This window comes from Flavobacterium oncorhynchi, assembly GCF_002217355.1.
Classification (GTDB): Bacteria; Bacteroidota; Bacteroidia; order Flavobacteriales; family Flavobacteriaceae; genus Flavobacterium; species Flavobacterium oncorhynchi.
On record NZ_MUHA01000012.1, the window covers coordinates 1 to 57,671 of the forward strand.

Consider the following 57,671-nt stretch of genomic DNA (forward strand, 5'->3'; position numbering starts at 1 on the left):
ATATAACCGGAATTTGCAATTAGAGGTTTATAAACTAATTTAAAATCATTGCTTTGAAATGAAAATAGATATATCATTTCAATTATTATGATGCCAATAATTACCAAACAAATTGGGCACCATTTTTTTTCAACAAATTTCTGATAATACAACGAAGCCAAAATGACTGGTATTGAAAGTATCAGTGCGCATTTTTGAATAGAAAAAAACACAACTGAATCTCCTAAAAGAATTAGAATAAACAACCCCAGAAATTGAGTTGTAAAAAAGTAAATAGTTAAATCGCTAAAATTAAGAGTTTTAAAGATTTTCCATTTATCAGAACTCACTACAGTGGTACAACTAGTAGATACAGTTATATTACAAAAGTTGTTGATGAGCTTGCTTTTTGCTCCAAATAGATCCTTAAGAGCTGCAACAGAAAATAAAAGCCCAATTACTGGAAAAAAGAAAAACAAAAAAGTTTTATAATCAGTATGGTAGGATGAAATAATTAAACTAAAAAATATTAAAGATACTAAAGAAAGAAGCATGTAAAATTGCTGTTTTTCTTTTCTTTTTATTTTTCCTTTTCCTTCGTCACTACTCTCAGCTAGAAACACCATGTTGTTCCATCTCGATTCTAATGATAATTTGGAAACTTTAGTTTTTTTTTTATTTTTAAAACTAAAATAACCGTGACTATTTTTCTCTAAAAAGTGGAATTGAGATGCACTTAAATTTTCACTTAAAAGCGTGACAAACCGATCTGGTAAATTATCTATCTCCGAAAACTCAACTCGTACAGCCGCATTATCAATATTAAAAAAAGATAAAGTATCGCTTATAGCCAATAAGGAAGGATAACTTGGATGTGATTGTACTTGAAATAAGAACTCAGGTTCATCCAATGGTATCTCTTCTTTTTTTAAATATTGAAAAAGAAAATTAAAAAAAGCATTCATATATATATTGTTTTTGAAAAATTAAACCTTGCATTTAATTGATAACTATAGTTCTATTTTGAAGTTTTTAAGCTGCTTATTGAATCTATTGAAAAGTATCTGCCAGTAATTTTTTTATTACGATCTAAGACAAAATAGGCTGGTATATAGTTTATTGTAGATTCTAAACTTCCCTTATCTAAGTTTTTATTTAACATATAACTTTTCCATGGGTAGTTTTCTTTTTCATAGGCTTTCTTCCAATCCTCTGCATTTCTATCTATACTTATAGAAATTAGTTGAATTTTTGTCGTGTCCAACAAAGAATAATTAAGCTTTAATTTTCTAGCTTGTATTCTACAGCCACCACACCAACTAGCCCAAAAATCAATTATGTATATTTCTTTATTAGGTTCAAAAATATTTAGGTAAGTAACAGCATTCCCGTTTATGTCAAGAACAGGGAAGTTAGGAAATACCCTACCTTTTCTAATACTTTCCTTCTTTAGTAAATAATTTATTAATAAGTTGTAAGTCTTAGTTTTTTCGAAATTGTTTTTTAGCTCACTTAAGCATTTTTTTAACATTACATCAGATAAAAAAAATCTACTATCATACAGTTTAATGATAGTGTAATATTTTTTAGAATTTTCTGAAACCCATTTATAAATGTGATTTTCATAGCTGGACCATAACTCATATTGAGAATCGCTTTTAGCAATGGTTCCGTTTTTATTAAGTAGCTCTTCTATTAAATGCCTATTTAGGTTATGTGGTATATCATGATAGGAACGATTTTTCTCGTAAAACTCATTTTCACCACCACTAACTACTATCTTTGGGGCGTCTAATTTAATTGAAATAGCATCATTAGTTACTATAAACATAGGACTTAAGATATCAGAATATGCTTTATTAGATTTTTTTGTCAATATAGCTTGAAAAGGCTCACTAAATTTTCGAATGATCTGAAATGTGTTTCCTGATTTTCTGAAAGAATCAATTTTAATTGATTGACCTTTTAAGTCATATTTTTCAAGATAGATAACAGAATCATCAGGGATATTAGTGTTTGAAAAATCAATAGTAATATTGCTATAAAAAGGTTTGTTGAATTTGTTCTTAACATCTTTACAACTTGTAAGAAGTAGACACAAAATAAGATATCTATACATTTATGTTTTTGTTTTAATTAATTCATCGCATATAAGTAATAAAGCCTAAATAAGATCAATTTGGATTTGGCTTTTGTTTCCATTCTCCTCAAGGACGGTTTTATATTTAAGATAATTTCACATATATTTAGTTAATCTGTTTTCTATTTTAACTTGGGAACAAATAAAATAGGTCAAGACTCAGGAGTTTTTGAATTTTAAAAATCACTTTTTAAATATGAAATAGATATTAATTATTCTACAAATTTGAAGTAAAAACTAGTAGATTATCAATATCTATTTCATTCTTTCTAAAATGGTGTCCAGATACAAGCTGTTCCATAATCATCGCTATGATAACCGCCAGCTTCACATTTACATGTCCATTGTACACTTCCTGGACCAATTGGTACCTCAAACGTTTTACAAGTTCCATCTAGTTTTTTTCCTAAGTCTCGAACATATAGTTCGCACCTAGAGCTTTTACAAATAGGACCTTCGTCACCTGAAGATCCACCATTAATGGCTCTCATTTCAGCTCTAGTTAGTGTTTCTTTTATATTCTTTAAACTAATTTTTTTCATAATTTTTAAAATTTAGAAGTTAAATAATAGTTGTAAAAATCTTTACTATACCTTTTATCTCTTTTGCCATGTGCACTTGGAATCTTTTAAAAATAATGTAAGATAATTAATTCAAATATAACGAGTGAGTAGAATAATCCTTATGCATTTTTATGCGAAATTTATTCGAAATTTATTTATTAAGGTTACTTATTAAAATATTTTAACAACTAACGCTTAAATAATATATATTTGTAATAATGAAAGAAAAAACTCTGTAAAATGTTGAAAAATAAATTGCTAAAAGCCAGATTGAACAAGGGGGCGTCTCAAGAAGAAATCGCTGACTTAGTAGGCATGAGTCAACCCAATTATAGCCGTAGAGAAAAGGGATTAAAGAAAATATCTGATATTGAATGGATCAAATTAGCCAAAGTGTTGGGGGTAAAAAAAGAGGATATTTACGAGGCCGAGGATGAAGTTGCAACTGTTGTTGCAAATAATTCCTGTAAAAGTCATCATTTTAATGTCCCTGATTTTGTCATTGAACATATCGAATTTTTAAAAGAAGAAAATAAAGAACTCAAAGAAAAATTAAAAAAATACGAAATCTAAAGATGTCAACCTTAAAAAAAGATTAATACAGCTCTTTTGTAGCTAGCTCATTTCTTAAAATATTTTAAATTGGCAAGGAGCCATATAATTTTATTTACTTCAACTCACATTGTATTTTTACTTCTTAATCGCTCATAAACCTTCCCTAAAAGGGAAGATTTATGAGCGACAATGTTAACAAGTGTTGCTATCTCATAGCATTCTATTCATAAAATAGAGAACAGTTAGAAAGTTACTTATCCATTATAAAGTTAGCTGCCCAACTCTCCAAAGTGATATAAACTAAAAATATAGAAAAAAATTAAAAACAAAAAAGCCGAACATTTCTGTTCGGCTTTTGTCGGGGTGGCAGGATTCGAACCTGCGGCCTCCTGCTCCCAAAGCAGGCGCGATAACCGGGCTACGCTACACCCCGAAGATGTATTTGTTGTACTGCCCGTAAGCGGATGCAAATATAGTAATAAATTTTGTTTACAAAAGGAAAAACGAAAAATAAATAAAACTTATTTTGAGATAGTTATTTCAGATTTATTTTGAGTGTTATTTTTTATAATAAAGTTTACATTTGCATCACAAAAAAACTATTCACATTATGTCAGATACAATCGAAAAAATTAAATGCCTTATTATAGGTTCTGGTCCTGCGGGTTATACTGCAGCAATTTATGCAGCCAGAGCAAACATGAATCCAGTGTTATATCAAGGAATGCAGCCTGGAGGTCAGTTGACTACCACTAATGAAGTTGAAAATTTCCCAGGTTATGTTGATGGTGTTACGGGACCAGAAATGATGATTCAATTACAAGAACAATCAAAACGTTTTGGTGCTGATATCCGTGATGGATGGGCTACAAAAGTTGATTTTTCAGGCGATATTCATAAAGTTTGGATTAATGATACAATCGAATTACACTGTGAAACGGTTATTATCTCTACAGGAGCATCTGCTAAATATTTAGGATTACCTTCAGAACAGCATTATTTACAAATGGGCGGAGGAGTTTCTGCTTGTGCTGTTTGCGACGGATTTTTCTACCGTAATCAAGAAGTTGTGATTGTTGGAGCAGGAGATTCTGCTTGCGAAGAAGCACATTATTTATCTAAGCTTTGTAAAAAAGTTACCATGTTAGTAAGAAGCGAAAAATTCAGAGCTTCAAAAATTATGGAAGAACGTGTTCGTAAAACTGAAAATATCGAAATTTTAATGAACCATGATACAGTTGAAGTTTTAGGTGATGAAAATGTTGTTCATGCGATAAAAGCTAAAAATAAAACTACTGGTGAAGTTTTTGATATTCCTGCGACTGGATTTTTCGTAGCAATTGGTCATAAACCAAACACAGATATTTTTGCAGATTATATTACTCTTGATGAAACAGGATATATTGTAAATACTCCAGGAACATCTAAAACAAATGTTGAAGGTGTTTTTGTTGCTGGAGATGCTGCAGACCATGTATATCGTCAAGCAATTACTGCTGCTGGTACGGGTTGTATGGCTGCGCTTGATGCTGAAAGATATTTGGCTTCAAAGGAATAAACTAAAAGGATTATCTTTCATGTTCTTTGAATATGAAAAATGCAAATATGAAAAAAGTCCCATTCTTAATTGAATGGGACTTTTTTGTTTATTGGCTTCTTCTAAATTTTAGTGGTTTAGAAAGCTATTTACAATGTTGTTGCTTTTGCTTTTGGTGCACCCGGTTTTTTAATCAGTTTTGCTTCTTCACTAAAACGGGTAAGTTCTATTTTTGGATCTCCCAATAATGAGATTTCAGATTTGTCTCCAGCTGCTATTGCGATACTCGTTTCTGCTAAAATAGAAGCAATGGCAGAGCCTTCAGTTGTAACATTTGCTTCTTTCAAGGTAAATTTTGTTCCTGTAAATACAGAATTGTTGTCTAAACGAATCGTTGCTTTTTCGGCAATTCCTTCAATTGCAGCATTGGCTTTTTGATACAAATCGCATTTAAATTTCATAGCAGAAACTAAGGTTTTTATTGAGGCATATTTGCTCAATTGTAAACTAGCTTCATCTGATTTTAAATTTAGTTCTGTTTTTGATCTGTCATCCGCAATTAAACTGAATTTTTTTGAGTTTACATTCAGCAATAATTTTGAAAAATCTATGCTCTTAAAAGTAATATCATCTAATTGAACTTCTTGAATTGCATATATAATTGCATCATTTTTAACACTGACTTTAGTCAGTGAATTAGTGTATATAACATGTACAGCAAGTTTTTTAAAAATGGTACTTTCTTTTGTGGTGAATAAACGCAGTGTTTTTTCCTTTAAATCTGTTCCAATGATATCATGAATATTATCATCAGCTTCAATTTTAATTTCGTTTTTTTCTCCTTTTTCAAGGTAAACTTCGATATTGTCCTCTACTTCGATGGCATCAAAACTTCCTACTTCTTTAATTGATGTAGTAACAATTTTAGAACCTTTTATTTTTTCTTTTTTTTGAGCAAACGTTAATGTTGTAACTAAAAGCAATAGCAGCAGTGCAGTATTTTTTTTCATTAATTCTAGATTTGATTTTAGCAAATATAAAAAAATCATCCACTTTTGATGAATGATTTCTTTTATATTTAACAGTTAAGGGCAGCTTAACGCTGGCTTACACTTCCACCTGAGCTTACATTTTTTTCGATTGTTTTAGGAGCAATGTCATAATCAATATCACCTCCGCTCGATGCGTCTGCTTTTAAACTCACGATTGGGTGTGCAGTTATGCTTCCGCCGCTTGAGGCTTTTGCCTGCACCTCGTTTGCAAGTAATTTCTTTGCGTCAATGCTTGAACCGCTCGAAGCTTTTGTTTGAACTCGCAATGCTTTTCCTTCTATCTTAACATCACTTCCGCTGCTTGCGTTTACAATGATATTGTCAGATTCAATGTTAAGATTCATATTTGCAGCACTTGAAGTTTCAAGCTCGATGTTTTCTCCCTGAATGATATTTTTACCTATTACAGATGATGCGCTGGAAGCCTCTAATTTATTTATAACAGGCATTTTTACAGTCACCTTTTTCATCGTAATATTTCGGAAAGAACTGAATTTGCAGTGAATAACTAAAGTTCCGTTCTCAACCTTTGTAATAATTTCTTTCTGTAAATTATCATCGGCTTCTACTACAATTTCGGTAGCGTCAGATTGTTCGATTACCAAGTCAATAGCATTGCTGACTTTTACGTTCTGAAAATCTCCTTGAACAATTCTTTTTTCGGTGGTTACGTGTCCGCTTCCTTCAATTGTCTTCATGTTAAAATTACAAGAGGCAAATAATAATGCGGTGATAGTCGCAACAATAAATTTTGTAATATGAATGATTATTTTGATCATGGCTTAGTTAATTTTAATTACAACTCCGTTTTTATCAGTGGTTAGCTTTCCGTTGGTTTTTTTTCCGTTAAGAACTTCTTTTCCATTTATTTTAATAGAAACTTCTTTTACCGTATCATTATCAATTTGGTTTACTTCCTCTACATCGTCATATTCATTTTCATCAGCTGGGCAGTTTAAACATTTAATTTTTGATCCTTCAACTTTGTAGTTGTAGTTTCCGCTAAAATGCAGATTAAAAAAATCATCTTCAGAATCATCATAATCTTGTACAGATGCGTCTGGTTTAAATAACTGCCCTTCAGGTAAGTATAAGTATACGTCAACTTCTTGGCCTCTAAATTTGTTCTTTACATCTGTAAGAAAATAGTTGTCCAAAATTAAAGAATTTCCTTTAACTTGAAATTTATAATCAATTTTTTCTGCTCTTTGTTTTGCTGCAATAAATGAGTTACCTCTTGCGCTTTTTTCTATTTGAATATAAGGAGCAGCTTCATCAGTGTGTAAAACATGTAAACGAACATCATTAGAATAGATTAACTGATTGTTTGCTGAATCTTGTACAAATTCAAATTCGCTGCGGTGATTCAAATCTTTTGCATAATAATCGTTGTATCTGAATTTTACAAACAAAGTATCTTTTGTACTAATGTTAAGTGCTTTTTTCTCTGCGGTTTTATTGTCGTATGAAATTTCAGTAGCTTGTTTAATTCCAATGCTGATTGCAATTGCAACAGCAATAATCCAAATTGCCAGCAAAGTGTATTTTGTGATGTTTCCGATTGATTTTAAACTTGGAGACAATAGTTTGAATCCTAATAAAGTCAGAAAGAAAAACGGAATCCCAACTGCAAAGAACATTAATAAGCCAAACGACCATATAGGATAATCTGTAAAGTTTCCTGCGTCAACGAAGTTTTGCCAAGGAAAGTCAACAAAAACATTAGTTCCAAGAGTAAAAACTCCAATCAACAACATAATCAAAACACTAATTCCAGACATGATTAAAATTACGCCTAAAAACTTAGCGAAGATTTTAAAGATGGTCATGATAAAGTCTCCAAATGAACTACTTATTCTCTCAGCTCCCGACTTTACTTGGTTTCCCATTTTGTCATAATCTGCATTTTTAAATTTATCAGATAATGAATCAATTTCTTCACGTACTTTTTTTTCGATGTTTGAAATGGTTACCGGCTCACCAGTCATCTCCAATTTTTCTGAAGTTGTAACCGCTTCAGGAGTTACAACCCAAAGTACGAAGTATGCTAGAATTCCAGTTCCGAAACCTGCAAAAACAAATACTAAGAATAAGATTTTGATCCATACAGCATCAATTCCAAAATAATGTCCTAATCCAGTTGCTACACCGCCAATCATACCTTTTTCTTTATCACGGTATAATTTTTTGTGTTTTCTTGCACCGTAATTATTAAAAGATTGAGATGATTTTTCTTCGTCTTCAATGATGTAGTCCTCAGGTTGTCCCATTACCGTAATCACTTCGTCAACATCTTTTAGCCCTACAACATGTTTTTCGCTTTTTTGTTTTTCTGTTAATAATTCAGAAACGCGCATTTCGATGTCTTTGATTATTTCATCTTGACCAGACGAGTTATTAAGAGATCTTTTTATAGCGTCAAAATAGCGTGTCAATTTTAAATATGCATCTTCATCGATGTGAAAAAACATACCGCCTAAGTTAATATTTACTGTTTTGTTCATGACTTATTGATTTTGATTGGTGATTAGATTTACAGCATCAGATAATTCTGTCCAGGTGCCGCTAAGTTCGTTTAAAAATGTTTGTCCTATCTCGGTTAATCCATAATATTTTCGTGGCGGCCCTGAGGTCGATTCTTCCCAGCGATAATTTAGTAAACCGTCATTTTTCAGCCTAGTTAAAAGTGGATATACAGTTCCTTCAACAACTAGTAATTTTGCGTTTTTTAAAGTGTCTAATATTTCAGATGTATATGCGTCTTTTTCTTTTAATACTGATAAGATGCAAAACTCAAGAACACCTTTGCGCATCTGGGCTTTTGTGTTTTCAATGTTCATAATTTCATTTTGTTTTTTTTAGATTGAACAATTCGTTTTTTGATTGATGATGATTGATTGATGATTGAATTCGAAACTATTCTTGTTGATTGCTTGTAAAGTTTCGACTATAACTTTTAATTTGTTGATTACTTTATAAAAGGAATCGTGAGCGGATATTTATATAATTCTCCGTTTGAAGCTTTTATTGAAGCATAAATCACTAAAAAGAATTCAACAAATTTTAAAACTCCAAAAAGTAAAACTGCTGTTAAACCAATACTTATTAATCCAATGTTTCCTTCGAAGTTGAAATTTCTGATGACAAAATTTTCGTCATTAAAAACTGCTTGCATAGGGATGTTCTGCAGGATAACGGCAAAGAAAATTGGAATTGCAATTAAAGCTAAAACTAAAGTGTAAAGCAATAAACTCAATTGAAAATTCAATGTCTGTTTTCCGTGGTGATTTACAAATTCTGATTTGTCTTTGTAACTCGTCCAGATTAATATTGGAAAAATGTAATTTCCAAATGGAATAATGTACTGAGTTAACGTACTTAAATGTGTGAACGTTGCAGTGTTCTTTTCTGATGTTGTTTCCATGATGAGTGGTGTTGTTGTTTCCATGATTAAAAGTATATAGTAATTTCTTATACAAATATATGGCTAAAAGACAGTATCTTGTTTTGCATAGTACCAAATATTAACAAAATTTTAACAAGTTTCAGATTTTAAAAACACCTATAAAAGACTGAAAACCATTCGTAAGTCCTGTTTTTACTGCTGATTTAGGAAAGTAAAAGCAATTTATTGTGCGTGCATAGTTTTTTCGTATTTTTACAAAAAAATAAATTCTATGGCTGTATCAGTTTCCAAACTCAACAAATTTGTATTATTCAAATTACCATCGGCATACATATGTGGTGTACGTGTAAAGGCAATCGACAAAGACAGATGTATAGTAAGTGTTAAACACCGTTGGATAAATCAAAATCCTTTCAATTCAATGTATTTTGCGGTTCAAGCAATGGCTGCCGAATTAACTACAGGAGCTTTGGTTATTTCGCAGATACAAGAAAGCGGTAAAAAAATATCAATGCTTGTTGCTAATAATAAAGGGAACTTCACCAAAAAAGCAACTGGCCGAATTACTTTTGTTTGTAATGACGGGCACTTAATTGCCGATGCAATTCAAAGAACAATAAAAACAGGTGAGGGACAAACGTTTTGGATGAAATCTATAGGAACAAATGAAGATGGAGTTCAGGTTTCGGAAATGGATTTTGAATGGAGTGTTCGACTTAAATAAAATAGCAATAAAGAAATAGTATATATGACCTGTTTTAAACAGGTCATTTTTTTGCGTAATGTTTTGTAAAATGCTGAATTTTATTGTTTTAGTTTGTTTTTTGCAGAATTTACTTTTGTAATTTTATTCGAAATTACTGCTGTATATAAAATTAGTTTATTAATGCGATCTTCATTTAGTAATAATAATTTTACAATTTAAAGAATTATCTTTACATAGTAAGCGTCTCATTTATAATAAGATATCGGATTTTATTGATGTTGTTGAAGGCTTTAAAGATTTCAGATTAATTTTTTAATAGCATTTATCTAAAAAGAAAAGTTTATGGATGGTAAAAAGCAAGTATTTCAGACTGTTACTCAAAAACGCTGGAAAACTTTTCAATGGTCAAGTCGGCTTATTTTGTTTATTCTTATTTTAATGGTTCCCATCTTTTTTATCACTTTAAAAAGAGGATTAAAGCCGCCATTGCCGCTTTTAGCCAATAGCAGTCGAGCAGGACATAGTTTAGAAAATCCTGTTACACCCAAAAATCTGACAGATAAAGAACTTAAAAAATTTAAAGGTTTTGATTATTTCTTAAGAGCAAAAAACAAAATAGATAAATTAAAAAAGCAGCCTGCTGTTGCAAAAACAGCTTCAGAAGTCAGGGCAGCTTTTTATGTAGACTGGGATCCGCAAAGTTTATTTTCGCTTCAAAAAAATATTGACAAACTCAATATGGTAATTCCTGAATGGTTTTTTATTGATCCTAAAACAGATTTACTGCGAACAGAAATTGATACAGCAGCATTAAAAGTAATGAAAAAAGGGAAGGTTAAAATTCTTCCTCTAATTAATAACATAAATGAATCTTTAGGTGAAGGTGAATTTGACGGGGATCTTATTCATCGCATTCTTCATGATACAAACAAAAGAGAAAGACTTATTAATGACATCGTAAAAGCCTTGAAAAAATATGATTTGCAAGGAATAAATATCGATTTTGAAGAATTTAAGGAAAATGCAGATGAGCCAATAATTGCTTTTCAAAAATCATTATATGAAAAACTGCATCCGTTGGGCTATTTAGTTACGCAGGATATTATGGCAAACGATGAGGATTTTAATATAAAAGCATTGTCAAAATACAATGATTATATGTTTCTTATGGCTTATGATGAGCATTATGCCGGCAGTATTCCTGGAGAAATAAGCAGTCAAAAATGGATAGAAAGAATTGTAGACAAAACAGCCAAAGAAATTCCGTCAGACAAAATTATTCTCTGTTTTGCCGGTTACGGCTACGATTGGCAGGAAAAACAGGAAGGTCAAACCATTACCTACGATCAAGCAATTGCTGTTGCGAAACAATATAATGCGACAATAAAGTTTGATAATAACAGCTACAATAACTCTTTTAAGTATGCAGACAGCAATGGGAAAAAACATGAAGTAAATTTTGAAGACGCAGCAACCAATTTTAACACGATCAGGTTTAGTGATGAATACGGTTTGGCAGGAACTGCTTTATGGCGTTTAGGCAGCGAAGATCAACGTTTATGGACTTATTATCATCGAAGTTTAACAAACGAAAGTCTTAAGAATAAGCCTTTTGATTTTAAAGTGATGAAACGTGTCAATACGCGAATAGAAAGTCCTGCCTATATTGGCGATGGAGAAATACTAAATGTTATTGCTGATCCTGCACCAGGAAAAATTGAATTGGAAATCGATAAAGAGGAAACAATCATTACCGAACAGAGATATGTAGAATTACCAACTAAATACGTAATCAGCAAATTTGGAAATGTAAACAAACAAGTTATTTTAACTTTTGATGACGGACCTGATCCTATTTATACACCAGAGATTCTAGATATTTTAAAGAGAGAAAAAGTACCGGCTGTTTTTTTTGTTATTGGTATTCAAGGAGAAAATAATATTCCGTTACTGCAAAGAATTTACAAAGAGGGTCACGAAATAGGGAATCATACTTTTACTCATCCCAATATTGCTTTGGTAAGCCCGGAAAGGGCGGCTAAAGAAATGGAAACAACACGATTATTAATCGAAGCAGTTACCGGAAGAAGTACGGTTCTTTTTAGAGCGCCTTATAATGCAGATGCTGAGCCAACCACAGAAGCTGAACTCAAACCAATTGCTTTAAGTAAAGCTCAAAATTATTATACAGTCGGCGAAAGTATAGATCCTAACGATTGGGAAAAAGGTGTAAGTGCTGATTCTATTTATAAGAGAACAATATCGCAATATGAGGCAAATCCTGATAAAGGTATTATTTTGCTTCATGACGCCGGCGGAAACAGAGAGGCTACTGTTGCTGCTTTGCCGCGAATCATTAAATATTTTAAAGACAGAAATATTCAGTTTACAACAGTTTCTCATTTGCTGGGTAAAACTAAAGAGGAGATTATGCCGGAAGCAAAGGGGCCGTTTATCTCATTGGATAATTTTATTTTCGATTTTGGATATTGGTTTGGACATTTTATTACAGCGACATTTTGGGTTGCCATTTTTATGGGGTTCTTAAGAATTGCGTTAATGGCTGTAATGGCTTTTATAAAAAAATGGAAGGATCACAAATATCCGCCAGTTTATAAAGACTTTGAAGGTGAGCTTCCAAAGGTAAGCATTATTGTTCCTGCCTATAATGAGGAAATAAATGCCGTAAAAACAATCGAAAATTTATTGGGTCAGGATTATCCTTTCTTTGATATTGTTTTTGTTGATGATGGTTCTAAAGACAAAACTTTTGCAATGATCAATGAAGCTTTTGCTAATAACCCGAAAGTAAAAGTACATACGAAACCAAACGGAGGAAAAGCATCGGCATTAAATTACGGAATTGCGTTGACCCAAAATGATTATGTAATTTGTATTGATGCTGATACACAACTAAAAACGGATGCTGTTTCGCAATTAATGAAAGGATTTAGAATTCAGTTAAAAAACAATGAAGAAATTGGCGCTATTGCAGGAAATGTAAAAGTGGGAAATGAAAATACAATGCTTACGAAATGGCAGAGTATTGAATATACAACGGCACAAAATTTTGATAGAAGAGCTTTTGATTTAATCAACGGAATTACGGTTGTTCCCGGAGCAATTGGCGCGTTTAAAAAAGAGGCAATAGAAAAAGCGGGAGGATTTACAACTGATACACTTGCAGAAGACTGCGATTTAACGATTCGTATTTTAAGAAACGACTACCATATTATAAATTGTATTGAAGCGGTAGCGGTAACAGAAGCTCCCGAAAGTTTGAAGGAGTTTATGAAACAGCGTTTTCGCTGGAGCTATGGTATTATGCAGGCTTTTTGGAAAAATAGAGAGGCTTGTTTTAATCCAAGATATAAAGGATTAGGAATGGTCGCTTTGCCTAATATTCTGCTTTTTCAAATTGTACTGCCAATTTTTGCACCTTTGGCAGATTTAGTTCTTATTTTAAGTTTATTTTGGAATTATAATGATCCAGACAGTCTTCATAAAATACTAATTTACTATATAGCATTTATGTTGGTTGATATGCTGGTTAGTGTAATAGCTTTTATATTTGAGAAAGAAAAACTGACTAAATTAATATGGTTAATTCCACAGCGATTTGTGTACAGACAATTGATGTATGTAATTTTATTTAAAGCCTTACGACGAGCCATAAAAGGCGAAAGTCAAAGCTGGGGAGTTCTCACACGAACAGGAAATGTGGCAACGGTAAAATAGTTTTTGAAGTTTTTTTGCCACAGATTAAAAGATTAAAAGGATTTCTTTGTCAAAGTTGGTTACGAGTTTTCTCGCCGCGAATTTCACGAATTACTTTGTGACAATTTAAGCGTACTTTAAATTAATGTCAATTCGTGAAATTCGCGACGAAAAAAAAACATAAAAAAAGGCCTCAAATATTTGAGGCCTTTTGCTTTTAATAAATGCAGCGATTATTTTTTAGAGCAGCATTTTTTGTCTTTTTTATCATCTGTTTTTTTAGAACAAGATTCTTTTTTAGCTTTTTCTTTTTTCGGAGCTGGTTTTGTGTCTTGTGCTTGTGCACCAATTGTAAATAATGCGATTGCTAAAACGGTAAATAATTTTTTCATTTTTTGTGTAATTTAATTGTTAGGTAATATTCTTTTTTTGATTGAAAAATGTTAAGCCAAATATAACACGATTTAGTTTTGAAAATTGTCAACAATAAGTTAATGAGAGAAAAAAAGCATTAAAATTAGTGTTAATAATTCAAACTTACTCCAAAGCCAATTCCCATATCGCTGTCATAGTGCGTTGTGATTCCAAAGTTTCTGCCCGCTACATATTTTAAACCCGCCATGTATTCCTTGTCTGTATTCCACATTAGATTCATTCGCAAGCGTCTAGAAAGCGGAATATCTTTTCGTTCAAATTGTATTCTCACATTACCATCAGTATAAACCTCAACTTGTGCTTTTACAAGCATTGGTAAAGTATATTCGATACCAGCGCTAAGAACCGAACGATTGTCTTTGGTATTCTTTTGACCAAACATATTTTGTTCCTGTTCATCCATTCCCATTTTTCGGTATCGCCAGTCAAAACCTATAAAAGGCATAAACCATTGCATTTTTCCAATGTATCGGCCAATGTGTGTTTCGGTTTCATATCCATGTTTGTCATTATAACCTAATCTCCATTCTGTGCCAATGCTCCATCTTGTGTTGCCAAGCATAGCTTCTCCATCGTTTCCATTTGAAGCAAAATCATTTTCGGCCATAAAATGAAACATACGATCGTCCATTTTTAGCATTTTGTCTGCCATTTTAGGATCATGAATCAACGGATTTGGAGCTGAATTTTCATAAGTAAAAATACGTCCCATTCCTGCCATCATATGATACAAAATGTGACAATGAAAAAACCAATCGCCATCAGCATTTGCCTGAAATTCGATTGTGTCTGTTTCCATTGGCATAATGTCGATAACATTTTTCAGCGGAGAATAATCGCCATGTTCATTCAAAATCCTAAAATCGTGTCCGTGTAAGTGCATTGGGTGGCGCATCATTGATCCGTTGTACAATACAATACGTACATTTTCGCCTTTTTTGATTAAGATTTTATCTGTTTCAGAGATTACTTTATTATCTAAACTCCAAACATAGCGATTCATATTTCCAGATAACTCAAAACGTAATTCTTTTACAGGAGCATCTTTGGGCAGCGTTGTTATTGTTGGAGATTTTAGCATTCCGTAATTTAAAGTTGTGATCTCGGCAGTTTCAGTCGTATCACTTGACATTTTCATGTCGCTCATATCATGTTTCGAATGATCTACTTTTTTCATTGATTCCTCTTCTCCAGAAATTTCAGGATACATCACAGCATTCATGTCCATTTTGTTGAGAGACATTTTCATACCCATATCATTCATTTCGCCGTTCATTTTCATCATGTCATTCATCATTTGCATACCCTCAAAATATTTCAATTTTGGAAGATGTGAAACAGGTTGTTTAGTTCCTGCACCTAAAAATAAAGAAGCTGATCCAGTTCTGTCTTCGGCTGTAGCCAAAAAAGCAAAAGATTTGTTGTTTTCAGGAATTGTTACAACTACATCATAAGTTTCAGAAACAGCAATAATCAATCGATCGACTTCTACAGGTTCAACATCATTACCATCGCTGGCTACAACCGTTATTTTTCCGCCGCCATACGTCAGCCAGAAATAACTTGAAGCACCTCCGTTTGCAATTCGCAGTCTCACTTTATCGCCTGCTTTAAATTGCGAAAGCTGATCTTCGTTTTTTCCGTTAATCAAAAACTTTTCATAATAAACATCACTCACATCCATGGCATTCATGCGTTTCCATTCGTTGGTGACTTTTGTCGAGAATTTCCCTTTTTGAATCGCCTCGGCATAACTTTGTGTAGTTCCTTTTTTTATAGCAAACCAATCGTTGGCATTGTGCAGCATTCTTTGCACATTCTCTGGTTTTAAATCAGTCCACTCGCTTAAAATTACTGGAATAGTGGGTAAATCATCAATGCCTTTTCTAAAAGTAGGATCGTCTTTCTTTTTGTTGATAATAAAAAGACCATATAGACCTATTTGTTCCTGTAAACCTGAATGGCTGTGATACCAATAAGTTCCGTTCTGGATTATAGGAAAAGTATATTTATGAGTTGTTCCCGGTTTTATAGGCATTTGTGTTAAATAAGGAACACCGTCTTCTTTATTTGGCAAAAATAAACCGTGCCAGTGCATTGCTGTGTTTTCCTTTTTTAAATCATTGTGCACATAAATTTCGGCAATATCACCTTCGGTAAAAGTCAAAGTCGGCATTGGGATTTTTCCATTTACAGTAAGTGCACGTTTTTCTTTTCCTGAGAAATTTACGATCGTGTCGCGAACGTGTAAATCGTACCGAACTACTTTTTGTGCTTGGGCACTAAAGGCGATCAAAAAAGTAATTATAATAGTATATAGTTTCATATTGATTTTTTAAAGATTAAGATTTCGTAATCGTAAATGTTGTACGATTGCAGAAATCGAACTTAAACTCATTGCTGAAGCGGTCTGAATTCCTTCAATAATGTTTAAGGTTTTCCGACTTTTTACGATAATCATTGCTTGACATTCTTGAGGTAATATATTGATAAGTCATTGTTTTATCTTTTTTTAGTTATTACAATGCAAATGTCCGAAGTAAGGTTTATTTCGGATTGTATAATTATAAGAATGATTTGTAATATTTAGGAAAAAGTATTTAACTGCAAAGGACGTAAAGAGTATCATTTTTTGTTTGATTTTCCGTTTCTCAAGATGACAAACGAGATGTTCACTTATTAAAAAAACAACATGTTTCTTTGCATGTTTTACGGTTTTAAAAAATTACAAATTCTCAATATGAATGCGCTTTTTATCTTTCAATTGTTTAAAATTGGTAGGCGTGTAGCTTGTTACTTTCTTGAACTGATTGCTCAAATGCGCTACATTACTGTAGTTTAGCATATCAGCAATTTCGCTTAGCGAAAGTTCATTGTAAATCAATAACTCCTTTACCTTTTCTATTTTTTGACAGATAAAATATTTTTCAATCGTGGTGTTTTCAATTTCTGAAAATAAATTGCTCAATGAATTATAATCCTGATTTAGATTCTCTGCTAAATAATCAGATAAATTAGTTTTGAGTTCTACATTTTTGTGATGAACTAAATCAATAATAAGATTCTTAATCTTCTCTATTGTTTTACTTTTTTTATCATCGATTAAATCGAAACCTAAAGATTGAAGATTCTTAAGTAAAATTTCTTTTTGATTTTCAGTAATGACGTCCTGTAATTTGACTTCGCCTAATTCTACAGAAATAGTTTGAAGTCCAAGTTTTTCAAGCTCAGACTTCACAACCATATTACAACGAGCGCACACCATGTTTTTGATGTAGAGCGTCATATTTATTTGATAGTTTCTACTACGTTTCCGCAAGTTAGCATTGAAGAACCATAATATGGGTTTTTAACCGCTTTTTCTTTGCTTAACCAATCAGCGTCAGCCATTGGGCAATGTTGTTTGTAAACAACTTCATTAGATTTTGAAACTTTGATTAAATCATAAGTGTTTTTAGTCAACGATTTAAAAGTTTCACGTTGTTTTTTAAGGTCGCTGGTTGTAGAAATGCTTTTTGCATCAGCAGTCATTTTTTTTACTGCTTTCATCCAAACATTATGTTCTTCATTTTTTAGTTTGTCCATTTTAACTTCTGTAATAGCAGCCAATAAATCTTTAGCTTTCGCCGAAGTTAATTTGGCATCACTTTTTATTAAAGCGTCTTTTACTGCAAAATAAGCGTCATAAACAGATTGTAATTGATTAGAATCAGCAATTTCTGTTGTAGTTGATTCTGTTGCGATCGAATTGGCTTGCGCAAAATTTACAGAAAATAATAATGCGATTGCTAGTGCTATTGTAGATGTGAAATTTTTCATTTTTTCTAAATTTGATAAAAAGGATTTTAATTTTCCTTTTTAAGTTTAATATGTTTTTTTAAAGTCTCGATGTTAAGTTATTTGCGTCTTTTGTATGAAAAACCATATGTTGGAGGTTGGTTTAGATCCAATTATGGCTGTCGCAAATACAATTATTTTATTTTGGGCAGAAGCCAAATAGAAGTAAAACCGTCTGAAATAGCAGCGGTTTTGTGAAACGAGATTGATTTCTCGGTAGAGAAATTAAACAAATTAGTGTCAAATTCAAATTCATTCAAAGCGATCAAACTAAACGATAAAGCAGTTGGTGTGCATCCAGAGTGATCACATTTTCCGTTACAGCCATGTTGATCTTTTTTAGGACTTTGATCTTTTTTACAGCACTCTTTCTTGCAAGTGTCAAGGTTTTCCTTTTTTGAAGAAGTGCTTTTTTCATGCGAAGTTTTTTCAGAAGAGCGTCCACAAGCATAACTCTCAGCTGACATCAAAAAGACACCAAGAGTTAAAAATAGATATAATATGTGGATTTTTTTCGTCAATTAGAATTGTTTTATAAGTACAAATTTAAAGATTTTTTTTAAGAGCACCTATATATTTAAGATTTTGAATGTTACGTTTTTTTAAAATCTGTGGGATTCATGTTTTTTCTCTTTTTGAAATAATTCGATAAATGACTTTCATCTGTAAAACCGAATTCGTAGGCAATTTGTTTAATAGGTAATTGATTATTGTGAATTCTTTTTTCTATTAAAGTAGTTCTCAGATTATGTATATAATCTCTGTAACTGATAGAAAAAGTTCTTTTAAAATAAGCACTGAAATAGGTTTGCGCTATATTAAAATGATCGGCTATAACTTTAATTTGAACAAGTTTTGGCTGGTAAATATTTTGATGTATATAAGTTGCTATTTGTTCATTGTCGATATGAGCCGATTTCATTTGCAAGTTCATTCCTCTGATTGTTTCTTTAATCAAACCAAATATGGAAAGAATTTGATAAAAGACAATAGGCGAAGTAGTAACATCTATCTTGCAGTTGTAAGCCGTAATGTTTTCGACTGTATTTTTTAGAATCGTTTTGCAAGGATCATCTAATTTTAAAACAGTTTCTTTTAGGAGTTTATCCCGCATAAAATCCTCCGGCGTATGTAGAAGCAAATCATCGCAAAAAAGATTTTTATTTGAGTTGAAATAATTATCGGTAAACTTGATATAAACAAATCGAGTTGTTTTTTTTATATCAAAGTAATGCTTGTCTTCGGGCGAAATTACAAATAGATCACCTGATTTATAGGGAAGCAGGTTATTGTTCAAATGATGAACTCCGTTTCCTTTTTTGATATAAATGATTTCGTAATACGTATGCGTGTGCGGAGGCAGGTGAAATTTGTCATCTTCAAATTCATCAATAACCAAAGTTTTGAATTGATTTAATTTTGGCATAACTTAAATTTACAAGTTTATATCGCAAATGTACAATTTTCATTCAGACATATAGTGTTAAATTTGCAGTATAGAAAATCTATTCCTTTCTTATAAAAACAAATGAAAAAAAGTCTTATTGCGCTCTCATTTGGAGGCTTAACTATTGGTATTACAGAATTTGTAATGATGGGTCTGCTTCCAGATATTGCTTCAAATATGAAAGTGTCGATTCCAGTTGCTGGATATCTTATTTCGGCATATGCACTTGGTGTTGTTATTGGAGCACCATTATTAGTAATCCTTGGAAGAAACTTTCCGCCCAAAAAAATGCTCTTAATTTTGGCATTAATGTTAACTGTTTTTAATGCGCTTTCAATTATTGCTCCAACCTATAACTTTTTGTTTGCTTCGCGATTTTTGTCTGGTTTACCGCACGGTGCCTTTTTTGGTGTTGGTGCTGTAGTAGCAAGTCGTTTGGCAGATAAAGGAAAAGAAGCTCAGGCAATTGCTATTATGTTTTCGGGTTTAACTTTGGCTAATTTAATTGGAGTTCCAATAGGAACTTATATAGGACATCACTTTTTATGGCGTTATACTTTTGTATTGATTGCAATTGTTGGACTGCTCACTTTTCTATTCATTTATTTGTGGATGCCGAGTTTAGAAAAAGGAGAGACTGTTAATATGAAAAAACAATTGGAGTTTTTCAAGAAAACCGAAGCTTGGCTGATTATTGGAATTACGGCAATTGGTTTTGGAGGATTGTTTGCTTGGATTAGTTATATTGCTCCCTTGTTAATTAATGTTTCTAAATTCTCTGAAGGTGATGTTTCCTCTATTTTAGTTTTGGCGGGGCTTGGAATGGTGGTCGGGAATTTTGCAGGTGGTAAACTGGCTGATAAATTTTCACCCGCGCCAACCACATTGGCTTTACTGTTTGTTATGTCAATCGATTTGATTTTGGTTTACTTTTTCTCTTCAAATCAATACGTGTCGTTGTTTTTGACATTTTTAACTGGATGTATTTCTTTTTCGGTAATAGCGCCAATTCAAATGCTTATGATACGAACTGCGAAAGGTGCTGAGATGATTGCTTCTGCTGCGCTTCAAGGAAGTTTTAATATCGGGAATGCTTTGGGAGCGTTTTTAGGTGGACTGCCTTTAACAGCCGGTTATAGTTATGCTTCACCAAATTTAATAGGAGTAGGAATGTCTATTATGGGAATGCTTATAACGATTACTTTAATTAGAGCACATAGGAACAATTTGAAACTTCAAAGAATCTAATTATTTCCTATTTAATACTATTTAAACCCTTAGATGTTTTCTAAGGGTTTTTTTTATGGCTTTATATTATTTGTTGAGGTCTAAAAGTGTTTAATGTTTTAAAAGTTTATCTCGAGTATTTTACTGCTGTCTTTTTGTAAAGAAAAACTTTGTAAAAAATGGAGGGCGATATAAAGTTTGGTTTTGTGCTTTTTGTTTTTTAAATGTTAAAAACACACTTAAAAATATCTTAAATTGTAAACATGTAATCGATTGTTTTTTTTGGAAAATCGCAATGAATTCTAAAATTACAATAATATATTTAATATTTATACATCGATTAAATTACACATATTGTATAAAAAGTCGATTTTATTTTGCTTATATAATTTTTATTATGAAATTTTTATGAATTTTAATTTTTTGTATAAAAAAAATATCTATGTTTGTGCAATCGATTACAATTTTTTCAAACTGTTAAAAATACTTTGGTTTTTAATAGCAATAAAATGGATAAAACCTCTGATTTTATTGAAAGAAAAAGAAAAAACGTTTGCAAAAGCTGTAATTGTAAATTAAAAAAAAACCACAAAAAACCACTTTTAAAACAATTAATAACTTAAACAATCAACCATGAATTTTAATGATTTATTAAACAAAGGAACAAATCGTTGCTTTGCTGTTGTTTTCTTATTGTGCTTACTGATGGGCAATCGAGCGCATGCTCAGACTGTGACATTAGAAGGAACTGTTAAGGATGCGGCAGGACTTTCTCTGCCGGGAGTTAATGTTCTTGAAAAAGGGACAAAGAATGGAACTTCGACAGATTTTGATGGACACTACAAAATTAAATTAACAAATCCGAAAGCAGTTTTGACTTTTTCTTTCATAGGATTTGTAACTAAAGAAGTTTCGGCGGCAGGTAAGACTAAAGTTGATGTATCGTTAGTTGAAGATGCAAATAATTTAAATGAAGTTGTGGTGATAGGTTACGGTACTGCAAAAAAATCTGACTTAACAGGTGCAGTTGCTTCAATTTCAGGAAATGAATTGAAAAAGGTACCTGTTTCTAATATTGCAGAAGCTTTAACAGGACGAATTGCCGGGGTTCAGGTTGTTTCAACTGAAGGTTCGCCAGATGCAGATATTAAAATTAGAGTGCGTGGAGGCGGATCTTTAACGCAAGATGCTTCGCCTTTAATAATTGTTGACGGTTTTCCTGTAAACAGTATGAGTGACATTGCAGCTTCAAATGTTGAGTCGATGACCGTATTGAAAGATGCTTCTTCTACAGCAATTTATGGGTCGAGAGGAGCAAATGGTGTTATTATTGTAACTACTAAAACTGGTAAGGACGGAAAAATGGCAGTAAGCTACAATATGTTTTATGGTATGAAAACAATGGCTAATGACATTGATGTACTGCCTACAGAAGATTTTGTAAAATGGCAGTATGAATATGCTTTACTTGAGCAAAAAGATAAAACTATTTTAAGTAATCCAACATCTTATACTAAGTATTTTGGAAACTGGGAGGATCGCGATTTATATAACGGAGTAAAAGGAACAGACTGGCAAAAGCAAATTTATGGTCGTCGCGGCGAAGTAAACAGTCGTGATTTAGGAATTCGCGGAGGTACTGAAAAATTGAGTTATAATTTTAACTATGCATATTACGATGAGAAAGCCATTATGGTTGGCTCTGATTATAAAAGAAACAACTTATCGCTAGCATTAAAGAATAAAGCAAGTGATAAAATCGATCTTGGTTTTACAGTACGTTATTCTGATACAAAAATAAATGGAGGAGGAGCTAATGAGCAAAACGAAGTTTCATCTCTTGACAGCCGTTTGCGTCATAGTGTTGGATATTCACCAATTCCAATGCCGGGACTAACTACAGATAATGATGATCAAAGTGTTAACAGTTATTTAGTGAATCCATTTTTAGCGATCTCAGATAATAACCGTCAACAATTTAGAAAAAACTATAATTTATTAGGAAGCTTTGGTTGGAAGCTTGCTCAAAATCTAAAATTTCAAAGTGATTTAGGATTAGACAATTTTAATAATACAGATTATCGTTTTTACGGTTCTTCTACTTATTTTTCAAGTACTGCTAAAGTTGGGGCAGGAAAACCAGGAATGGTGATGAGCGATCGTAAAGATGTTCGTTTTAGAAATGCGAATACATTAAATTATGACTTTAAAAACATCTTAGGAGCAAACCACCATTTGACAGCGCTTTTAGGAGAAGAAATGATTACTACTACTTCAAATACAGTAACTACAACAATTCTAAACTATCCTAAATTCTTTAATTTAGATCAAGCAAAAAAATTAACAACTCAAGGAACGCCTTTTTCAGTTGATAATTTTTATAGCCCTGATGATAAATTACTTTCGTTTTTTGGACGTTTAAATTATGATTATAAAGATCGTTATTTATTGACCGCTTCTTTCCGTGCAGATGGTTCTAGCCGATTTTTAAACAGCAACCGTTGGGGGTATTTTCCAGCAGCAGCAGCAGCTTGGAAAATTTCTGAAGAAGATTTCTTGAAAAATGCTTCTTGGTTAAGTCTTCTTAAATTAAGACTGAGTTATGGTGAAGCAGGAAATAACAATATTCCTGTAGGGCAAACAGTTCAAAGTTATCAATCTAACACAAACTCTTATATAAATGGTTTTGATAGCTATTGGGCGCCATCAAGTGTTTTGGCAAATCCAGACTTGAAATGGGAAACTACTGTTACGCAAAATATCGGTCTAGATTTCGGATTTTTCAAAAATCGTCTAAACGGTACTTTCGATGTGTACAAAAACGTAACTAAAGATCTATTAATCGAGTTTCCAGTAGGAGGTACAGGGTATAAAACGCAGTACAGAAATATGGGGGAAACACAAAATACAGGTTTTGAAGCTACAGTAAACTTCATAGCAATTGAAAAGAAAAATTATGGCTTAAACTTTTCTGTAAACGTTGGGGTTAACAAAAATAGAATTAACTCTCTTGGCGTAATGGACAATTTTGGAGTAAATACCGGCTGGGCATCTACAGATATAGGTAATGATTATGCTGTAAATGTAGGTTCGCCAATGGGATTAATGTATGGTTATCAAAGTGCTGGACGCTATGAAGTTTCAGATTTTGATTATGTTGGAGGAAAATACACTTTAAAATCAGGTGTTGCTGATGCTACTAGTGTTCTAGGGGCTTTACAACCGGGAATGATGAAGTTGAAAAATACTGATGGTTCTGCTGATAATAAAGTTACAGCATCAGATCAAACTATTATTGGTAATTCTAATCCAAAAAGTACAGGAGGTTTGGTAATTAACGCAAATGCTTATGGTTTTGATCTTTCCGCTGCTTTTAACTGGACAATTGGAAATGATATTTATAACGCTAATAAAGCTGAGTTTTCTACATCAAACAGAAACGGGCAATATAAAAACTTAAGCACTGAAATGGCTGATGGTGCTAGATGGACAAACTTAGATCCAGCTTCAGGACAATTGGTTACAGATCCTGCACAATTAGAAGCGCTTAATGCTAATACAACAATGTGGTCTCCTTATATGCAGAAATTTATGTTTACGGATTGGGCGGTAGAAGATGGTTCTTTCTTTAGATTGAATACGCTGACTTTAGGATACAGCACTCCAGAATCGTTCACATCTAAACTTGGAGTGAGTAAATTAAGATTTTATTTTACAGCAACAAATGTTTTTATAATTACAAATTATTCTGGTCCAGATCCTGAGGTGTCAACAAAAAGAAAAACACCACTAACACCGGGAGTTGATTATTCAGCATACCCGAGAAGCAGACAATTGGTTTTTGGTTTAAACCTTAATTTCTAATTTTAAAATTTATCAAAATGAAACATAAAATAATAATAGCAGGTTTAATTATCTCAGGTTTATTGACGTCTTGTCAGGATTCTGCCGATGATTTTTTTGATACTCCTGCACAGTCAACATTAGATGAGCAGCTTATTTTTTCTACACCAGGATTGGCACAAGGAGCAGTTGATGGAATAAAAGTGTCGTTTGGAGAGGAGCAATCTTATAGAGGAAGACTTTTAGCTTATCAAGGATTAAATACAGATAGTGAGTGGCTTTTAGCATCTTCAAGTGATAATGCTAAATCTGATTTAGTGGTTTATGACGCTAAGGCTGATAATACAGAAATGAATTCGCCAAAAAATGCATGGGCAATGATGTATGAAGGAATTGAGCGTGCCAATTTATGTATCAGAGGAATTCGTACCTATGGTAATCCTTCTACAAATGCTGAAATGGCGCAGTTGTTGGGCGAAGCATTAACGTTACGTGCTATTTACTATGCAGATTTAGTTAGAAACTGGGGAGATGTTCCTGTACGTTTCGAGCCTGTTTCTACTAATACTATTTATATCCCTAAAACGGGTCGTGATGAAATTTATAAGCAATTGATCGCTGATTTAGGAGAAGCTTCAACTTTGGTAGCTTGGCCTAATGCGACTTCTGCAACTGCTAGTACAGAACGTGTAAATAAGGCTTTTGTAAAAGGATTTAGAGCTCGATTGGCTATGATGGCAAGCGGTTATCAGCAATATCCTGACGGAGTTAGAAGAAGTAATGATCCAGAACTTTCAGTAGCTGCAATGTACAGGTTAGCATTAGAGGAATGTCGTTCGGTTATTACAAGTGGAACTGCACGTTTAGAGCCAACTTTTGAGGGGCTTTGGAGAAAATATAATCAAGAAAATACAACTGCTGGAGGAGAATCTCTTTGGGAAATTCCTTTTGCTGATTCTAGAGGAAGAATGCTGTTTACTTTTGCGGTTCGACACGATGCTGTTGATCAATTTCAAGCTATGGGAGCAAATAAAGGAGGAGTTAACGGACCATTGCCATTTGTTTTTTATGACTATGATCAAGCTGATACTAGAAGAGATGTAACTTGTGTTCCTTATAAATGGGGAGCTGCCGTAAATGGTAAATCAAAACAAGAACTTACAGATTTACAGACTTGGTATTTTGGTAAATATCGTTTTGAATGGATGAAACGTATTGCCAGCGCGCCAAATGACGATGGTGTAAACAAAATTTATATGCGTTATGCAGAAGTACTTTTAATTGCAGCTGAAGCGGCTAATGAGTTAGAAGGAGCAGGATCTGCTGCAGTTTACCTAAAAGAAATTCGCCGCAGAGCATTTGCACCAGCAAATCAGGCTGTAAAAGTAGATGCTTATGTAGATGCATTGACAAGTAAAGATGCAATGATGAATGCTATTATTGAGGAAAATAAATTAGAATTTACAGGAGAATTGGAACGTAAATATGCATTGATCCGTTGGAATTTGCTAAAAACAAAATTAGACGAAGCTAAAGTTAAAATGGCAGATCTGAAAGCGCGTACTGGTAAGTATCAAGATGTGCCTAAAACATTGTATTACAAATATCAAGATGATGGATTTACATTGGATATTTATGGTTTAAATCGTGGCGAAACTCAAGCCCCGGTAGGTTATACGTCAAAAAGTTGGGATAAGCTGGAGGATAATAAAATAACCACTTTATATAAAGCCGGAGTAAATCCAGATAAAAGACAATTTTGGCCAATCTGGCAGACATTTATTGATGGAAGCAATGGGAAATTAGTAAATGACTGGGTTTTTGGAAATTAATAATAATTAATTTATAGTAATATAATTATGAAAGCAAAATATATATTTAAGGGCTTGCTGACTATGTTTTTATTAGCAGTACTAAGCGCCGGCTGCGAAAGTTACAATGAAGCAGTCTTGCAGGACATCGGAGCTGATAGAGCATTTTCTCCGGTAGGACTTACAACAACAATTAGAAATCAAACTACAGTCGAATTGAATTGGACGGTAAAAGAGGATGCAGATCATTATGTAGTTGAATTTAGTGCAGATGATGTTAACTTCACTACAATTTATAAAACCGTAAATGTAGCACCAAAAGAACTGCCTGTTCAGGTCGCATTAGAAGGAGAAACAGTTTATTCTATTAGAGTGAAAGCTGTAAGTTCAGCAGGAGTGGCAGATTCTAAATGGACAGTTACAAGTGCCACAACACTTTCTGAACAGCTTTTCTTTCCTGTTCAGGCTGCAGATATTGATGCTAAACAAGTTGTTTTGAGATGGACGCCAAATAGTACTGTAACGCAAATTACTCTTATGCCGGGTAATGTTACTCATGCGATAACAGCAGCCGAAAAAACTGCTGGGGTTGCAACGATAATAGGTCTTACAAGTGAAACAGCTTATACAGCTACTTTGTTAAATGGTGCTAAAAAGAGAGGTGTAGTGACATTTACTACTGGAATTGATATTGGTACTGGAATTTTGGTTAAGGCAACAGATGATTTAATGCAAAAAATTGCAGATGCAGCATCAGGAGCTATACTAGTTTTAGAACCTGGAGACTATACCGCTGATAATCAAACTGGAGTAATTACTTTGAATAAGCCAATTACATTAAGAGGGTTACGTCCTGCTAATACGCCAAAACTTCATGTGAATTTTGTATTAGGTACCGGATCGGGTAATGTGAGTTTGATAGATTTAGATCTAAAAGGAGATAAAGGAGCTGCAGGAGCTGCAGTTTCAGTTGTTAAATACAATGATAATACTGTTACTTATGGTACACTATCAATAAGTGGTTGCAATATACATGATTATGGAGTATCATTGATCAGTGCAAATTTAACTGCTGCTAAAATTACTTCTATAATCGTTGACAATACTGTTTTTACAAATGTATTAACAAATGGAGGAGAATTTATAGATGTTAGAGGTTCTCAAGTGGGGCAACTTACGCTTAAAAACAGTACTTTTAACAATTGTACAGTGTCAACTACCGGAGCAAGACATTTTATCCGTATGGATGCCGGGCTTACAGGTTTAACTTCAAATGTATTAATTGATAGTTGTACTATATTGAATCCAAATATGCTTGCAACAAATGCCAATTCAATTTTGTATACACGTTTTGCTACTACTGTAATAGTTGTTCGTAATACATTGTTTGCCAATACACCGGCACCATATACAAGAGAAGCAGCAACTCCAAATCCTACATTTACAAATAATAATTATTTTAATTCGCCAAATTTAAATGCGAATCCTATTCCGCTTGGGAATAACAGACCAGATACATCCGGAACTGCTTTAGATCCACAGTTTGTAAATGCAGCAGGAGGGAATTTTACAATTAAAAATCAAACTTTAATTGATAGAAGTGTTGGAGATCCGCGTTGGAGACAATAATTGTATAGTAATTTTAATTTTAGAAGGGATGCATTTAATTTTGCATCCCTTTTATTTTAAAGCTAAAAATATTTTTGAAATAGACGAAAAATTATTCAATTTCCAAATCAAATTTTTCTAATAATCCGGCAAGCGCGGCGTGCGAAACTTTAGTTTTTTTGATCTTATTTTCAGATGGATCAAAAGCATAATTCTTAGACGTTCTGAAATCTGTTTTTTCTAAAATGCAATCCTGAAAAGTAGCATTGGCTAGATCACAATTTTTAAAAAGAGACAAAGACAAATCGGTATTCGAGAAATCGACATCTTTTATAGAGCAGTCAACGAAATTAGTTTTCTTTAGTTTTTTGTAAATGAAAGTCGAATAATCTAAAAGACAATCTTGAAAATTCATTGAAAACAAAAAGCTGTTGCTGGCGCTAAAATCCAATCCCATTAATTTACAGCCAATGAAATTGATGTTTTTTAATCCCGTATTTTTAAGAATCGCCAGTGAAAGATTACAGTTTTTAAAAGTAGAATCCAGAAAATCATTATGACTTAAATCGCTTTTAGAAAAGTTGCAATTGATGAATTCGCAATTTACAAATTCAGTATTCGATAAACTTTGATCAGAGTAATCGACAGTGTCAAAAGTTCGGTTTTGGTATAATTTAGATTCCATAAAGTAAGTGAAGATGTTGTAAATATTTAAGTTTTATTCTAGTTCAGTGCAGTCAAAAACAGCATTATTAAGAATCAAATTAGGAATGTCTAGTTCGCTCTCAATTCTCAAAATATTATCACAGTCTTCGAGGTCAAAATTCCATAAAGTATTGGGCAGCAATTCGTGAAGCAATGCAGAAGCCGACTCAAATTTTGAAGCGCTGTCTACAGAAGTTTTAAATACATAAATCATAATTTGCATTTTTTGAAGAGGCAAATTTCTGAAAAAAGCAATCGTGTTTAATAGGATTCAATAATCAATAATTAGGACTTATCAATCATTTTTCGGTATTGAATAGGTGTAATTCCTTCATGTTTTTTAAAGAAACGACTAAAGTACGATTGGTCTTCGTGACCTACTTGTATAGCGATTTCACTTACAGAAAGTGTCGTTTGAAAAAGCAGATATTTAGCCTCAAGCAATATGGTTTCATCAATCCATTTGGCGGCAGATTTGCCTGTAACGGTTTTTACTGATTTGTTTAAATGGTTTGGAGTAACATTTAGCAGTGATGCATAATAATGAACCAAATGCTGTGTTTTAATGTTTTGATGAATGAGTTCCTTGAACTTATTTGTAATAATCTCAGCAGCCGAAATGTTTTTGGAAACTTTAATCGAATTTTTGTTCATTTCATGAAACAAGGCAATTAAATAGGACTGTACAATATTTAAATTTGCGGTTGTCGTTTCAGAATATTCTTTTTGAAGTCGGTTTAAAATGGTCACGACATTAGGTACATCCTCTGGAGTCAAAGTAACTTTAGGGTTGCCGGAAATTTTCAAAAAATCAAAATCATTCAGCATTTCCCGATTGCCGTATTTACCAATTAAAATATCAGGATGAAATTGACAGATATAGCCATTATGCGCATTGTTGATGTTTTTTATTGAAAAAACTTGACCCGCAGGAACAACAATAATTTCATTAGAAACCGTTTGGTACTCTTCGTATCCCGACTTCATAATATGTGAACCTGAGCTTACAAAAATTAAAGTATGACAGCTGTGTTTGGAAGGAGGAACAGGATATCGCAAACGCATCATTTCTTCCATTTTTAAACAGAAAAAATGATCCGAGTTTGATCTGAAAAGAACATGCATCGGATTGTCCTCGCCTAAAAATTTCTCTCTAAACCCCTTTGCTTCGTATGTTTTTACATTTTCACCTGCCTTTGTTTTCATACTTAATAATACAATCTAAAATCTAGTAATTTGCAAAGTGCATAGTGTTTTTGGTATAAATCTTCGACCACTTCAGTAAGATCGTCGTTTTCTTGATATAAACTGAAAAAAGCTTTATCAATAGTGCTGCAGCTGGCAATTTTATTATAAGATGAACCATAACCGGAAATGGCGCGAGCACCAGTAATATCAAGAAAATATTGCGCTTCATCATCATTAAGATCCAATCTTTTTTTATTGGCAAAATGAATAATTTTTCCCTTCATTTTCCCTTCAAAAAGTTCCGCTATTTCTTCTAAGCTGTAGTAATAATCATGAAGACAGATATTATTTTCCTGACCAGGCATTACCAGATAAATAATTTCATAATCCTTAAAATTATGATCATCATACAGTAATGTATTTAGGCTTTCTTCTAGACTTTCTATTGTATCGCAGGTTTTGTATATGCTGGCAATACCTTGGTCAAAAGCAATTTCTTCAAGATTTTTGACCACATCAGTAGCTGTAATGTTATCTACATCCTGAACGCCCTCAAGGCAGAAAATAAATTTTTCATTATCCATACTAATGTTTTTCTAGTTCTAAAAAAGGGTCAATAATGTTTTAGACAAATATATTTTTTTATCAATAAAAATTGATGTTAAGAGTTTATTTTAACTCATTTTTTAGAGTGTTGTAAGTTTTTTATGAAGAGCAAAAAGTCTGTCGAAAAGCGACGGACTTGCATTAATTCAAAACTTCTTAAATTTATAATTGAAGAGACTAAAAATGCAAAGTTGTAGATTGTTTAATATAACTCATTACAAAGGAACTCTGCACTTTACTGATGTTCGGAATTACCGAAAGTTTTCGAATAAAATCGTTAAAAGCTTCAGGATCTTTTACAACCACTTTTAAAACATAATCAAAAATTCCTCCAGTAATATATCCTTCAACCACTTCTTCAAGAGCAGCGACCTGTTTAGTAAATTCTTCTACAAGTTCAAGACGCTGACTATTTAGTGAAACATTTATAATTACGGTAAAATTCAATCCTACTTTTTTAGGATCAATTATCGCAACATAATCTTTTATATAGCCTTCGTTCTCCAGTTTTTTTATTCGGTCATAAACAGAAGTTCTCGACATATTTAATTTCTCAGTAAGATCCGTAATGTCAAATTTTGCATTTTTTTGTAGGATTCTCAATAACTCAATTTCTTGTTTGTTTAATTCTTGCATCGGATTTTTTCCAGTTAGATAATAAAAAAATATTCTAATTTAGAATAAAAAACGATTAGTTAATATTTTTTAAGAATTAAATACATATTTATTTTAGAAATATAGATTATTGTTCGCTGTTGTATACTTTTGTTTGGACAAAAAATAGATTTTAGTTGTAAAAATGAATAAATATATAATCGTTGTAGCATTGGGAGCATTAAGTTTTGGAATGCTTTCGTCATTTGCTAAAATTGCCTACGGAGAGGGTTATACTGCTGCAGAAGTTACATTGACGCAGGCTTTAATGGGAACTATAATTTTATGGTCAATAGTAGTTTTTAAAAGCATAAAAAAAAGAAAAAAAATTACACCGAATTGGAAATTACTTTTAGCAGGAACTTCAATGGGAACCTCTGCTTATACTTATTATCTTTCGGTAGCTTACATTCCAGCTTCACTGGCAATTGTTTTATTAATGCAGATTACGTGGCTGAGTATTGCTGTAGAATGGCTGTTTTTCAAGAAGAAACCTAATGTTGTTGAGGTTTGGTGTGCTGTTTTTGTGATTTTAGGCACCGTTTTAGCGGGTAATCTTTTAGATTTGGGCAGCTCTAATATTTCAATTATTGGCATTTTGCTAAGTTTATTGTCAGCATTGCTTTACACACTTTATATTGTTTTTACCAGTAAAATAGGAAAGGAGACGCCAATGTTTGAAAAAAGTGCTTTAATGACAAGCGGGTCGGCAATGATAATCTTTTTAATTAACTGCGAAGCAATTGTTACAAGTGCACATTTAGATTTTGGATTGCTGCAATGGGGAACTTTTTTAGCCATTTTTGGAACTGTGATTCCGCCAATTTGCTTTTCTGTTGGGATGCCAAAAATTGGAGCTGGTTTAAGTTCTGTATTATTGACTTTAGAATTGCCTGCCGCTGTTTTTTGTGCGCATATTATTTTAGGAGAAAAAGTCACTCTTTTGCAGCTGGTAGGCATTGCGATTATGTTGGGTGCTATAGTTTATCTTAATGTAGCAAAAGTCAAAAAAGAAAAAGCAATTCGAAAACAAACGGCAAACAGCTTAGTCTAAACAATTAAGTTTTAAATAGAAAAAGCTGTAAGCAGTTCTTAAAAATGTTGGGGAACATTTTATTAATGTGATAATGATTTTAACCCAATAATTGATCCGATAAGGGTAGTGATAAAGAAAAGTCGCCAAAAGTTAGCAGGATCTTTAAAAACTAAAATTCCAATCAAAACAGTTCCCACCGCGCCAATGCCTGTCCATACCGCATAAGCTGTACCTATTGGTAAAGTTTGTGTAGCTTTTATTAAAAGGGCCATACTGATTGTAAGAGAAATCAGGAAGCCTGTATACCATAAATACATTTCATTTCCAGTTGATTCTTTCGCTTTTCCTAAACACGTTGCAAAAGCAACTTCAAACAATCCTGCAATAATTAAAATAATCCAGTTCATATCTTTTTTTTTGCAAAGATTAGAAAAGGAAGTCAGGGAGATTTTAACAAATGTTAAAAAATAAAAGTTATTTAATTTCAGCTCGAATCCTGCTTAAGCTGACTTGAGAGATGCCAAGATAAGAAGCAATATAACCTAATTGCACACGTTGGATTAATTGCGGATTATTTTGCAAAAGCTCCAAATACCGTTCAGTTGCGCTTCGAAATTGCTGTGATATAAGACGTTCTTCAGTTTTTACAAGTTCTTTTTCCGCAAATTTTCTGCCCCAGTTTGCAATATGGATATCAATTTCAAAAAGCTTTTGCAGTTTATTTGATTTCAATTCGTATAGTTCACAATCTTCCAATAGCTCAACATCTTCATATCCCTTTTGATAAACAACATAGCTTTTCATAGATAAAATGGTATCGCCTTCTTTGCCGAACCAAAAAGTTGCTTCGTTATCATTTTGATTAGAGTAAGCTCTTGCGATTCCCTTTTTGATAAAATAAATAGTAGTTTCGATTTTATCAGCCTTTAGTAAAATATGTCCTTTGGGATAACTTTTTTCTTCAATGCAATCTTGAAGAAGCCGTTTTGAAGTTTCTGGTATAGGAAGAATGTTATCCAGAATTTGGTCTAATTTCATTGGACTTTATTTTAAAATTTAAAAGATGAAGATTATCATTTTATTATTACGCAGGTCAAAATAAAGAAAAACTTTTTTAAGATTATTTTCTTCCAAATTATATTTTTAGATTTATTTCTAATTCTATGCGATTTCTGTTTCTGTAATTATTGTTTACTTTTCTTTAAAGCACTCAATAATTCAACAAGATCAACAACCGCATAAGTAGAAGAATAATCAGAAACAGCATAAGGTAATATAAGGCTGTTGTTGTGAATGATTGCACCGCAAGAGTATACAACATTTGGAACATAGCCTTCTCTTTCGTCCTCAAGCGGAGAAAGCAACGGTTCTGCAAGCCTGCCAATTTCTTTAGACGGATCATCAAGATCAAACAATGAAGCGCCAATGCAGTAACGTCTCATAGTGCCAACACCGTGAGTAATAATAAGCCATCCTTCTTCAGTCCATAAAGGTGAACCGCAATTTCCGATTTGTGTAAATTCCCAAGTATAACGAGGCTCTTGAAGGAGAATAGTTTTGTTCCATTGTGTTACTCTGTCAGAATACATTATGTAGTTGTTTACGCCGTCTATTCTGGCAAGCATTGCAAATTTTCCTTTTATTTTTCGAGGAAATAAAGCAAGATTTTTGTTTTGAGCACCTTCACCATTCAAAGGCATTACTCTAAAACTGTAAAAATCTTCAGTAGAAATAAGTTTAGGTAAAATAGTATGACCATTATAAGCCGTATAAGTCGCCATGATGCGTACAGAATCGTCGTCATCAATAAAACGAACAAAACGAGCATCTTCGATACCACGACTCTCAGAATCAGAAATCGGAAATATAACACGCTCTGTAATATCAGAATCGTGTTTAAATTGCAGATCATAAAATGAATTGGCAAGCCAGAGTATTTCTTCAAGTGCAGTTCTTCTTTCTTCCCGAATAGATGGATCGCTTAAAGCAGTATTCAGCATATTTTTTAAAATAGCAAACTCAAACTCATCTGGTAAATCTTGCATAATTTGAACAATGTATTTGTCTTTAGTATGCATTTCATACAACTTAGTCAAGAAACGTTCTTTATTAAATAAAGTTTTGTGTTCAATTTCGGCTTTGTCAATGTTGTGACCAATTTTCATGATCTGCAGATTATTGTGCTTGTCCAATATTCCTCTTCTAAAAACAATTGATGATATATGACCTTCACCAGTTGCGCGAAAAGAAATGATAACACGTTTTTCACCTGCCTCTAAGCCGGATTGATCAAAATCTTCTACAATAGAAGGGTTGAAAATAGCTGCAGACTCGATCGCATATTCCATTGTACAATACGAGCCAATAAGCATTTTTCGATCCAAAGACATTCCTTCGTAGTCAATTTGCATCGCTTCTATAATGGGGCTTATTTTTTCACAATGTTTAATGAAAATAGATGAGATGTTTCGATGGCGTCTTGCAAATTCGCGAAGAGTCTGTTCCAGAGTTTCTAAAACCTGCTTTTCATTAAGCGTCATTATTCGAGCAACCATTTGCTGCGTTCGTTCTTCGCCATTCATGAAATAGCGGGCAACAACTCTTTTTGAATCGGGGATAAATTTTATGTTTTTTCGGATTACAGAAACTCGCATAGATTTATTCTTTTTTAATTAAAATAAAATAACTGCATGTGGCAGACCGCAAATCCTGTTAACAGATGCTTGAATTTAGGGGTAAAATGATGGAAAATGGCCTGCTTAAAATAAGATTAAAACTAGTGTAGTTTTAAATTTTACAACAAGTTAATGATTTTGTAAAAGAAAAGAACTTAAATTTTTATTAAAAATGTTGTTTTTTGTTTTTACAGCTAATAAAAGAGTGATGTGTAATTATTTGAATGTGAGCGTTGTGTGGTTGTGAAAAAAGGAAAAGGTTTTGTTTTAAAATATAAAAAGGGTTAAAGAAGAACTTCTTTAACCCTCAAATTATTTAAATCTAAAAGGAGTTGATTATTTTTCCTGCTCTAAATTATCAACAGCAGAAATTTGGTCAAGTATATTCGTCTGATTAGGCGAAATGTAGTTTTTTACCTCGCTCACTGCTTCTTTCTTAAAAAGAAGATCTAATGCATTGTATAGTTTTAATAAAACATCTTTGTCTTCTTTTTCAATTTCTAAAGCAGTATTGAAATTAAAAACATAATTATTCGAATTGCGTACTTCTACCTTTATCGTTTTTGATGTGATTTTAAATTTTACTATATCCATGATTTTTAATGAATTACTTAGTTTTTAAAAAGCTGTTTTAGCGATAATTATAAAATGTAAGTTACAAATTTTGCCATAAATAATCACTGTAAATAAAAAAAAGACATCACTTTTAAGTGATGCCTTTTTACCTGTAGCGAGGACGGGAGTTGAACCCGTGACCTCAGGGTTATGAATCCTGCGCTCTAACCAACTGAGCTACCTCGCCTGGACTGCTATCATGAATTCCTGATTGCGGGTGCAAAGATAGAAATAATATTAAAGCGTACAAGCATAAAATGAAGAAAAAAAAATATTTTTAAAAATGCATTGTTTTTGAACATATATTCTTATATTTCGAAAAAATTAAAAGTAGCACATGGATCCAAAAATACGTTACGAGATCGAGTTCCCGATCAATTCTTCGCCGCAATTATTGTATCAATATATATCAACGCCGTCAGGTTTATCAGAATGGTTTGCTGATAATGTTAATTCAAGAGGTGAGTTTTTCACTTTCATTTGGAATGATTCGCAGGAAAAAGCGCGATTAGCTTCAAAAAAAACAGGTGAAAAAGTAAAATTTAAATGGGTTGATGAAAGCAGTAAGGATACTGAGTACTTTTTTGAACTGCATATTTTAGTTGATGAATTGACTAAAGATGTATCATTAATGGTAGTTGATTTCGCTGAAAAAGAAGAAGTAGGAGAAGCTAAACAATTGTGGGAGAATCAAATCTCAGATTTGAAACATCTTATAGGATCTGTTTAGTAAAAGTCTATTTTATGCCTTATATTTGCCCTGAACAAAATTCAGGGTTTTTTTATGATCAATTTTAACGGAAACATAGCACTAGAAGAAAATATCTTAACGCAAAATCGTGCTTTTTTATATGGAGACGGCGTTTTTGAAACGGTAAAAATAATCAATAATAAAATCTTGTTTCTTGAAGATCACTATTTTAGATTAATGGCTTCAATGCGAGTGGTGAGAATGGAAATTCCAATGAACTTTACAATGGAATATTTCGAAGAGCAAATTTTAAATCTGCTTAAAGAAAAGAATATTTCCGGATCTGCAAGAGCTCGAATTACCGTTTTTAGAAAAGATGGCGGACTGTATCTTCCAAAAAGCAATGAAGTTTCTTTTTTGATTCACGCAGTTGCACTCGAAAGCACTTTATATGCTTTAAATACCGCTGAATATGAAGTTGATTTGTATAAAGACTTCTATGTGACAAAACAGTTGTTATCGTCGATTAAAACGACTAATAAGATGATTAATGTTACTGGAAGTATTTTTGCACATGAAAACGGATTGGCAAATTGTATATTGCTAAATGATTCTAAAAATGTTGTTGAGGCGCTGCAAGGAAATTTGTTTATGCTTGTAGGTAAAAAACTTATTACACCTCCAGTTTCTGAAGGTTGTTTAAATGGAATTATGCGTAAGCAAATTTTGGCTTTGGCTAAAAAAGTTGAAGGCATAGAAATAAGTGAGGAAATAATCTCGCCATTTGATCTTCAAAAAGCAGATGAATTATTTCTCACAAATGTAATCACGGGAATACAACCGATAACTAAATATCGAAAAAAAGAATTTACAAGTAATTTGGCTTATTTATTAGTGCAAAAACTAAATGAATCCATATCTGAAAATTAATTCAGATATGGATTTTCAGGTGCATTTGACCAAATGAGATAATCGCCTCCAAGCTCAATAATTTGTTCTTTCCAAAAGTGAGTGGTCGACTTTCCAATAATTTTATTTTTGTAATTATTATCAGCAATAATCCAGGAGTTTCCCTGCATTTCATTCTCAAGCTGATTTTCATCCCAACCAGTATAGCCTAAGAAAAAACGGATATTGTTCTTGCTGATTGATCCGTTGTTTATTAAGTCTTTGGTCGATTCAAAATCACCTCCCCAGTATATTCCATTAGAAATCTCGACACTATTCGGGATTAACTCAGGAATATTGTGAATGAAGTACAAATTGTCTTGCTCAACTGGGCCTCCATTATATATTTTGAAGGTCGCATCAATTTCTGGGATAAGATCATTAATCGTGTATTTTAACGGTTTATTAATGATAAATCCTATTGATCCTTCTTTGTTATGGTCTGCTAATAAAATTACCGATCTGTTAAAAGATAAATCTCCAATTATTGAAGGCTCGGCAATAAGCAGGTGTCCTTTTTTTAATTTTTCTGAAATCATACGGCTACAATTTTTATTAAATTTACTCATAAAAAAATTAAAATCACAAATAAAATCGTCAAACCGCATAAAAAAACCCTCCACGAGGAGGGTTTTAATTATATTCTTTAGATTTAGAGAACTTTATGATTTAGTTCACTGCTCCTTCTAATTCAGCACCAGCTTTAAATTTTACTACATTTTTTGCAGCAATTTTGATAGTTTTTCCTGTTTGAGGATTTCTACCGTCTCTAGCAGCTCTCGCAGATACTGACCAAGATCCAAAACCTACTAATGAAATTCTTCCGCCTTTTTTCAAAGTAGATCCTACATTTCCTAAAAATGACTCTAAAGCTAATTTAGCCGCAGCTTTTGTAATTCCTGCATCAGCAGCGATAGCATCGATTAATTCTGATTTGTTCATAATAATTAGTTATTAATTGTTGGTTAAAAAAAATTGTTAATACACAAATTTAGTAGGAAATCCGTTGCGTGCAAGTGTTTTCTTTAATTTTAGCAAGAATTGTTGATAACTTGCTTTTTTTGTTCATAAAGGGTGTTGTTTATCGATCAAAAACAGGTACAAACCCCTGTTTTACTGATGTTAATAGACCTTTGCGCTATCAGAAAAAGTTATTCCATTTAATAATTCTGCTACTTGCATTCGCTTTTTTCCGGGTAATTGTAAACTTAAAAGCTGAATGAACCCTTCTTTAATTGCAATTTTGATTTCTTTTTTGCTGCTGATTAAGCTTCCAATTTCATATGAATGTGCTTCTACAGCTAGTTTAGCTTCATATATTTTGATGCTTAATTCTTCATTTTTATCCTTCAAAAAACACCACGCAGCAGGATATGGACTTAATCCTCGAATTAAATTATTGATTTCAGCTCCAGATTTTGTCCAGTCAATTTTACAATTCTCCTTATTTAGCTTGTATGCTGTTTTTATTTCGTCATTGTCTTCCTGAATTGTTGTGGTAACATTTCCGTTTTCAATAACTTTTAAAGTGTCAATTACAGTTTGGCTTCCCAGTAACATTAATCGATCGTGCAATTGTCCTGCATTTTCTTCTGGCTCAATAGCAATTTCCGAATTTAAAATCATAGCTCCGGTATCAATCTTGTCATCGATAAAGAAAGTTGTAACTCCAGTTTTTGTTTCTCCATTAATAATTGCCCAGTTAATAGGTGCTGCGCCTCTATAATTTGGGAGTAAGGAAGCATGAAGATTAAAAGTTCCTAAACTTGGCATTTCCCAAACTACTTTTGGCAGCATTCTAAAGGCAACAACTATTTGTAAATTAGCATTTAAAGCTTTTAATTCGGTTAAAAAACTTTCGTCTTTTAAATTTGTTGGCTGTAATAAAGTAAGATTGTTTGCCAATGCATATTCTTTTACTGCCGAATATTTTATTTTTTGTCCGCGGCCGGCTGGTTTATCTGCGGCTGTGATAACGCCCACAACGTCGTAATTGTTTTTTATAATAGTATCTAGAATGCCAACAGCAAACTCTGGCGTTCCCATAAATATAATTCGTAATTTTTCCATTATGATTTTAAAGTGTATTTATTGTTCGCTAATATAACGATATGATTGTTTTCTAATAATTCTTGAAGAACAAGTATTATATCTGATGCATCTAGTTTTATCTGATTTTGAATTTCTCGCGAAGTCAAAGATGCTGTTTTTAATAAAGACAGGATTTTGTCAGCAATAGAATCGGCTTCAGTTATTTTTCCTTTTTGCGTAATACAATACGAGCACACTCCGCAATTCGAATTAGTTTCTTCTCCAAAATAATCCAAAACCAATCTGTTTTTGCAGGTTTTGTTTTCCTTTATATAATATAGAACAGATGAAAGCTGTTCTTGTTTAAGTTGATTCTGTTTTTCGAGATACTTAGAAACCCTATTTATAGTCAAGTCATCTTCACGAACTTCATTGAATAATATAGTAGCATCATTATTTTTAGATTTGTACTCTATAATCTCTTTCTCTCTTAATTTTTCTAAAAGAGAAGTAACCTGTTCTTCAGTATGATTTGATTTTTTTGCAATCAGCGAAAGATTAATCGGTGTTTTCATTTCATGAACTCCCGGATAAGTTCTCAAAATTGCCAAAATAATTTCTTCGTCTTTCTGATTTAAACTTGTGTATCGAATAACTTCTTTCGATTCAATTAAAAACTGCATTGTAACCTTCTCTGAGAATTCTTGAGACATAGTGATAATTCCCTGTTGATTTAAAAACTGTAACGCATTATATGTTTTTAAAGTAGGGAAGTCGTATTTGTTGCAAAAATGATTCAGTTTAAAAGAGAAAGTATCGTCTAAGCCTTCGCCGTAAGCTATTTGAAAATAGTTGCACAGTTTGACATACATCGTTTTTAGGAATTTTTTGTCAGGCAGAATACTTAAAAACTGTTGTTCAGTTTGGTTCGCATCTGAATTGTTATATAATAAAACCGAAAAAGCTTTTTCGCCATTTCGTCCTGCTCTTCCGGATTCTTGATAATAATTTTCTAGATTTTCTGGCAATTGCGTATGAATGACCGTTTTTACATTGTCTTTGTCAATTCCCATTCCAAATGCATTTGTGGCAACAATAACCTGTGCTTGCTCCGACATCCACAACTGCATATTTTTGTCTTTTTCTTTTGTCGAAAGTCCTCCGTGATAATAAGTGGCTCTAAAACCCAGCGATTGTAATTGTGTTGAGATGTTTAAACACGATTTTCTATTTCGTACATATATAATAGAAGGCTGCGGGTTTTTCTTTAAAATTTGTTCTACACGATACAGTTTGTCTTCGACTTCAAAAACCATGTATGCGATATTCTTTCTTTCAAAAGACTGTTGAAAAAGTTTGGTGTCCTTTAATCCTAATTCAGTTTTAATATCTTCAACAACTCTTGGTGTTGCAGTTGCAGTCAGAGCTAAAAAAGGAATTTTAGGAAAGTGTTTTTTGAGTTCAGAAATTTTTAAATAAGCCGGTCTAAAATCATGTCCCCATTGCGAAACACAGTGCGCTTCATCAATGGCGATAAAACTTATAGGAAGATTTTTGATGCGTTCTAATATCCAGTCTGATTGTAAACGCTCCGGCGAAAGATAAAGAAATTTGTAATTTCCAAACTGGCAGTTGTCTAGAAGATCAATAATTTCTTCCGTATGAATTCCGCCTGTAAGAGCAATCGCTTTAATTTCTCTTTTTTGAAGATTCGCTACTTGGTCTTTCATCAAAGCAATCAATGGTGAAATAACCAAGCAGATTCCTTCGCGCATCATAGTTGGAACCTGAAAACAAATTGATTTTCCGCCTCCAGTTGGCAGCAGTGCAAAAGTATCATGACCTTCTAAAACCGAATCAATAATTTCTTTTTGCAGCGGTCTGAAACTTTCGTGTTTCCAGTATTTTAAAAGAATATCTTGTGCTTCCTGCATGGCCAAAGTGTTAAAGTTAAAAATTTAGAAATCAGTTTCTAGTTTTGCAACTTTAAACTCGCCGCTAAATTTTATCTAATATATAAAGAATTCTGTTTTCAACCGTATCTTTAGGAACTTCAATTAAATCATATCCGTATTTTTTATACGTTTCGATTAAGTGGTTCTGAATTGTTAGTGCCTGTTCAAAGTTTTCATAACGCTCAGTGTCGCTCTGATAAATTTCTTCCCAAGGCGGTAAAATAAAAGTTTTAGAATATTTATAATCTTCGCAAGCTTTTGCAAAATGTTCAGGGTATTCATCACCAATATAGTCCATATAGGCTGTAACATCAGGAATTCCGCGATCAATGAAAACTACAGTATCAGGCTCCTTTTTTGCATTTTCGTATTGTTTAACACGTCCTTCCAAGAGCATTTCGCTGAATAACAAAGGTTGTTCTAAGAACAATTGTTCGATACCTCTTTTTTGAGCTTCGAGTGTAACTTCTCTAGAAATTTCGGGGTAACAGCAATAGCCGCGAGCGACTAATTCGTTTATAAGTGTAGATTTTCCTGTACCAGGACCTCCAATAAGGACTATAATTTGTTTTTGCACTATTCTAAAAATAAAGCGCAAATTTACCTAAACTTATTCGTAATTAAAAAGAATATTTACACGAAGCGAAAGATTTGGTATTTTTTGAAGATATGGGTTCCTGCTGTCCGCTTCAATCTTTTGCTTTTTAAAGAAAAAAGCAAAAGGATTTCCACTTCCATCAGGGCTGGATAGGAGAAATGGTTTTGTTTTTGGAATTCAATTTAAAGATCAATTCTCAAAAAGAAGAAAGTCCCAGCGGGACAGCATATTTATAGAAAAAAATATACGAAATAAATAAAAGCTCCAGCGGAGCGACATGTTTTTTAATAGTTTATATGTCGCTCCGCTGGAGCTTTTGATAAGAGAGAAATTGAATTTATTATAAATATTTTACTCCGCTGGAGCAGTTTTATTTTAATTGCCGTTGGTTTTAACCAGCGGATTTTATAATGTTCAGAATTTTAGCTTTAGCCAAATATTTATTCACAAAACAAATACTTTCCAGAATCTTTTCCTTTTTTATTTGAAAGAACAATCAAATGCGATTGAAACTTTTTGCCGTTCAAAACATCATTTACAAAATCTAAAACATATTGCTGTCCTTCATGAAAAAGGTAACCTGAGAATTCATGTCCGCCGCCGCAAAAAGTAATCAGTTCAATATCTTTATGTAAATCCTGCATATGATTGTAAACTGAGTAAGATCCAAACAAAATCAGCCAGCCCGAAGCATTTGTTGGACACGAACGGTGTGAACCTGCGTTGTAAGGAACCGTGTCGTCATTGCTTCCATGAGCCAATAACATCGGAATTGCTTTTTCTTTGGTAATCAAATTAATATCCTGAATTGCGCCTGAACCACCAATGAAACCTGCATATTTAAAGTTTTCGGGCAAATTAGGTTTGTATAAATTCATAAGTTTATAATCCCAAAACGAAGCATGAAAACCAATTTCGGCACCGGCACTAATTCCAGAAATAAAGATTTTTGAAGTATCGAGATTGTATTTATCGGCATTTTCAATTAAATAAGAAGTTGCCTGCCACATATCGCTTACGCCAATTTGAATTGCTTTTATTTTTTCGGTTAAAACACCTTTACAGCCAAAATCTTTTCCTTTCATATATAAACTGTATGAAATGCTCGCAACTGCGTAGCCGTTTTTAGCCATAAACATTCCAAAGTCTTTTTCGCTTGTGCGTTCGCCGCCAGAAAATCCGCCGCCAAATGCAAACAGAATTACAGGAGTTTTTTCATTTGCTTTTTTCTTTGGGAGATACAAATCTAAATCAAGTTTTAAAGTGTCATTTTGAAAATAAGTTAAGGTTTTGATTTCTTGTGCTTGAGTGTTATGAAAAGCGAAAATTGTAAAAAGGAATAAGATGATTTTTTTCATTGCAATGTGTTTTAATTTCGCAATCCCGATAGTTATCGGGAGTAGAGTTGCGAAGTATTTCAAATATAAAGGTTTGCTGCGAATTTTACGAATTTTGATTAATTTTAATTTTAAAATTAATCAAAGGCTAGCAAAATTCATGCAGATATTTGTAAGGATAATTAGTGTAAATTAGTGAAATTCGGGGCGAAAAAACAGTTATCTTTTCAATAGAAAAAATCTAAAATTTAAACTCAAAATTCTAAATTCAAAAATCGTATATTTGCGTTTATTTTTAATTACAAATGGAGAACGATAAAGAAAAAAAAACAGCCGAATTTTACGAAAGATTAAAAGTAGAACTTGATAATGCAAATATTTGGCCTGCGGAATATTTGTATAAATTTATTGTGCCAACTGTAGCAGACAATGTTGAGCGTGTCGAAAAAGCTTTTGATGATATGGGCGCTGTTATTAAAACAACAAAATCTAAAACAGGTAAGTTTACCAGTGTTTCTGTAGATGTTACGATGCACAGTTCTGATGCTGTTATTGTTAAATACAAAGAAGTTTCTACAATAGAAGGTATAGTTTCATTATAACTTATGAACGAAAAATATAAAAAAGAAGTCGCGAATGATGTTGTTTTTAATTTAGAATACAATTCTGAAAGACAACGATTAATTATTCCAGAATATGGTCGTCATTTACAAAAATTGATTGATCAGGCTACTGCAATTGAAGATGATGAAACGCGCAACAAAGCAGCGAAATATATCATTCAGGTTATGGGAAGCTTGAACCCTCATTTGCGTGATGTGCCGGATTTTCAGCATAAATTATGGGATCAGCTTTTTATTATGTCTGATTTTAAATTGAATGTAGAATCTCCGTATCCAATTCCATCAAGAGATGTATTGCAGTTAAAACCAGATGTTTTACAATATCCGCAAAACTTCCCGAAATACAGATTTTATGGAAACAACATCAAATATATGATTGATGTGGCCAATAAATGGGAGGATGGCGAAATGAAAAATGCATTGGTTATGGTAATTGCTAACCACATGAAAAAATCATTTTTGAGCTGGAACAAAGACACTGTAAAAGATGATGTGATTTTTGAGCATTTGTATGAATTGTCAGGAGGAAAGATAAACCTGCTTCACAGTACAGAAGAATTGTTGAACACAACAGATTTAATGCGTACTAACAAGCGTGTTTCAAATAAGATAACACCAGCTGGACAGCCAAAAATTCAAAACAATAAAAACAATAAAGGAGGTAAACAAAAGACCTTTCAAAAAAATAATAATCAGAAATAAAAAAGGGGCTAAGATGCTAAGGGACTAAGATGCTAAAACTTTTAGCTTAGAACCTGAGAATCTCAGAACCTGAGAACCTAAAAGAAATCTATGGGAATTTTTAAAATCGAAGGAGGAACTCCTTTAAAAGGAGAAATCACTCCACAAGGAGCAAAGAATGAGGCGTTACAAATTTTATGTGCCGTGCTTCTAACAGGAGAGAAAGTAAAAATTAATAACATTCCTGATATTATAGACATCAATAAATTAATCACATTATTGGGTAATTTAGGGGTGAAAATTCAACGTAACGAACCGGGTTCGATCACTTTTCAAGCTGATGAGGTTAATGTTGGGTATTTAGAAACAGAAGCTTTCAAAAAAGAAGGTGGAGCTTTACGTGGTTCTATTATGATTGTTGGTCCACTTTTAGCTCGTTTCGGAAAAGGATATATTCCTAAACCAGGTGGAGATAAAATTGGTCGTCGTAGATTAGATACACACTTTGAAGGGTTTATCAATCTTGGAGCAAAATTTAGATATAACAGAGAAGACCATTTTTACGGAGTAGAAGCTCCAGAAGGTCTTACTGGAACTGATATGTTATTAGACGAAGCGTCTGTAACGGGAACTGCAAATATTGTAATGGCTGCAGTTTTAGCTAAAGGAACAACTACAGTTTACAACGCAGCATGCGAACCATATTTACAGCAATTGTGTAAAATGTTGAACTCGATGGGAGCTAAAATTACTGGAGTTGGGTCTAATTTATTGACTATCGAAGGTGTTGAAAGCCTTGGCGGATGCGAGCATAGAATTTTACCAGATATGATCGAAATTGGTTCTTGGATTGGTCTTGCAGCTATGACAAAAAGTGAAATTACGATAAAAAATGTAAGCTGGGAAAATTTAGGTTTGATTCCAAATACATTCAGAAAACTTGGAATTACAATCGAAAAACGCAATGACGATATTTATATTCCTGCTCACAAAGATGGATATGAAGTAAAAACGGATATCGACGGTTCAATCTTAACAATTGCCGATGCGCCTTGGCCAGGATTTACACCTGATTTGTTAAGTATCGTTTTAGTAGTGGCAACACAAGCAAAAGGAGATGTTTTAATTCATCAAAAAATGTTCGAAAGCCGTTTGTTTTTCGTAGATAAATTAATCGATATGGGAGCAAAAATTATGTTATGTGATCCGCACAGAGCTGTGGTTATGGGGCATAATTTTGAATCTCAATTAAAAGCAACAACAATGTCGTCTCCTGATATTCGTGCAGGAATTTCATTGTTGATAGCAGCTCTTTCTGCAAAAGGAACAAGTACAATTCAAAATATCGAACAAATTGATCGCGGATACGAGCGTATCGACGAGCGTTTGAGAGCAATTGGAGCAAAAATCGTGAGAGCGTAAATAAAAGTTAGCCACGACACAAGCGAAAGCGAACTGGCGAAGCAATTCACGAATTATTTTGATAATCTTTGAAGATTTAAATTCGTGAATTCATGGAAAAAAAAATAGTCTAAATGACAAACGAACAAAAAGCTGTAAAAGCTACTATCTTTAGTATAGTTGGAAATACCTGCCTGGCCCTTATAAAAGGTCTTGCAGGTTTTTTTGGCAATTCATATGCCTTGATTGCAGATGCGATCGAATCGACAACGGATATATTTTCGTCATGTTTGGTTTTGTTCGGAATTAAATATTCTAATAAACCTGCAGATGAAAATCATCCATATGGTCATGGTCGCGCCGAACCGTTAATTACATTTTTGGTTGTTGGATTTTTAATTACATCAGCAACTATTATTGGTTACGAAAGCATTGCTAATATCCAAACACCGCATGCCTTGCCTAAATCATGGACATTGTATGTTTTGGGAGCCATTATTATCTGGAAAGAATATTCGTTTCGATTAGTTATGAAACGAAGTAAACAAACAAAGAGTTCGTCTCTAGCTGCAGATGCTTGGCATCATCGCAGTGACGCCATTACTTCTGTAGCGGCATTTGTCGGGATTTCGATTGCGTTGTTTATGGGAAAAGGTTACGAATCTGCAGATGACTGGGCGGCACTTTTTGCTGCATTTTTTATACTTTACAACAGTTATAAAATTTTTAGACCTGCATTAGGTGAAATCATGGATGAGAATCTAAATGATGATTTGGTAGAAGAAATTAGAATAAAATCATTAACCGTTGTTGGGATTTTAGGAACCGAAAAATGTTTTATTCGTAAAGCAGGAATGAAATATCATGTTGATCTTCATGCTATCGTATCAGCAAAAATATCTGTTAAAGAAGGACATGATTTGGCACATAAGCTGAAAGATACTCTTAGAGAAAAAATTCCTGAATTAGGACATGTATTAATTCATGTTGAACCAGATGATTATAATTGATTTTTAAGATTAAAAGGGACTAAGGTTCTAAGGTGCTGAGAAAAAAAACTTAGCATCTTAGAACCTTAGTATCTTAGCCACTTTTTTAATCCAACACATTCAAAATCTTCAGCCCGAAGACAACTCCGTTTTGCTGAATTCCTCCTTGATAGGAATGTACATAATCTACTCTGAATATCTTGAATTTTCCAAAACCTAAATTGTCTAAACCAACGGTAAACTCAGTATAAGGTTTTCTGTCGGGAATTGCCAGAGTATGAAATCCTAGATTCATAGTTGATTTTAATAAATTAATCAATGGAATTTTATTGGTTACAAAGCCCATGTCATTGTGCTCTAAGTGCATTTCAAAATAACTGTCATTTGTACTGTTAGTGTAATATGGCATTAAATTAAAAACATTCAAATAGCGGTCGCTTGTTCCAATGTGCGTTTGATTTCCGTTAAAATGTCTGTAATCTATAAAAGAGATATTTTCGGCATTGAAAAATTTACCGGCTCTAAAATTCATTCCTAAAACCCCTTTATTGTTTAAAGAGAGGTCATATTGAACAGAGGCGCCGATTCTTTCAAATTCATATTTTTTCTCGCTAGCGGCAAATGCTTTTTCAAAAGCTAAAAATACAGTTGGATATTTTTCATTTTTAATGTTATATCGTCCGTCAGGTCTCGAAATGTATTTATTTCCAAAGTTAATACGTGCAGTCAAAGCCGTTTTAAACAAATGATGCTGATCAAATGCAGGAGTTATAAAATCGTTTGGTGCCAGCGGATTATTTGACGTGTAAATATCATCTCTTTTAAAAAAAGAATAATCAGTAGTATTAAAAAGAGGTTTTCGCTGTTCGTAGCCAATTTTTGCATTTAAGTTTATTCCATTAGCAACATCCTGTCCGTAATTAATTTGAGCAAATTCTAAGTTGTACAATTTCATGTAATTGTCTTTGAAAAACAAGGAACTTATTGAATTGACAATATTACTAATAGGTTCACTGCTGTTATATTGCGCAGTTTTTGTTCCTCCAGAAGCCCAGATTGCAGCATGGTTTATGTTGTTAAAACGATGGCTGAATTGACCTGTAACACGAAAACGCTCATCAGAAAAACCATAATTAAAGGTTGTACTTATAGAAGTACTTGTTCCTTTTTCTTCATTCCATTTTTTAAAAGAAAATCCCGAATCGAGATTAAAACCTTGAACAGTGTTAAAACTTAAAGAACTTAAATTCAATAAACCTTTATATTCAAAAGAATATTTCTTGAAAGTATTTTTATAATCATACCCCATTAAAACATCAAAGATTTTGAACTTATTGTTTTTAGCGTCAACAGAATCAGTATATTTTTGAGATTTTCGGATGGTTTGTAAACTGTCTTTTTTAATGTAATCATTACTTTCCTCAATAGTCAAAGGAATTGGACGTATTTGATTCCAAAAAGCGTCATCTTTTTTATTTGCATCAGCTTCAAAAGCTACAATTTCATTGCCAAAAGTTTTCTTTTGAAAAGAAGCAGGAAATTCATAATTCGAATACACGTAATTGAATTTTCCAGAGAACTTTACGCCAAAAGCACCGGCATTAAAAGAAAGAGTTTGAGCGTTTTTTGACCAGATTTTATTTTTGACATTGTAACTGAAGCTCTGTTTTAGATTCATTACTTCGGTAAATTCGTTTTTCATTCTATAGCCTTTTATGTCTAAGTCTACAGCATAAATCGCAAAACTATCATCAACTATATAGATGTAGCCTTCAAAAACAGGTTCTTTATCACGTTTAGGTGTTACCTTTATTTTGTTAATTTGTTGATTGTTATCGTCAAAAAATGTTCCTTCAAGTTTGTATTTGTAGTAATTGAAAGCATTATCTGCAATAGGAGAAATAAGATTAATGTTGAATTCTAATGTGTTATCATAGAAATCATAAGTAGATAAAGTCGCCGTATTGTAACTGAATCCGTTATTGTTTCCAGAAATTTTAGAAGCAATGATTTTCTCTTTTAGTTTTTCTGGTTTTTCAAAAGAAATCTTAGAAATCGTTTCAGATAAATATAAAATACCTGTTCCAGTTGAGTCTAAATTTGAAGCCATTTCATCGCCAATATCGACTTTCATCCCCATTATTTTCTTTGGAAGATCTTTTATTTTAAACATTCCTTTCGAATAAAAATCGGCGGTATAACGAGCCGTTTTTTCAGAATTACTTTTTTTGTTAGCAATAGCACTTTTTATAATAGCATTTGCAGGATTGTCTTTTGAATTAATTACAATCTCATTAAGTTCAAAATTTTCCTCTTCCATTTTTACATCTAAAATCAAGTTTTTTGAATTAGAAGCAACGGTATGTTTTTGAGTTTTAAAACCTAGATACTGAAAGGTGATTTTATTTTTGCCAATTTCTTTTACATTAAGCTGGTATTTTCCCTGTTCATTTGAAGTGGTACTGGTATAAGTATTCTCTTCAAAAACAGAAACAAAAGGCAGTGGATTTCCTTTGAGATCAGTTATTGTCCCTTTGATTTGGGCAAAATTGGAAATTGAAAAAATTAAAAAGGCGAGTACGGTAAAGTTTTTCATGAGAGTGGTTTCTCTCACAAAAATAGAATAAGTTAAAAACGAGCTTATTAAAAAATTGTTAAAAAAAGACTTACAAGAAAGATTGAATCGCAAGATCGTAACTTTTTAGGCCAAAACCTAAAATTACACCTTTTGCGTTTCCAGATAAATACGATTGATGTCTAAAGCTTTCGCGGGCATAAGTGTTTGAAATGTGTACTTCGATTACCGGTGTTGTAACCGCTTTCATAGCATCACCTAAACCTATAGAAGTGTGAGTGTATGCTCCTGCATTCAAAATAATTCCATCAAATGTAAAACCGCATTCTTGAATTTTACCAATCAATTCGCCTTCAATATTGCTTTGATAATATGAAAGTTCAACGTTTGGATATTTCTGTTTCAACGTTTCAAAATAATCTTCAAAAGTTTGACTTCCGTAAACTTCAGGTTCTCTTTTTCCTAAAAGATTTAGATTTGGTCCGTTGATAATGCAGATTTTCATAAATAATTTGATTTTAATTTTATAAGTGATGTAATTTTATTTTACTGAAATATTTCACTAGAGTGTAAAAATAAAAAAACCGTTCTAATTAATTGAACGGTTTTTATAAAACTATGTGATATTCTTTTTAGAACATAAATCCAGCTGAAAGTTGAACTACAGAATTTTTAACATCTGCATTTGAAGAAGCTTCCGTTAATCCTAGGCTGTAACGACCTTGAACAAAAATACTTTCAGTAATTTTTAAACCTAAACCTGCATTAAGAGCAAAATCAAATGTATTAGCATCGTCAAATCTTACGTCATTTTTTTGACTTAATAGAAAAGAAGCCTGTGGACCAACCTCTAAACTTAATGATTTTGTCATGTAAATTTTTGCCATTACAGGGATCGATAAATAAGCTAATTTATTTTTAAAGTCTTCCTGAGCATCCTTAAATTTATAAGTTGCTCCTTGTGTAGAATATAAAAGTTCTGGTTGAATAGAGAATTTTTCTAGTAATTTAAGTTCTGCAACAAGACCAGCATGGTAGCTTGTAATTCCGTCTTTGTCAAACGCTACTCCATTAAGACCTGCATCTCCTGTTTGGCTTGCAAAGTTAACTCCGGCTTTTACTCCCAATTTTAATAATTGCGCTTGAATGGTTGCTGATGTTGCTAAGAACAATACAGCGGCTAAAAGTATTTTTTTCATAAAAATGTTTTTAGGGGTTTCGTGTTTATATGTTATTTATTAAGTCAAAACTACATTATTTTCATTTTATTGCTTTATATCAAGCTTTATAAAATTATTAAAATTCACACTTTTTTTAAGTTTTTATTAGGTTTTGAAGCTGTGTTTTCTTCTAATCTATTGTAAATCAATTATTTATTTGTAATCTAATTCTGTCTTATTTTGATATTGTATTACCGTATTGTGGACATTTTTTAGTAAGTGTAATCTTAGTTTTGTTCCCTGTAATTAAAAAAAAAATAAATTATGAAAAAGGTTATTTTAACTGCTATTGCAGTATTTGGTTTTGCATTTGCTAATGCACAAACTGGTGGATTTGCTAAAGGTGATGCTTTTATCTCTGGAGCTTTATCTGTAGGATCAACAAAAGAGGGAGATGCTAAAACTAGCAACTTTACAATTGTTCCTAGTGTAGGTTATTTTGTGTCTGAAAACATTGCTATTGGAGGCAAATTAGGATTTGGTTCAAATAAGATGGGTGATGATAAAACTAATGCCTTTACTGCTGGAGCTTTTGGTAGATACTATTTTACTCCTGCTTCTCAGTTCTCAGTTTTTGGTCAAGCTGGTCTTGATTTTACAAATAGTAAATCAGGGGATTTTAAAACTAATCAAATTGGTACAAATGTAGGTTTAGGTTTAAGTTATTTCTTATCAAATCATTTTGCTATCGAAGCAACTTGGGCTGGTTTAGAATATAGTGTAAACAATAATGGAGGTCATGGTGCTGATAAAAGTAACAGCTTTGGTTTTGGTACTGACTTAAGAGATGTAAGTTTTGGAGTAATCTATAAATTCTAAATAAATTATCTTGTTAGTTTTAAAAGGCCTTCCTCTTTTGAGGAGGGCTTTTTTATGGATATAATAGTTGAGTGGTGTGATTTAATTGCTTTTAAATTAATTGGTTAGTTTTTTTGCTACTATTTTTTTTGTTAAATTCCTAGTGTAGAATTATGAAGAATATTTTTATATTTGATGTATATAACGTAAAAACAAATTGTAATGAAAAGAATTATTTTAGCTGCTATAGCAGTAATGGTATTTGGATTTGCGAATGCGCAAAAAACAAGATTCGGAGTTAAAGGAGGTCTTAACCTTACAACTTTTGCTGGTGGAAATTACTGGGATGCTAAATCTTTGGTTGGTTTTCAAGTAGGAGGCTTTGCCGAAATTAAAGTTATAGAGAGGTTGTCGATTCAACCTGAGGTTTTGTTTTCTACACAGGGAGCTAAACTTGATGATCTAGATATCGATAGCAAATTAAACTATATTAATATACCTGTTTTGGCTAAGTTTTATGTTACAAAACAGTTTACTGTAGAGGCGGGGCCACAAATTGGGTTTTTAGTATCTGCTAAAAATGATGGTCACGATGCTAAAGATGGTTTTAAATCTGTAGATACAGGATTTAATTTTGGAGCTGGATATAATTTTACAGAGAATGTTTCTGTAGGGCTTCGTTATACTGTAGGTTTGTCAAATATCGCAGATTATAATGCTGAAACTTGGGAAGAGCTTTATGATAGTCCGAAGAACAGTGTTTTGGCATTGACTCTAGCTTATAAATTCTAATATCTTAAAACGATATTTTGTAAAAAACCTTCCTAGATTTTAGGAAGGTTTTTTTATAGTTAAAAATGTTTTACTTTGTAAAGTATGAAATGGAATAATTACATAAAAGACTACCAGTCGTATTTGCGCATAGAAAGGGGATTGTCTAAAAATACAATCGAGAATTATAGTTTTGATATAGAACGTTTGTGTCTTTTTTTAGAAACCAATCAAATTGATGTTTCGCCTTTAAAAATTACTGACGAAACAATTCAGCAGTTTATATATTCAGTATCTAAGGAAGTAAACCCAAGATCTCAATCTAGAATTATTTCTGGTTTGAAAAGCTTTTTTAATTATTTGGTTTTTGAAGATTATAGAAACGATAGTCCTTTAGAGTTAATTGAGAGTCCTAAAACTGGTAGAAAATTACCTGATACATTGTCTGTGGAAGAAATTGATGCTTTAATTGCTGCGATAGATTTGAGCAGTAACGAAGGGGAAAGAAACCGGGCTATGCTGGAAACTTTGTACGGCTGCGGACTTCGAGTTTCGGAGTTGGTTTCGCTCAAAATATCTGATTTGTTTTTTGATGAGGGTTTTGTGAAGATTACAGGAAAAGGAAATAAAGAACGTTTTGTTCCAATAGGTAAAGTGACTCGAAAATACATAGAGATTTACCAAAATGAAATTCGGGTGCATTTAAATATTAAAAAAGGTTTTGAAGATACTTTGTTTTTAAATCGTCGAGGTAATCAGCTTACTCGTGCTATGATTTTTACAATAATAAAAGATCTGGCAGTAAAAATTAAATTAAGTAAAACAATTAGTCCGCATACATTACGCCATTCTTTTGCGACACATTTATTAGAAAACGGCGCCGATTTGAGGTCAATTCAATTAATGCTCGGACATGAATCTATTACCACAACAGAAATTTATGTACATCTTGATCGAAGTTTTTTGAAAGAAGTAATGCATTCATTCCATCCAAGAAAATAATTTTTTTACGCGAAACCTCTGTTTTTAAGCAAAAATTAATATATTGTATTTGATTTAATGTTAAAAAGAAAGTATAAAAAGCAATAATAAGACTTTTGAATTTGATTTTGATAAAGTAATTATTTACTTAAATGACGGCGTATGGTTTTTGATTTTTTTAATAGTGAAGATTGCTTAGAAGTTAATAATTTTTACAAAAAGCTGCTTGCAGAAGTGCCGGACTTGATATTTCAGTTTGTGATAGATGCAGATAATCAGTATTCATTTCCTCTTGTAAGCAGATCTGTTGATGAGATTTTTGAACTTGCGATAGATAAATTTACAGATGATATAAAACTGATTATCTACGAAAGAATCTTGCCACAAGACCGAGATATGTTTTTTCAAACCTTGGTTAAGGCGCGCAAAGAAATTAAGCCTTGGGAGATTGAGTTTAGAGCAGTTTTACCCAAAAAAGGACTTCGATGGTTTAGGATTTCGGCTAAAACTGAATTGTCTGACGGTGATAAAGTAAGCTTTTTTGGACATGTTTCAGATATAACTGAACTTAAAGATAAAGAGGAAAAACTTCGTATTTCTGAAGAGCGTTTTCAGTTTGCTCTAGACGCTTCTACAGTTGGAATTTGGGATTGGGATATGGTAACTAATAACGTTTTTTATTCGTCATTATCATTAAAAATCTTAGAATTAGAATCGAGTGATATTTTTGATGATCCAGAGCGCTGGGATAAAATTGTGCATCCTGATGATCTTCCAAAATATTATTCAGATATAAAAGAGCATTTTGAAAATAAGATTCCCTATTATGAAAATTACCATCGCGTAATGACTTCCAGTGGTAATTATAAATGGATTTTAGATCGCGGTAAAGTTATCAAGCGTGATGAAAATGGAAAGCCATTGCGTGTTATAGGTACGCATACTGATATATCATTGCAGAAAGAAAAGGAGCTTGAGCTCTTGAAAACAATGAAGTTGTACAGCGATCAAAATAGCCGACTGCTTAATTTTTCGCATATTGTTTCGCATAATTTAAATACTCAGGCGGGCAATATTAAATCAATTTTAGATTTTATTGATGCTGATGGTGATAAGGAAACAGTTACAGAAATGCTTGAACATTTGCGTACGGTTTCTAATGATTTAAATGAAACGATTTCAAATTTAAGTCAGATCGTAAAAACGCAAAGCAATATTAATATAACAGTTGGGCCGTTAAAGCTTTTTGAGTATATAGAAAAAACTATTTCGACAATAAAAGGTCACAGCAAACAGAAAAAGGTCACAATTATAAATAATGTGCCAGAGTACTTGATAATAAATTTTAATCCCGCTTATCTGGAAAGTGTTTTGTTGAATTTTACAACTAATGCAATAAAGTATGCGCATCCTGATCGAGATCCAGTTATTGTTTTTGATTATGGTTTAGAAACAGATGGACATAAATCATTGAAGATTACGGATAATGGTTTAGGAATTGATTTGAAGGTATATGGTGATTTGTTGTTTGGGATGTATAAAACATTTCATAAACATGAAGAGGCAAGAGGAATAGGTTTGTATATCACCAGAAATCAAATAGAAGCTATGAAAGGAACGGTTTCTGTAGAAAGTGAAGTAGGAGTAGGGACGAGTTTTAAAATTACGTTTAATGATCTTTAAAAGCTTTGCAATTAGATAAAATCAAAAAAGGCAGTTCGTAGAGAACTGCCTTTTTGTTTTTTTATGTATAGATTAGCTGTTATTTTGCAATATTTACAGCTCTAGTTTCTCTAATTACAGTTACTTTAACTTGACCAGGGTAAGTCATTTCAGTTTGAATTTTTTGTGAGATTTCAAATGATAAGTTTGCCGCATTGTCATCAGAAACTTTTTCACTTTCAACAATAACACGAAGTTCTCTACCAGCTTGAATTGCGTAAGCATTTTTCACACCGCTGAATCCGTAAGCTACTTCTTCAAGATCTTTCAAACGTTGAATGTATGAATCTAGAACCTGACGTCTCGCTCCTGGTCTTGCTCCCGATATAGCATCACAAACCTGAACAATTGGCGATAATAATGATTTCATTTCGATTTCGTCGTGGTGAGCACCAATAGCGTTGCAAACTTCCTCTTTTTCTCCGTATTTCTCGGCCCATTGCATACCTAATAATGCGTGAGGTAAATCGCTTTCTGTATCTGGAACTTTACCAATATCGTGTAGTAAACCAGCTCTTTTAGCCAATTTTACATTCAAGCCTAATTCAGCTGCCATGATACCGCAAAGTTTCGAAACTTCTCTAGAGTGTTGTAATAAATTTTGACCGTAAGACGAACGGTATTTCATTCTACCAACAACTTTAATCAGTTCTGGATGTAATCCATGAATTCCTAAGTCGATAACAGTACGTTTTCCAACTTCGATAATTTCGTCATCAATTTGTTTAGCTGTTTTTGCAACAACTTCTTCAATTCTAGCTGGGTGAATACGTCCGTCAGTTACTAATTTGTGCAATGACAAACGAGCAATTTCTCTACGAACTGGATCAAAACAAGAAAGAATGATAGCTTCTGGTGTATCATCAACGATAATTTCAACTCCAGTTGCAGCTTCAAGAGCTCTAATGTTACGACCTTCACGACCAATGATTCTACCTTTTACATCGTCAGATTCGATGTTGAATACAGAAACGCAATTTTCAACTGCTTCTTCTGTTCCAACTCTTTGAATTGTATTGATGATGATTTTTTTAGCTTCTTGCTGTGCAGTAAGTTTTGCCTCTTCAATTGTGTCTTGAATATGAGACATTGCTTTGCTTTTAGCTTCTGCTTTTAAGCCTTCAACTAATTGTTCTTTTGCTTCTTCTGCAGAAAGTCCAGAGATAACTTCAAGCTGTTGTAATTGACTTTTGTGTAACTTGTCAACTTCAGCTTGTTTTTTGTCTAAAACCTCAATTTTATTATTGTATTCAGCTGTTTTAGATTCAAAATCGTCGTTTACTTTTTTGGCTTTTGAAAGCTCGTTAGAAACTTGAGATTCTTTATCACGTACTCTTTTTTCTACTTCAGCAACTTTTTTATCTCGTGCTAAAATAACTTGTTCGTGTTCTGATTTTAATTCGATAAAACGTTCTTTTGCTTGAAGAATTTTATCTTTTTTAATATTTTCGGCTTCTAAATTAGCGTCTTTTAAAATAGAAGCTGCTTCTTTTTTTGCGTTTTTTATTAGGTTTGAAATATTACTTTTCTCGATAAATTTAGCTATTGCAAAACCTGCTGCAATACCTACTATACCAATAATGATCGTTATGATGTCCATGTTTGTTAAGGTTTATATATAAAAAAAGCCTACATTAATTGCTTGAATAAACTCGTAAAGACAAGTTTTGAGCTAACTCACTGTTCAAGTTTCCTCGCAATAAAGCGTGGCATGCTATAGTAGTGATGATTTGCTCATTCTAAATTGTTAGTGTTGAGTTTACCAATTGTGAACTAATGTAGGCAGTATCTTAGTTTCTGTAAAGAACGTTTAGTTTTCGAGATATTGATCTAAAAGCAAATTTAATTTTTTAATTCTTTCAATAGTTTGCTTGCCATCGATTGCGTTATCAATTTGTTTTTGTTCCACTTGCGATGCAAATTGCAGTGCGCACATGGCTAATACATCTTGTTTATCGCGAACTGCGTAACTTTCTTCGAACTGCTTAATCATGGCATCAATTTTTTTTGAAGCACTTCTAAGTCCTTCTTCTTGAGCTGGATCTACCGTTAATGGGTAAACTCGGTCTGCAATTGATATTTTGATTTTAAGCTTTCCGTCCATGTTATCTAATCTGATAGTTGTGCTATACAGTAATCAATTTCGCGAATTAATGAATTTATTTTAAGCTTTGTCTCTCTCTTGTTGTCGTCGCTGCCAAGCAACGAATTGGCTATCTTAAGTGTGTCATACTGCTTCTTCAAAGCTTCAATCTCCTCAGATTGTTTTCGAATAATTTGCGCAGCTTTGGCTAATTCTAATTGTAATACCTGATTATTCTTTTCCAAGCTTTTTGATTTCTCAAACAGCTTTTCAATTTTATATTCAAGAGTATCAATTATTTCGGCAATTACACTCATTATACATCCTATTCATTACTTAATCATACAAAGTTAATATTCCTTTTTATTAATGCAATTTTTTATCGATTTTTTTGCATTAAAAATAGACAAATAAATGAATTTCAATCAATTGTGTTTTTGTGGCTGTATCTTCGGTTTTTCCCTGTTAATTTTTTATCTTAGCAAAAATGTTATTTATGAGATTTTCTGTATTTGCCCTTTTGTGCGGCCACTTTATTTTTGCCCAAACACAATATCCTAAAGATTATTTTCGTCCGCCATTAGATATTCCGATGCAGCTTTCGGGTAATTTTGGGGAATTAAGACCAAATCATTTTCATGCAGGTTTTGATTTGAAAACCAATCAGAGAGAAGGATTGAACGTCTATGCAATTGCCGATGGTTATGTGTCAAGAATAAAGATTTCGACGTTTGGAAACGGAAAATGTATTTACATTACGCATCCAAATGGGTATACTTCTGTTTATGGACATTTACAAACTACTAAAGGAGCGATTCAAGATTATGTAACCAAAGCGCATTATGCTGAAAAGGCTTATGAAATTGAATTATTCCCGAAACCCGGCGATCTTCCGGTTACAAAAGGACAATTAATTGCACTTTCT

Annotated in this window: 55 protein-coding genes and 2 tRNA genes (1 of these 57 running past the window's edge); 20 read left to right on the top strand and 37 right to left on the bottom strand. The window is 32.7% G+C overall.

Features of this window, described 5'->3' with window-relative positions; genetic code table 11:
• The 3 genes from B0A75_RS09755 to B0A75_RS09765 form a co-directional block, all read right to left on the bottom strand.
• The coding region (locus B0A75_RS09755) for a vitamin K epoxide reductase family protein (protein WP_133063519.1) at positions 1-944 on the bottom strand (944 nt) is incomplete at its 3' end.
• 53 nt (positions 945-997) lie between these two features.
• Positions 998-2,098 (bottom strand): TlpA family protein disulfide reductase, encoded by a 1,101-nt coding sequence (locus B0A75_RS09760; protein ID WP_089054096.1) that lies wholly within the window; start codon positions 2,096-2,098, stop codon positions 998-1,000.
• 290 nt (positions 2,099-2,388) lie between these two features.
• Entirely contained in the window at positions 2,389-2,661 is a 273-nt protein-coding gene (locus B0A75_RS09765; protein WP_089054097.1) for a hypothetical protein, read from the bottom strand.
• Positions 2,662-2,922: 261 nt separating this feature from the next.
• On the opposite strand from B0A75_RS09765, the gene B0A75_RS09770 reads away from it, so the two are divergent.
• The gene (locus B0A75_RS09770) at positions 2,923-3,255 is read left to right on the top strand and encodes a helix-turn-helix transcriptional regulator (RefSeq protein ID WP_089054098.1); all 333 of its coding nucleotides are present in this window, start codon (positions 2,923-2,925) and stop codon (positions 3,253-3,255) included.
• A 340-nt stretch (positions 3,256-3,595) separates the two neighbouring features.
• On the opposite strand, the gene B0A75_RS09775 is transcribed toward B0A75_RS09770, so the two are convergent.
• Positions 3,596-3,670, bottom strand: a tRNA-Pro gene (locus B0A75_RS09775).
• Between the two features lie 177 nt (positions 3,671-3,847).
• Between B0A75_RS09775 and trxB the strand changes: the two genes are divergently transcribed.
• A complete protein-coding gene (gene trxB / locus B0A75_RS09780) occupies positions 3,848-4,795 on the top strand; it encodes a thioredoxin-disulfide reductase (protein ID WP_089054099.1) in 948 nt (315 codons plus the stop codon).
• Between the two features lie 128 nt (positions 4,796-4,923).
• Here the strand turns inward: trxB and B0A75_RS09785 are convergent, their stop codons facing one another.
• The 5 genes from B0A75_RS09785 to B0A75_RS09805 all read right to left on the bottom strand — a co-directional run bounded on the left by B0A75_RS09785 (position 4,924) and on the right by B0A75_RS09805 (position 9,274).
• Positions 4,924-5,784, bottom strand: a complete 861-nt coding sequence (locus tag B0A75_RS09785) for a GIN domain-containing protein (protein WP_165765111.1) — start codon at positions 5,782-5,784, stop codon at positions 4,924-4,926.
• Between the two features lie 86 nt (positions 5,785-5,870).
• A complete protein-coding gene (locus B0A75_RS09790) occupies positions 5,871-6,605 on the bottom strand; it encodes a head GIN domain-containing protein (RefSeq protein ID WP_089054101.1) in 735 nt (244 codons plus the stop codon).
• 3 nt (positions 6,606-6,608) lie between these two features.
• A complete protein-coding gene (locus B0A75_RS09795; protein WP_089054102.1) occupies positions 6,609-8,330 on the bottom strand; it encodes a PspC domain-containing protein in 1,722 nt (573 codons plus the stop codon).
• A gap of 3 nt (positions 8,331-8,333) precedes the next feature.
• Positions 8,334-8,666 carry a PadR family transcriptional regulator gene (locus B0A75_RS09800; RefSeq protein ID WP_008464689.1) on the bottom strand — a complete coding sequence of 111 codons (333 nt, stop codon included), beginning with the start codon at positions 8,664-8,666 and terminating at the stop codon, positions 8,334-8,336.
• A 128-nt stretch (positions 8,667-8,794) separates the two neighbouring features.
• Positions 8,795-9,274 (bottom strand): DUF4870 domain-containing protein, encoded by a 480-nt coding sequence (locus B0A75_RS09805; protein ID WP_089054103.1) that lies wholly within the window; start codon positions 9,272-9,274, stop codon positions 8,795-8,797.
• Positions 9,275-9,503: 229 nt separating this feature from the next.
• On the opposite strand from B0A75_RS09805, the gene B0A75_RS09810 reads away from it, so the two are divergent.
• Together B0A75_RS09810 and B0A75_RS09815 are read left to right on the top strand one after the other, a co-directional pair.
• Positions 9,504-9,956, top strand: a complete 453-nt coding sequence (locus B0A75_RS09810) for a DUF4442 domain-containing protein (protein ID WP_089054104.1) — start codon at positions 9,504-9,506, stop codon at positions 9,954-9,956.
• A 324-nt stretch (positions 9,957-10,280) separates the two neighbouring features.
• Positions 10,281-13,676, top strand: coding sequence for a polysaccharide deacetylase family protein (locus tag B0A75_RS09815; RefSeq protein ID WP_089054105.1), 3,396 nt, complete (start codon positions 10,281-10,283; stop codon positions 13,674-13,676).
• 212 nt (positions 13,677-13,888) lie between these two features.
• Here B0A75_RS09815 and B0A75_RS20510 read toward each other — a convergent pair whose 3' ends face one another.
• The 6 genes from B0A75_RS20510 to B0A75_RS09840 form a co-directional block, all read right to left on the bottom strand.
• Positions 13,889-14,047, bottom strand: a complete 159-nt coding sequence (locus B0A75_RS20510; RefSeq protein WP_165765113.1) for a hypothetical protein — start codon at positions 14,045-14,047, stop codon at positions 13,889-13,891.
• A 131-nt stretch (positions 14,048-14,178) separates the two neighbouring features.
• Positions 14,179-16,416, bottom strand: a complete 2,238-nt coding sequence (locus B0A75_RS09820; RefSeq protein WP_089054106.1) for a multicopper oxidase family protein — start codon at positions 16,414-16,416, stop codon at positions 14,179-14,181.
• Between the two features lie 399 nt (positions 16,417-16,815).
• Positions 16,816-17,376 carry a helix-turn-helix domain-containing protein gene (locus tag B0A75_RS09825; RefSeq protein ID WP_089054107.1) on the bottom strand — a complete coding sequence of 187 codons (561 nt, stop codon included), beginning with the start codon at positions 17,374-17,376 and terminating at the stop codon, positions 16,816-16,818.
• A gap of 2 nt (positions 17,377-17,378) precedes the next feature.
• Positions 17,379-17,909, bottom strand: coding sequence for a DUF3347 domain-containing protein (locus tag B0A75_RS09830; protein WP_089054108.1), 531 nt, complete (start codon positions 17,907-17,909; stop codon positions 17,379-17,381).
• Between the two features lie 152 nt (positions 17,910-18,061).
• A complete protein-coding gene (locus B0A75_RS09835) occupies positions 18,062-18,448 on the bottom strand; it encodes a hypothetical protein (protein ID WP_244284376.1) in 387 nt (128 codons plus the stop codon).
• 71 nt (positions 18,449-18,519) lie between these two features.
• Entirely contained in the window at positions 18,520-19,353 is an 834-nt protein-coding gene (locus B0A75_RS09840; RefSeq protein WP_089054110.1) for an AraC family transcriptional regulator, read from the bottom strand.
• Positions 19,354-19,455: 102 nt separating this feature from the next.
• On the opposite strand from B0A75_RS09840, the gene B0A75_RS09845 reads away from it, so the two are divergent.
• From B0A75_RS09845 to B0A75_RS09860, 4 genes are all read left to right on the top strand, one after another.
• Complete coding sequence (locus tag B0A75_RS09845) at positions 19,456-20,622, top strand: MFS transporter (protein WP_089054111.1); 1,167 nt, start codon at positions 19,456-19,458, stop codon at positions 20,620-20,622.
• A gap of 612 nt (positions 20,623-21,234) precedes the next feature.
• Complete coding sequence (locus tag B0A75_RS09850) at positions 21,235-24,465, top strand: SusC/RagA family TonB-linked outer membrane protein (protein WP_089054112.1); 3,231 nt, start codon at positions 21,235-21,237, stop codon at positions 24,463-24,465.
• A 17-nt stretch (positions 24,466-24,482) separates the two neighbouring features.
• Positions 24,483-26,276, top strand: a complete 1,794-nt coding sequence (locus tag B0A75_RS09855; RefSeq protein WP_089054113.1) for a RagB/SusD family nutrient uptake outer membrane protein — start codon at positions 24,483-24,485, stop codon at positions 26,274-26,276.
• Between the two features lie 27 nt (positions 26,277-26,303).
• Positions 26,304-27,884 (top strand): DUF4957 domain-containing protein, encoded by a 1,581-nt coding sequence (locus tag B0A75_RS09860; RefSeq protein ID WP_089054114.1) that lies wholly within the window; start codon positions 26,304-26,306, stop codon positions 27,882-27,884.
• Between the two features lie 91 nt (positions 27,885-27,975).
• On the opposite strand, the gene B0A75_RS09865 is transcribed toward B0A75_RS09860, so the two are convergent.
• From B0A75_RS09865 to B0A75_RS09885, 5 genes are all read right to left on the bottom strand, one after another.
• Positions 27,976-28,548 (bottom strand): pentapeptide repeat-containing protein, encoded by a 573-nt coding sequence (locus B0A75_RS09865; protein WP_089054115.1) that lies wholly within the window; start codon positions 28,546-28,548, stop codon positions 27,976-27,978.
• Between the two features lie 33 nt (positions 28,549-28,581).
• Complete coding sequence (locus B0A75_RS09870) at positions 28,582-28,782, bottom strand: hypothetical protein (protein WP_165765114.1); 201 nt, start codon at positions 28,780-28,782, stop codon at positions 28,582-28,584.
• A gap of 71 nt (positions 28,783-28,853) precedes the next feature.
• Positions 28,854-29,774, bottom strand: coding sequence for a helix-turn-helix domain-containing protein (locus tag B0A75_RS09875; protein WP_089054117.1), 921 nt, complete (start codon positions 29,772-29,774; stop codon positions 28,854-28,856).
• A 2-nt stretch (positions 29,775-29,776) separates the two neighbouring features.
• Positions 29,777-30,340 carry a DUF6642 family protein gene (locus B0A75_RS09880; protein WP_089054118.1) on the bottom strand — a complete coding sequence of 188 codons (564 nt, stop codon included), beginning with the start codon at positions 30,338-30,340 and terminating at the stop codon, positions 29,777-29,779.
• 199 nt (positions 30,341-30,539) lie between these two features.
• Entirely contained in the window at positions 30,540-30,998 is a 459-nt protein-coding gene (locus tag B0A75_RS09885; RefSeq protein WP_089054119.1) for an Lrp/AsnC family transcriptional regulator, read from the bottom strand.
• Between the two features lie 163 nt (positions 30,999-31,161).
• On the opposite strand from B0A75_RS09885, the gene B0A75_RS09890 reads away from it, so the two are divergent.
• Complete coding sequence (locus B0A75_RS09890) at positions 31,162-32,070, top strand: EamA family transporter (RefSeq protein ID WP_089054120.1); 909 nt, start codon at positions 31,162-31,164, stop codon at positions 32,068-32,070.
• 62 nt (positions 32,071-32,132) lie between these two features.
• Here the strand turns inward: B0A75_RS09890 and B0A75_RS09895 are convergent, their stop codons facing one another.
• The 5 genes from B0A75_RS09895 to B0A75_RS09915 all read right to left on the bottom strand — a co-directional run bounded on the left by B0A75_RS09895 (position 32,133) and on the right by B0A75_RS09915 (position 35,529).
• Positions 32,133-32,459 (bottom strand): DMT family transporter, encoded by a 327-nt coding sequence (locus B0A75_RS09895; protein WP_089054121.1) that lies wholly within the window; start codon positions 32,457-32,459, stop codon positions 32,133-32,135.
• A 67-nt stretch (positions 32,460-32,526) separates the two neighbouring features.
• On the bottom strand, positions 32,527-33,090 hold the full coding sequence (locus tag B0A75_RS09900; protein ID WP_089054122.1) for a Crp/Fnr family transcriptional regulator: 564 nt from the start codon (positions 33,088-33,090) through the stop codon (positions 32,527-32,529).
• Positions 33,091-33,236: 146 nt separating this feature from the next.
• A complete protein-coding gene (locus tag B0A75_RS09905) occupies positions 33,237-34,706 on the bottom strand; it encodes a glycoside hydrolase family 130 protein (RefSeq protein WP_089054123.1) in 1,470 nt (489 codons plus the stop codon).
• A 357-nt stretch (positions 34,707-35,063) separates the two neighbouring features.
• On the bottom strand, positions 35,064-35,321 hold the full coding sequence (locus B0A75_RS09910) for a hypothetical protein (protein WP_089054124.1): 258 nt from the start codon (positions 35,319-35,321) through the stop codon (positions 35,064-35,066).
• Between the two features lie 134 nt (positions 35,322-35,455).
• A tRNA-Met gene (locus B0A75_RS09915) sits at positions 35,456-35,529 on the bottom strand.
• A gap of 150 nt (positions 35,530-35,679) precedes the next feature.
• On the opposite strand from B0A75_RS09915, the gene B0A75_RS09920 reads away from it, so the two are divergent.
• Positions 35,680-36,072: an START-like domain-containing protein gene (locus B0A75_RS09920; protein WP_026984135.1), complete on the top strand. Its 393-nt coding sequence runs from the start codon at positions 35,680-35,682 to the stop codon at positions 36,070-36,072.
• A gap of 54 nt (positions 36,073-36,126) precedes the next feature.
• Positions 36,127-36,963 (top strand): aminotransferase class IV, encoded by an 837-nt coding sequence (locus B0A75_RS09925; protein WP_089054125.1) that lies wholly within the window; start codon positions 36,127-36,129, stop codon positions 36,961-36,963.
• Here the strand turns inward: B0A75_RS09925 and B0A75_RS09930 are convergent.
• The 6 genes from B0A75_RS09930 to B0A75_RS09955 all read right to left on the bottom strand — a co-directional run bounded on the left by B0A75_RS09930 (position 36,960) and on the right by B0A75_RS09955 (position 42,923).
• Positions 36,960-37,520, bottom strand: coding sequence for a YqgE/AlgH family protein (locus B0A75_RS09930; protein WP_089054126.1), 561 nt, complete (start codon positions 37,518-37,520; stop codon positions 36,960-36,962). The genes B0A75_RS09925 and B0A75_RS09930 overlap by 4 nt on opposite strands.
• Positions 37,521-37,650: 130 nt before the next feature.
• Positions 37,651-37,923: an HU family DNA-binding protein gene (locus B0A75_RS09935; RefSeq protein ID WP_042567273.1), complete on the bottom strand. Its 273-nt coding sequence runs from the start codon at positions 37,921-37,923 to the stop codon at positions 37,651-37,653.
• 180 nt (positions 37,924-38,103) lie between these two features.
• Positions 38,104-39,051, bottom strand: a complete 948-nt coding sequence (fmt, locus tag B0A75_RS09940; RefSeq protein ID WP_089054127.1) for a methionyl-tRNA formyltransferase — start codon at positions 39,049-39,051, stop codon at positions 38,104-38,106.
• Entirely contained in the window at positions 39,051-40,946 is a 1,896-nt protein-coding gene (locus tag B0A75_RS09945) for a RecQ family ATP-dependent DNA helicase (RefSeq protein ID WP_089054128.1), read from the bottom strand. Before B0A75_RS09945 ends, fmt begins: the two co-directional genes overlap by 1 nt.
• 64 nt (positions 40,947-41,010) lie before the next feature.
• The gene (locus tag B0A75_RS09950) at positions 41,011-41,544 is read right to left on the bottom strand and encodes an AAA family ATPase (protein WP_089054129.1); all 534 of its coding nucleotides are present in this window, start codon (positions 41,542-41,544) and stop codon (positions 41,011-41,013) included.
• Positions 41,545-42,005: 461 nt separating this feature from the next.
• Positions 42,006-42,923 carry an alpha/beta hydrolase family protein gene (locus tag B0A75_RS09955; RefSeq protein ID WP_089054130.1) on the bottom strand — a complete coding sequence of 306 codons (918 nt, stop codon included), beginning with the start codon at positions 42,921-42,923 and terminating at the stop codon, positions 42,006-42,008.
• A gap of 284 nt (positions 42,924-43,207) precedes the next feature.
• Between B0A75_RS09955 and B0A75_RS09965 the strand changes: the two genes are divergently transcribed.
• From B0A75_RS09965 to B0A75_RS09980, 4 genes are all read left to right on the top strand, one after another.
• Complete coding sequence (locus B0A75_RS09965; RefSeq protein ID WP_089054132.1) at positions 43,208-43,504, top strand: DUF493 family protein; 297 nt, start codon at positions 43,208-43,210, stop codon at positions 43,502-43,504.
• A 3-nt stretch (positions 43,505-43,507) separates the two neighbouring features.
• Positions 43,508-44,227: a DUF4290 domain-containing protein gene (locus B0A75_RS09970; RefSeq protein ID WP_089054133.1), complete on the top strand. Its 720-nt coding sequence runs from the start codon at positions 43,508-43,510 to the stop codon at positions 44,225-44,227.
• Positions 44,228-44,317: 90 nt separating this feature from the next.
• Positions 44,318-45,628: a UDP-N-acetylglucosamine 1-carboxyvinyltransferase gene (murA, locus tag B0A75_RS09975; RefSeq protein ID WP_089054134.1), complete on the top strand. Its 1,311-nt coding sequence runs from the start codon at positions 44,318-44,320 to the stop codon at positions 45,626-45,628.
• Between the two features lie 113 nt (positions 45,629-45,741).
• Positions 45,742-46,617, top strand: a complete 876-nt coding sequence (locus B0A75_RS09980) for a cation diffusion facilitator family transporter (RefSeq protein ID WP_089054135.1) — start codon at positions 45,742-45,744, stop codon at positions 46,615-46,617.
• Between the two features lie 85 nt (positions 46,618-46,702).
• Here B0A75_RS09980 and B0A75_RS09985 read toward each other — a convergent pair whose 3' ends face one another.
• The 3 genes from B0A75_RS09985 to B0A75_RS09995 form a co-directional block, all read right to left on the bottom strand.
• A complete protein-coding gene (locus B0A75_RS09985; protein WP_089054136.1) occupies positions 46,703-49,192 on the bottom strand; it encodes a DUF5686 and carboxypeptidase regulatory-like domain-containing protein in 2,490 nt (829 codons plus the stop codon).
• Between the two features lie 70 nt (positions 49,193-49,262).
• Positions 49,263-49,676: a type II 3-dehydroquinate dehydratase gene (gene aroQ, locus B0A75_RS09990; protein ID WP_089054137.1), complete on the bottom strand. Its 414-nt coding sequence runs from the start codon at positions 49,674-49,676 to the stop codon at positions 49,263-49,265.
• A 127-nt stretch (positions 49,677-49,803) separates the two neighbouring features.
• Complete coding sequence (locus tag B0A75_RS09995) at positions 49,804-50,370, bottom strand: porin family protein (RefSeq protein ID WP_089054138.1); 567 nt, start codon at positions 50,368-50,370, stop codon at positions 49,804-49,806.
• A gap of 285 nt (positions 50,371-50,655) precedes the next feature.
• Here B0A75_RS09995 and B0A75_RS10000 point away from each other — a divergent pair, with 285 nt between their 5' ends.
• The 4 genes from B0A75_RS10000 to B0A75_RS10015 all read left to right on the top strand — a co-directional run bounded on the left by B0A75_RS10000 (position 50,656) and on the right by B0A75_RS10015 (position 54,624).
• Positions 50,656-51,210, top strand: coding sequence for an outer membrane beta-barrel protein (locus B0A75_RS10000; RefSeq protein ID WP_089054139.1), 555 nt, complete (start codon positions 50,656-50,658; stop codon positions 51,208-51,210).
• Positions 51,211-51,411: 201 nt separating this feature from the next.
• A complete protein-coding gene (locus tag B0A75_RS10005) occupies positions 51,412-51,981 on the top strand; it encodes a porin family protein (protein WP_089054140.1) in 570 nt (189 codons plus the stop codon).
• An 84-nt stretch (positions 51,982-52,065) separates the two neighbouring features.
• A complete protein-coding gene (xerD, locus tag B0A75_RS10010; RefSeq protein WP_089054141.1) occupies positions 52,066-52,962 on the top strand; it encodes a site-specific tyrosine recombinase XerD in 897 nt (298 codons plus the stop codon).
• A gap of 141 nt (positions 52,963-53,103) precedes the next feature.
• Positions 53,104-54,624 carry a sensor histidine kinase gene (locus tag B0A75_RS10015; protein WP_089054142.1) on the top strand — a complete coding sequence of 507 codons (1,521 nt, stop codon included), beginning with the start codon at positions 53,104-53,106 and terminating at the stop codon, positions 54,622-54,624.
• A 79-nt stretch (positions 54,625-54,703) separates the two neighbouring features.
• Here the strand turns inward: B0A75_RS10015 and rny are convergent, their stop codons facing one another.
• The 3 genes from rny to B0A75_RS10030 form a co-directional block, all read right to left on the bottom strand.
• On the bottom strand, positions 54,704-56,263 hold the full coding sequence (gene rny, locus B0A75_RS10020; protein WP_089054143.1) for a ribonuclease Y: 1,560 nt from the start codon (positions 56,261-56,263) through the stop codon (positions 54,704-54,706).
• A 210-nt stretch (positions 56,264-56,473) separates the two neighbouring features.
• Complete coding sequence (locus B0A75_RS10025; protein WP_089054144.1) at positions 56,474-56,767, bottom strand: cell division protein ZapA; 294 nt, start codon at positions 56,765-56,767, stop codon at positions 56,474-56,476.
• A 5-nt stretch (positions 56,768-56,772) separates the two neighbouring features.
• The gene (locus B0A75_RS10030; protein ID WP_089054145.1) at positions 56,773-57,063 is read right to left on the bottom strand and encodes a hypothetical protein; all 291 of its coding nucleotides are present in this window, start codon (positions 57,061-57,063) and stop codon (positions 56,773-56,775) included.
• A 179-nt stretch (positions 57,064-57,242) separates the two neighbouring features.
• Between B0A75_RS10030 and B0A75_RS10035 the strand changes: the two genes are divergently transcribed.
• Positions 57,243-57,671, top strand: the 5' end (the start) of a protein-coding gene (locus tag B0A75_RS10035) for a M23 family metallopeptidase (RefSeq protein WP_089054146.1). It continues 1,266 nt past the right edge of the window; the window shows 429 of its 1,695 coding nt (coding positions 1-429); its start codon is at positions 57,243-57,245; its stop codon lies beyond the right edge, outside the window.

Excerpts from the sequence above, each read along its gene's own strand:
- B0A75_RS09920 (WP_026984135.1), top strand. The coding sequence starts at position 35,680 with ATGGATCCAAAAATACGTTACGAGATCGAGTTCCCGATCAATTCTTCG.
- B0A75_RS09910 (WP_089054124.1), bottom strand. The coding sequence starts at position 35,321 with ATGGATATAGTAAAATTTAAAATCACATCAAAAACGATAAAGGTAGAA.
- B0A75_RS09795 (WP_089054102.1), bottom strand. The coding sequence starts at position 8,330 with ATGAACAAAACAGTAAATATTAACTTAGGCGGTATGTTTTTTCACATC.
- B0A75_RS09970 (WP_089054133.1), top strand. The coding sequence starts at position 43,508 with ATGAACGAAAAATATAAAAAAGAAGTCGCGAATGATGTTGTTTTTAAT.
- B0A75_RS09845 (WP_089054111.1), top strand. The coding sequence starts at position 19,456 with ATGAAAAAAAGTCTTATTGCGCTCTCATTTGGAGGCTTAACTATTGGT.
- murA (WP_089054134.1), top strand. The coding sequence starts at position 44,318 with ATGGGAATTTTTAAAATCGAAGGAGGAACTCCTTTAAAAGGAGAAATC.
- B0A75_RS09900 (WP_089054122.1), bottom strand. The coding sequence starts at position 33,090 with ATGAAATTAGACCAAATTCTGGATAACATTCTTCCTATACCAGAAACT.
- B0A75_RS10015 (WP_089054142.1), top strand. The coding sequence starts at position 53,104 with ATGGTTTTTGATTTTTTTAATAGTGAAGATTGCTTAGAAGTTAATAAT.
- B0A75_RS09810 (WP_089054104.1), top strand. The coding sequence starts at position 9,504 with ATGGCTGTATCAGTTTCCAAACTCAACAAATTTGTATTATTCAAATTA.
- B0A75_RS09885 (WP_089054119.1), bottom strand. The coding sequence starts at position 30,998 with ATGCAAGAATTAAACAAACAAGAAATTGAGTTATTGAGAATCCTACAA.
- B0A75_RS09925 (WP_089054125.1), top strand. The coding sequence starts at position 36,127 with ATGATCAATTTTAACGGAAACATAGCACTAGAAGAAAATATCTTAACG.
- B0A75_RS09895 (WP_089054121.1), bottom strand. The coding sequence starts at position 32,459 with ATGAACTGGATTATTTTAATTATTGCAGGATTGTTTGAAGTTGCTTTT.
- trxB (WP_089054099.1), top strand. The coding sequence starts at position 3,848 with ATGTCAGATACAATCGAAAAAATTAAATGCCTTATTATAGGTTCTGGT.
- fmt (WP_089054127.1), bottom strand. The coding sequence starts at position 39,051 with ATGGAAAAATTACGAATTATATTTATGGGAACGCCAGAGTTTGCTGTT.
- xerD (WP_089054141.1), top strand. The coding sequence starts at position 52,066 with ATGAAATGGAATAATTACATAAAAGACTACCAGTCGTATTTGCGCATA.
- B0A75_RS09995 (WP_089054138.1), bottom strand. The coding sequence starts at position 50,370 with ATGAAAAAAATACTTTTAGCCGCTGTATTGTTCTTAGCAACATCAGCA.
- B0A75_RS09965 (WP_089054132.1), top strand. The coding sequence starts at position 43,208 with ATGGAGAACGATAAAGAAAAAAAAACAGCCGAATTTTACGAAAGATTA.
- B0A75_RS09875 (WP_089054117.1), bottom strand. The coding sequence starts at position 29,774 with ATGAAAACAAAGGCAGGTGAAAATGTAAAAACATACGAAGCAAAGGGG.
- B0A75_RS09985 (WP_089054136.1), bottom strand. The coding sequence starts at position 49,192 with ATGAAAAACTTTACCGTACTCGCCTTTTTAATTTTTTCAATTTCCAAT.
- B0A75_RS09955 (WP_089054130.1), bottom strand. The coding sequence starts at position 42,923 with ATGAAAAAAATCATCTTATTCCTTTTTACAATTTTCGCTTTTCATAAC.
- B0A75_RS09770 (WP_089054098.1), top strand. The coding sequence starts at position 2,923 with ATGTTGAAAAATAAATTGCTAAAAGCCAGATTGAACAAGGGGGCGTCT.
- B0A75_RS09855 (WP_089054113.1), top strand. The coding sequence starts at position 24,483 with ATGAAACATAAAATAATAATAGCAGGTTTAATTATCTCAGGTTTATTG.
- B0A75_RS09880 (WP_089054118.1), bottom strand. The coding sequence starts at position 30,340 with ATGGATAATGAAAAATTTATTTTCTGCCTTGAGGGCGTTCAGGATGTA.
- B0A75_RS09820 (WP_089054106.1), bottom strand. The coding sequence starts at position 16,416 with ATGAAACTATATACTATTATAATTACTTTTTTGATCGCCTTTAGTGCC.
- B0A75_RS10005 (WP_089054140.1), top strand. The coding sequence starts at position 51,412 with ATGAAAAGAATTATTTTAGCTGCTATAGCAGTAATGGTATTTGGATTT.
- B0A75_RS09825 (WP_089054107.1), bottom strand. The coding sequence starts at position 17,376 with ATGACGCTCTACATCAAAAACATGGTGTGCGCTCGTTGTAATATGGTT.
- B0A75_RS10000 (WP_089054139.1), top strand. The coding sequence starts at position 50,656 with ATGAAAAAGGTTATTTTAACTGCTATTGCAGTATTTGGTTTTGCATTT.
- aroQ (WP_089054137.1), bottom strand. The coding sequence starts at position 49,676 with ATGAAAATCTGCATTATCAACGGACCAAATCTAAATCTTTTAGGAAAA.
- B0A75_RS09800 (WP_008464689.1), bottom strand. The coding sequence starts at position 8,666 with ATGAACATTGAAAACACAAAAGCCCAGATGCGCAAAGGTGTTCTTGAG.
- B0A75_RS09905 (WP_089054123.1), bottom strand. The coding sequence starts at position 34,706 with ATGCGAGTTTCTGTAATCCGAAAAAACATAAAATTTATCCCCGATTCA.
- B0A75_RS09930 (WP_089054126.1), bottom strand. The coding sequence starts at position 37,520 with ATGATTTCAGAAAAATTAAAAAAAGGACACCTGCTTATTGCCGAGCCT.
- B0A75_RS09840 (WP_089054110.1), bottom strand. The coding sequence starts at position 19,353 with ATGCCAAAATTAAATCAATTCAAAACTTTGGTTATTGATGAATTTGAA.
- B0A75_RS09760 (WP_089054096.1), bottom strand. The coding sequence starts at position 2,098 with ATGTATAGATATCTTATTTTGTGTCTACTTCTTACAAGTTGTAAAGAT.
- B0A75_RS09830 (WP_089054108.1), bottom strand. The coding sequence starts at position 17,909 with ATGAAAAATTTCACATCTACAATAGCACTAGCAATCGCATTATTATTT.
- B0A75_RS09815 (WP_089054105.1), top strand. The coding sequence starts at position 10,281 with ATGGATGGTAAAAAGCAAGTATTTCAGACTGTTACTCAAAAACGCTGG.
- B0A75_RS10025 (WP_089054144.1), bottom strand. The coding sequence starts at position 56,767 with ATGGACGGAAAGCTTAAAATCAAAATATCAATTGCAGACCGAGTTTAC.
- rny (WP_089054143.1), bottom strand. The coding sequence starts at position 56,263 with ATGGACATCATAACGATCATTATTGGTATAGTAGGTATTGCAGCAGGT.
- B0A75_RS09860 (WP_089054114.1), top strand. The coding sequence starts at position 26,304 with ATGAAAGCAAAATATATATTTAAGGGCTTGCTGACTATGTTTTTATTA.
- B0A75_RS09790 (WP_089054101.1), bottom strand. The coding sequence starts at position 6,605 with ATGATCAAAATAATCATTCATATTACAAAATTTATTGTTGCGACTATC.
- B0A75_RS09945 (WP_089054128.1), bottom strand. The coding sequence starts at position 40,946 with ATGCAGGAAGCACAAGATATTCTTTTAAAATACTGGAAACACGAAAGT.
- B0A75_RS09850 (WP_089054112.1), top strand. The coding sequence starts at position 21,235 with ATGAATTTTAATGATTTATTAAACAAAGGAACAAATCGTTGCTTTGCT.
- B0A75_RS09785 (WP_165765111.1), bottom strand. The coding sequence starts at position 5,784 with ATGAAAAAAAATACTGCACTGCTGCTATTGCTTTTAGTTACAACATTA.
- B0A75_RS09805 (WP_089054103.1), bottom strand. The coding sequence starts at position 9,274 with ATGGAAACAACAACACCACTCATCATGGAAACAACATCAGAAAAGAAC.
- B0A75_RS09980 (WP_089054135.1), top strand. The coding sequence starts at position 45,742 with ATGACAAACGAACAAAAAGCTGTAAAAGCTACTATCTTTAGTATAGTT.
- B0A75_RS09890 (WP_089054120.1), top strand. The coding sequence starts at position 31,162 with ATGAATAAATATATAATCGTTGTAGCATTGGGAGCATTAAGTTTTGGA.
- B0A75_RS10030 (WP_089054145.1), bottom strand. The coding sequence starts at position 57,063 with ATGAGTGTAATTGCCGAAATAATTGATACTCTTGAATATAAAATTGAA.
- B0A75_RS09765 (WP_089054097.1), bottom strand. The coding sequence starts at position 2,661 with ATGAAAAAAATTAGTTTAAAGAATATAAAAGAAACACTAACTAGAGCT.
- B0A75_RS09870 (WP_165765114.1), bottom strand. The coding sequence starts at position 28,782 with ATGATTTATGTATTTAAAACTTCTGTAGACAGCGCTTCAAAATTTGAG.
- B0A75_RS20510 (WP_165765113.1), bottom strand. The coding sequence starts at position 14,047 with ATGAAAAAATTATTTACCGTTTTAGCAATCGCATTATTTACAATTGGT.
- B0A75_RS09865 (WP_089054115.1), bottom strand. The coding sequence starts at position 28,548 with ATGGAATCTAAATTATACCAAAACCGAACTTTTGACACTGTCGATTAC.
- B0A75_RS09935 (WP_042567273.1), bottom strand. The coding sequence starts at position 37,923 with ATGAACAAATCAGAATTAATCGATGCTATCGCTGCTGATGCAGGAATT.